This window comes from Brevibacillus migulae (assembly GCF_004521915.1).
GTDB classification, from domain to species: domain Bacteria; phylum Bacillota; class Bacilli; order Brevibacillales; family Brevibacillaceae; genus Brevibacillus_F; species Brevibacillus_F migulae.
This window is the reverse complement of the sequence record NZ_SDKD01000013.1, coordinates 1-56,628: the sequence shown is the minus strand read 5'-3', so window position 1 is coordinate 56,628 and position 56,628 is coordinate 1. Positions and strand designations below refer to the sequence as shown.

Sequence of the window (56,628 nt, the reverse complement as noted above, 5' to 3'; positions counted from 1 at the left end):
GATCGTCATGGCATCGGCTCGCCATACATAGCCCAACAGAATGGAGACGGCTATAAAATCGAACCACGAACCAAGCGTGGAGAGACCGTAGGCGGCAAACATACGGGCGAAGACGCGATTTTTCAAGAGCACGGGTAGCTCCTCCTTATACGTTGCTTTCTATCCATCGTATAGGAGAAATATCAGAGGAATATCAGAGATGTGTCCGCAGAATGGATGTTATGATTTGCTCCAACTGGGGCAAGTTGTACTTTTCTTGCAAATTGCGCCACAGTTTCTCATAAGTGCGCAATGTCTCATCATCAAGCCGGTACTTGCGCAAATAATGGAGAATATGATGAATGCCGGTTAACAGGTGGGGGACGAATTGCGTCTGCTGTAAAATGCGCACCCCTTCTCCGAGGAAATGTCTCGCTTCGTTTTGTTCTTGCTGATGATACTTCCAGAGCCCTTTTGCAATGGTATACAAGCCCAGCTCACGCTGCACCGGATGTTCTTGAAGCAATCGTTCGGTTGATGCGATCGTATCCTCTGCAAGTGGACGGTCATGGGTAAGGATAGCCAGGTAGAGGCGGTGGACATACCAGAACAACCGGAAGCTGGGCGAATCCATCCCAAAGACAAGCTCGCGAATGGATTCATGCAATGCGCGGCCTTCTTCGATACGCTCCGTCTCCATATACAAAGTGAACATGTTCAATTCCACTTCTTTTTGCCACTCTTCGGGAAACAGATGCTTCGATTTTGCGGCCTGCTGCCAATAATAGAGCGCTTGCTCAGCGTCAAATTGAATCTGCGTGTACAGGTTAAGCAAGTAACACGATTTTTCCCAGAAGGTCAATGAATCGGTCTGGGCTATCCAGTGAAAATCACCGCTGACGAACCGCGTATAGACTTCATAAAAAGGGGGGATTTTCAGGCCGAGAACGGATTGGTTGGCGGCCAGGGTCTGCAAGGCAGCCCCCATGCCATAGCCGTGGTATTTGCCGATCAGCTTTTCCAGGTACGCATTGGTCTCCGGATCATAGAGCAGTGGTGCCACTGGAGGCGGAGAGACTTTTACAGCAAGCTTATACCCGTATCCGCGAATCGTATCAATGCGAATCCAGCTTTCCCATGGCATTAATTTTTTGCGCAATCGATAGATATGATCATCAACCGTACGATCAGTCGGCTCTTCCATGCTCCAGACGGAATCAAGCAGCTGCACGCGGGAAAAAGTCTGATTGGCATGAGTGAACAAATATTCAAACAAAGCGTATTCTTTGGGAAGGAGTGTCACCGACTCCCCATTGCACTGTACGGTGAACTCCTCTGGATAGAAACGAAGCTGTTCACAAAAAGATCGTCCCTTATCTTTCATCCTCAATCCCATACTTTCTCATTTTGTTGTAGAGCGTGCCGCGTGAGATGCCCAGCATATCGGCAGCCGCTTTTTTATTGCCATACGTACGCTCAAGCGCAGCAAGGATCCGTTCCTTTTCATTCATTTTATTTTCCTCCGGCAGAAACGGCATCAGGCGTGGGGCGGATAATGACAGAGGGGTGAGCGGTTCATGCTGCCGCTCCGTCCGTTCTGCGCGGATGGACGCAGGCAGGTGTTCGAGCAAGATCACCCCGCCCTCCTGCAAGATGGACAGGCGCTCCATCACATTGCGCAGCTGGCGGATATTCCCCGGCCAAGCATAGTCATAGAGCATTTGCATGACCTCCGGACTGATGCGCGGGACAGGCTGCTCATGCGTAATGGAATACTCGTGGATAAAGATTTGGACAAGTTCCAGGATATCCTCCTTGCGCTCGCGAAGCGGAGGGATTTCCAACGAAAACACGTTCAGGCGGTAAAAGAGGTCCTCCCGAAAACGCCCTTGGGCGACCATTTCTTCCAGATCGCGATTCGTCGCGGCCACGATGCGCGTATTGACAGTGATCGGTTCGGTTCCGCCCACCCGATAAAATTTCCGTTCCTGCAAGGCGCGCAGCAGCTTGACCTGCAGCTCCAGCGGCAGCTCTCCGATTTCGTCGAGGAAAAGCGTACCGCCGTGGGCCAACTCCAGCTTCCCCGGTTTTCCTTTTTTCTCGGCACCGGTAAACGAGCCTCCCTGATAACCAAACAGCTCGCTTTCAAACAAGGCGGCGGGAATGGCCGCGCAGTTGATGGCGACAAAGGGCTGATCACGGCGGCGGCTGGCTTGATGGATGGCCTGGGCAAACAGTTCTTTTCCGACGCCGCTTTCCCCGAAGAGCAGCACGGTAGCATCCGTCTGGGCCACTTTTTTCGCAGTCTGAATCGCAGCTTGGATGGCAGCAGAGTGCCCCTTAATCGTAAAGAAAGGATCGTCGCCCGCTTGAAAACGGCTCATTTCTTGCTTTAGCGTTTGCAGATGGGCGGTGGTGTCCGCCAGCTCCTGATTGAGGCGGACCAGCTCCGTAATATCCTGCTCGATCGACAGGGCACCGATGATCTCCCCGTTTTTCCGGACAGGGGCGGTGTTGATCAAGACGTGACGATCGGGCCTGGGCACATGATAAACACGCTGCAGGATGGTCCCCTCTGACAGGGCTTCTTTCAGGCGGATCGAGTCACTGGCAAAATGGGTCTCCAGCGATACGCCGACTACATCCTCGCGTGAAATCTCATAGATCTTTTCCGCAGATGGATTCCAATAAAGGACCGTGTTTTGTTTGTCCACGATGGTGGTAGCTTCGCTCATGGTGGCAAGCAGCGTATCCAGCAGCACGGCCTGATTGCTGTACACTTCCGTCACGATGGCAAGCAGTGTGGACAGCGTCACAAGGCCTTTGGGCTGATTCGTTTCATCCATGGTCACTACATAAAGATCGTCGGGATGAGCGAGGGCGAGCTGGACGGCATCCGCTACGGTGGCTTCTTCGGGAAGCGAGAGGGCATGGGCGATGGTGCCGTTTTTCAGGCAAACACCGAATGTGCCGTCGCTGCATATCTTAATCTGCTCGGACTGCAGTGGGCTGGCAAATGTGCTAACGCGTGTATATAAAGAGAATAACGGATTCAAATCATCACATCCTAATGGAAAGGTACCAAGCTCTTAATCATAAGTGTACAAAATTGAACAACTCTTGTACATATATGTAAAGATGTCAGCAGGAAGAGACGTGGCCAATCCCGATCCGAGCCAGTGCGTATCTTTGGCACGATTTATGCTTGAATAGTGACAGACAAGCATTTGAGGAGGAGACATAGGTATCATGGAACAACTACTGAAGGATTTTTTCCTGTTCCTTTCCAAAAACAAAACATTGAACGCAGCGGCGAAAAAATGGGGTCTCCGTTTTGGCGCGAGCCGGTTCGTATCCGGCGTGACGATCAATGACGCCATCAAATCGGTGCGTGAATTAAATCAAAAAGGTCTCGTCTGCACGCTCGACCATCTCGGAGAATTCGTTTTTAGCGTAGAGGAAGCCAATGAATCCGCGGATTACTGCATCAAGACGCTGGAGGCGATCCATGCATCCGGTGTAGACTGCAATCTCTCCCTGAAAATGACATCCCTCGGTCTGGATATCAGCAAGGATCTGTGCATGAACAACATGCGCCGTATCCTGGATACCGCCAAGAAAAACGGGAACATTTTCGTCCGTATCGATATGGAGGACTACGCCCACAATCAAGTGACGCTCGACATTTTGCATGAGCTGTTGAAGGATTATGATAACGTGGGAACGGTTATTCAGGCATACTTGTACAAATCGGAGCAGGACATCGAGGACCTGAAGGACACACGCGTGAATCTGCGTCTGGTAAAAGGGGCTTATAAAGAGTCACCGGAAGTAGCTTTCCCTAACAAAGCGGATGTAGATGAAAATTACAAGAAGATTATCAAACAGCATCTGCTGAACGGAAACTATGCTGCCATCGCAACCCATGATGATCAGATCATCGACTATGTGAAAAAGCTGGAAAAGGAATTCAATATTCCGCGCACTCAGTTTGAATTCCAGATGCTGTTTGGGATCCGGATGCAATCGCAAATCGAATTGGCCAAGGAAGGCTACAAGATGCGTGTCTATGTGCCATACGGCAACGACTGGTACGGCTATTTCATGCGCCGTCTCGCAGAACGCCCGGCCAACGTGATGTTCGTCTTGAAAGGCATGTTCAGCAAATAGGCTCTTCCCCGCGCACAACGAAGGAAATTCGTTGTGCGCTTTTCTTTTGGGCAAAGGACTGTTAGTCTGGAAATAACTGTATGATTGAAACCGGAAACAAGGGAGAGGAATTGGATGTTTACTGCTGATATCCCACTAAAACCACCATTCTCATTTGAACGGCTGCTGTACCGTTTGCAAACCCATCCTGACGCCCAGCTGCGCATCGAACCGGAAGCGGGACGGATGCGGCGAGCACTGCGGGTCGGGAATCGTTCGCACGTGGTCACTTTTCAATTTGCTGGCAGCACGGAGCAGCCTTTACTCACCGTCTCGACAGAGCAGGATTTGACCCCTGCTCAACAGGTGGAGCTGCAAAAAACGGTCAGCCACATGGTTAGTGCGGGTGTCGATTTGCAGCCGCTCTATGCAATGATGGAGCATGACAAGCACTTGCAGCCGCTTGCTGCCTATTTTCGCGGACTGAAATATTTGCTGATCCCGGACTTGTTTCAGGCAATGATCGTGAACATCATTGGCCAGCAGCTGAATCTGACCTTTGCCAATACCCTGACCGTTCGCCTGTTGCAATTCGCAGGGGATAGCGTAACCGATCAGACCGGCGAGGAATATCTTGTTTTTCCGACCCCGGAGGCTGTAGCCCGTTTGGAGGTCGAGCAGCTGCGTCCCTTGCAGTTCAGCCAGCGGAAGGCCGAGTATATCATCGATTTTGCCCGTGCGGTGACAGATGGCAGGGTTGAGCTGGAACGGCTGGAGCAGATGACCGATGAGGAAGTGATCGAATACTTGCTGCCATTGCGGGGGATCGGACGGTGGACGATCGAGTGTCTGTTGATGTTTGGCTTGGGGAGACCCGATCTGCTGCCGGTTGCAGACATTGGGCTGCGCAATGGGATGCAGCTGGTCTATGGCCTTGCGGAAAAACCGGATCAGCCTCAGATGCTGCGGATCGGGGAGAGCTGGATGCCTTGGCGCAGTTATGTCTCGCTGTACATCTGGGAGGCAGTCGGCGCCGTTCGGCGAGGTGAATCGGCCTTTGCGGAGATGATGAAACAAAAAAATCCGAAGTAGACGCATGGACCACTTCGGCTTGTATCCTCATTCCTGGTCGATCGGGGAAGAAAGATGATCTTGATAATAATCAAACACGAGACGCCCGTTGGAAGCCTTGACGGCATAAAACACGTCTGTAATGTTCTTCCCGTTTCCATGGATTTGATTGACTAGCCATTCCCGCTTAATCCCGTTTTCTTTGAGATTCTTTTCCATAATCTGTCCGTCCATGATCAGCTCAATGGGAAAGGCGGATGTTGGGGGAAATGGAAGGTTGAGATCTTTTCTGGTGACATTCTGGTACTCAGGCTTCTTCTTTACAGAGATCTTTCCATTGGGTTCCAATATGGCGTACTCGACCTCTTCCAGATTGAAAATATCCTTTTCTCTGAGCGATTGAGTAAGCGAATCAAGGGTATATTTGATGGTCTTCATATTCTCCTCCATGATCTTCCCTTGATCAATGACGACGGTGGGTGTACCGGAAATCCATTTTCGTGCACGGTGACTTTTTAATGACATCCAGGAAAAAACGAACGAAATGATGGTAAAAATGATTAGACATGTAACGAAATGCATGATCGGGATTTTTTCATTGAAGGCAAAATTCGCTGCAATTGCTCCCATCGTAATACCGGAAACAAAATCATGAAAAGTCATGTTGGAAACGGTTTGCTTGCCAAGAAATCTCGCTATCAGTAAAAAAGCCAGAAGCGCCGAGACTGTTCTCGCCATGATATCGATATACACATGCATATTCATCACCCAGGAATAGCTTTTCCAACTCCCTGACATTCCATTGAAGGACTTTGGGAATTTTGCCCTGATTCCTTTTTGGAGAGTGGCTCCCCGAGATTTTTATTTTGCAGAATAGGCCTTACTCCGTCGACGCATGAACCCTATGCGAGACAGCCCCTTCTGACTGGTTTGGCGCGGTTAGCTTAAAGAAAAAGCCGAATCGTTCATTGGCTTAACCAGCATGAGAATCGGTTGGATTAGCTGCCCGTAAGTACCCTCAATCTGTCGATACTGTTCGTACCCGTTTGTCCCGAAAAAGTGCAGGGAAGCGGTATCCTGAGCCAAAATTCCCGTGTGGAGGTAATCTCTGTTCATCTCCTGTACATGGTTTTCGAGAAGGGCTAATGCTTCTCGGCCATATCCTTGACGCTGCCAGTCCTGATGGATCAACAAAAGGCCGATCCAGCTTTTTTGATCATGCGGATTTTCGATCAGCAGGTGAGTGAGGCCGATCATGCGTTCTTTTGTCCATATCCCGAGCCAATGGGAAGAGGGAATCGGGGCATATGTCTCGTATTCAAGCTGCAGGTCCTGCATGGTGCGGTCAGGAGTCCCGAGCGTGGCTTCATTGTAGGCAGGATTGCTGTTGTATACATCAAGCGCCGAAAAGAAGTCCGCTGGAGTGAGAGTCGTGAGCGTGATTCGTTTGCCGGTAAGCGTCATGTTCATGGGCGTGGTCCGAGCCGCATGGTCAGCTCTTCCTCCTTCAGTCCGTCCAGCACATCCAGATAACGACGGCGTGCTCGTGGGAGTACGGGTTCAAGCGTTGGATAGCTCATCGTCTGCATCTCCTTCCAGAAAATCCTTCTTCGCTTCATTATAAAGGAATCAGGGAGAAAAACAGAAAAAGTTAATGAATGAATATTCACTCACATCTTGATTTGATTTATACTAGCATCATACGGATGGAAAGTGGGGATGCGGGATGGCTTATGTTTTTGAGCACACAGTGCGTTCAACTGAACTCGATTCACTGGGACATGTCAATAATGCGAAATATCTCGAGTATATGGAATGGGCAAGATTCGAATGGATCAGCCTTGCCGGTTTTACCTGGGAGGAGCTGAGCCGCCGTCAGATTTTGCCGGTGGTCGTCAATCTGAATCTGAATTACCGAAAAGAGCTGCGCTTGATGGAGCGGATCAAGATCGTGTCGACAGCCGGTCAGATAGGCAAGAAGAGCTTTGTGCTGCACCAGGAAATTTATAAAGAAAATGGTGAATTGGCCGCGGATGCCGATTTCACGATGGTCATGATGGATGCCAAAGAGAGACGCGCGATCGCCGTACCGGAGGATTTGGCAGCTGAATTGGTGAAACATCAACAGGAATAAAAAAACTCCCTTGCCTTAGCCGGCAAGGGAGTACTGCCTAGTCAAAACATGCGCAGTCCGATGGCTTCGCGTACCTCTGCGATTACCTTGCCCGCGGATTCTTTTGCTTTTCTCCCGCCATGACGCAGCACCTCCAGCACGTAGTCATCCGCTAACCCAGCCCGTTTTGTTTGAAAAGGCTCAACCAATGACAGAATGGACTCAGCTAATACCGTCTTGCATTCGGCACAGCCGATTTCCGCACGTCTACATTTGTAAGCGGTTTCCGCGAGTTTGGCTGGATCCGTAAAATAGCTGTGCAGATGGTACACATTGCAGCCTTCCTTGGTCGGATTCCCGGGCTGATGCTTGTAGGCGCGGGTCGGGTCAGAGAAGGCTCTGCGGATTTTTTGCCGTACCGCATCCGGCTCATCTCCCATGCTGATATAGGAATCAGCCTGGTCGGATTTGCTCATTTTGCCTTGTGCATTCAGCGAAGGGATGCGCACAGCATTTTCTTCGACCGGCTGGGGCTCCGGGAAAACCTCTCCATACAGCTGATTGAATCGTCTGACGATCGTCCGGGCAATCTCCAGATGCACCAGCTGATCCTCGCCAACCGGGACGATGCGGCCTTTATGAATCAAAATATCGGCGGTCATCAAGACGGGATAACCGACCAGCCCATAATTGACATTGTCAGGATGCCGCTTCGCTTTTTCTTTAAAGGTAGGGCAGCGCATGAGATCGCCCAGAGGCATGACCATGCTCAGATAGGTGTGCAGTTCACAGATCTCCGCAGCGATGCTGGATTGCGTGTAAAAGGTGGACTGCTCCGGATCCAGACCTGCCGCTAGGTAATTTCGGGCAACTTCAAGGACATTACGGCTCAGATGCTCCGGATTCGGATGGGTGGTCAGTGAATGGATATCGACAATGAAAAAGTATGCCTCATAGCTTTGCTGCAGCTCGACGAGATTATTCAATGCTCCGTAATAGTTGCCAAGGTGGATTTCACCTGTTGGTCGAATGCCGGATGTCAAAATCGGTTTGCTACTCATCAAAATCCCTCCATTTTTTGTTTTCCTTGCTTCGCTTGCTTCGCCACCAACCATCAGCCATGGCTGCCACTCTCCTTTCTCCCATTGAAATTTAGAAAACTTGGCTTCGCCAGCGTTTTGGCGGAGCCCTAGTTGCACTTATGTAGATAAGCATTTTTTATAAATTCTTATCTACGCAAAAAGGGTCCTCCATCCTCAAAAAAGGACGGAGAACCCGTGGTGCCACCTTCATTAGCTCGTTTGCACAAAAACAAGCTCACTCTACCCAGTACGGAATGCATGCTGCTGAAATCAACAGCTGCCTCGATACCTGTCTCCTGTAACGATGAGACTGATCGCCAAAGCCTACTTTGCTTTTCGGTTTGGAGGCTCCAAAGCCCATTCAGCACAACGTTCACACTGATTTGCACCAACCATCAGCTCTCTGGAGTGACCTTTTTGTGCTTACTCTTCTTTGTCATTGCCGTACATATGGGATTTCCGATAATTTATCACAGCTCCAGCAATCTGGCAAGGATCTTACATAAATTGTATCTTTATGCTTGTTCCTGCTTGAGCCTGCGCAACACCTCGATACCAAGCGCGGTGATTTGCATGCCTTGCTTTTTCAGGCCGACGGAGATGAAGCCGTGGCGTTTCAGGGCATCCAGCCTGGTGCGGATTTGGGCTTCCGTCAACGGACGGGTAAGCATGGCGTTGAGCGTGCCACGTCCGATGCGCTCTTCCCGCTTACTGCATATCCACAGCTTTTCCAGAATGTCCGCATACTCTTCCTGGGTCCCGTGGCGATGCAATAGCATCATGAGCTGCTCCATCTCTCTGTTCTCTTCGGTCTGGCTGTCGCCAATCGATCCATTTCTCAGGCGTTCGGGAAGATGGCGGAGCTCGACCTGATTTCCTTCCACGATGACTGTGAGATAGTGCGCGACATTTTCCAGCTCACGGATGTTCCCCGGCCAACTGTAATGCAGCAAGATATCCTTCACTTCGTCAGACAGGATCAGCTTCCTGTGTTTCAGCTCCAGAAAATGATCGATTAAAAGCAGGATGTCGCCGCGCCGCTCGCGCAAGGCGGGGACATGCAGGGGCAGCACTTCTAGCCGGTAATACAAATCCTCGCGAAAGGTCCCCTTTTGGACCATTTCCCGCAAATTCCGGTTGGTGGCGGCTATCACCCTGACATTGACCGGGATGACGCGATTTCCCCCCACGCGCATGACTTGCCGCTCTTGCAAAACCCGTAAGAGGGCGGCTTGGATGCTCAGCGGCGCATCACCGATTTCGTCAAGGAAGATCGTCCCGTTATGAGCCAATTCAAAAAGCCCGACCTTTCCGCCTTTTTTCGCTCCGGTAAAAGCGCCCTCTTCATAGCCAAACAGCTCGCTTTCGGCCAAACTTTCCGTCAGTCCGGCAAAATTGACCGGAACAAAGGGCATGTCCCTGCGGCTGGAATTTTGATGAATGGCCTGGGCGAACACTTCTTTTCCCGTCCCGTTCTCTCCGGTTATCAATACGGTATAATCACTGTTTGCCAGCTTGCAGGCGACTTTCTTGCTGGAGAGGATGGCGTCACTTGCACCGATGATGTGGTGGAAATCATATTTGGCAGTCAGTCCGAGCTGGACGCTTTTTCTTCGGATCTCCTGTTCAAGCTGCTGGACCTTGGTGACGTCCTGGAACGTCACGACTTCCCCCAGCCATTTGTCCTCCAGCATCATGGGGATCTTGGTCACCAGCAGAAACTGATGGCGGGTCTGCAAAAGATGGTTCGTCACTTCGCCATGGGAGTACAGCACATCATGGGAGGCGAACTCGGGAACTGCCTCCTGCAAAGTTTTGCCCACACACTCCGCAGGATCCACGCGCAGAATTTTACCGGCATCCTCATTGAAAAAAGTGATCCGGTTCTCATCGTCGATGCCAATGATGCCTTCATGCACAGCATTCAGAATCGACTCCAGCTTTTTCTTGAGCTGTTTTTCATTGTTGACCGATATGGAGAGGTTCCGCCCGAGCTGTACAAAATCGCGGAAAAAATCAGCCGTATAAAAATGGGCCTTATCCACCGAAAGACGAAAGTGCTGGGCGATATCAAAGATGGTAGTCAGATCGATGGGCCGATTGTCCAGGTTGATCACCTGCTCGATAGTAGGAGGGACCAGCTCCGGCCAGCCATGGGTGATGGCTACATCGATGCTTCTCATTTGCGCTTCAGAAAGCTTCATGCCGGGTGCGTAGGGAACAAACTCCAGATGGGCAAAGCCCAATCTCTGCAGGAATTCGATCGATTCCACGGCTGTTATCCAGTCATTTTGGACAAACAGACAGGTGGTGCCCGCGTTCAAATCCATCAAAGGGACGAGCTTGATCATCTCGATGTTTCTTCGGGCTACGAGAATAGGGATGCTTTCCTTTCTTCTCGGCAGGCCCTCCAGCAAATCCTCTTGGGAAACAAGAACAAGACCTACCAGATTCAGTAGGTCTTCCTTGATCGGATCGTTTTCCAAAAAGGGATAGATGTCGATTTGAGAGCCGAAGTAGGTCCGTAGGTTCCGTGCAAAGGTTTGGCCAACCTTTTTACTTTTGGTCACAAGCAAGATGCTTGGCTTCTCCATACGTCTCCCCCCTTGGTGCATGCAGTTTCTGATAAGTATCTCTCTTTTTCGTCGCTCTGTCAGCCCTTATTTAAAAAGGTCCCCAGTTGATCGAGACACCGATGATCAAAAAGACGCATCCCAAGACAAACCAAATGCCGATGAGCGGGAGGATAAAGCGAATCCATTTTCCATAAGAAATGCCGGTCGTGGCCAAAATCGCCATCAATACGCCGGATGTCGGGTTGATGCAGTTGACCAGACCCTCGCCAAACATGACCGCTTGTACCGCGACTTGTCGAGTGATGTGCAGCAAATCAGCCAGCGGGACCAAGATCGGCATGAGCATCGCCGATTCCCCGGAGCCGGAGGAGATCAGGAAATGGAGGGCGGCACTGCCGATGAACATGCCCAATGCTCCGGTAACCGGAGTCAATGGAGCCAGCAGGGTAGCCAGTCCGTTGACGATCGTATCCAGCAGCATGCCGTTTTCCAGGATGATGATCACCGCTCTGGCCATTCCGACGATCAGGGCCCCGTATACGAGCTTTTGACAGCCTTGCATGAAGGTTTTGGCAATTTCATTGGCACTCATGCGCACGATGATGCCGGCACCGACGGCGATGAAGATGAACAGCGCCGCCATTTCGTTTTCGCTCCATTTTAGGGTAAGCGTACATACGATGAAGGCGATGAGAGACAAGCCGGAAAACCACAATACCAGCTTTTGCTGCCCAGTCAGACGGAGATCGGCACTGACCAGATCGAGCTGGTTTTCGCCCAGCGAATTCGGGAAGATCTCAGAGCCAAGCGCGCTTTTAGTAATATCTCGCTTGATTCTCGTAGCGTACCAGTAAATATAGCCAATCGTCACAGCCAAAAAGACGAGATAAATGACTACGCGAAAGCCAAAGCCAGACAGAAGCGGCAGCTCTGCGATGCGCTGGGACAAACCTAGCGTCTGTGGAGCCATGATGGTGACATTCCACCCCGCATAGGTTCCCAGATAAATCAGGGAAACGCCAAAAATCGCATCCAGCTTCAAGCCTCTGGCGATGACAATTCCCAAGGGGATGAACGCGATGACAGAGTTGACGATGATTCCAGCCGTGCCCAAGGCGGAGAACACCAAACAGACCGGAATGATCAAAAAGAGCAGCTTATCTTTGCTGCTGATGACCACCTTTCTGAGGAACGCGTCGATCGCACCGGTTTTCTCCAGCACAGCCAGAGCACCGCTCGTAAACATGATGAGGAAAATCAGGGGCGCCCCTTTCACCATTCCCTCCTGTATGGCGGTAAACAAATCTTTGAAGCTGGTAGGATTGGATTCCACCGTATGATAGCTGCCTGGTACGGTAATGGTGACATCGCCATTTTTTACACGCTCAAACTCTCCGGCGGGCACCAGATAGGTAGCGACCGCGCAGACGACCAGGATGAAAAAAATGAGGACATAGGCATCGATTTGCGGAAATCTCTTTTTCTTTACAGGCTCGGTAATCACTGGTTGCATGTGAGATGTATCCCCCTTTGAGAATTAAGGCTAATGTAATTTTTAAAATATTGCAACAACCGTGCCAAAACAATAAACCAAGAATTCTTTCTGTTTTACCGCAGCATATGCAGTTTTTGGTTATGAAATTGGTTATTTTGGCTGGTTATCTATCCTAAAAATCAACCAAAAAGGATCCTATTCCTGATCTCTTCCTGTAAATCGGTTGGCAAGCTTTTTGCTAGTCAGAATGGGTGGGAAGACAGAATAGGTTCCTCTATATAACCACCAAGGGAGACAACGATACAGATGAACGAGACAACCAACAGGCAAATCAGCGAGTATCTGCACCAGCATCGCGACGAAATGGTAGCTGACTTGGAGCAATTTGTGAAAAAGGATTCGCCTTCCAATGTGAAGCGCCTCGTGGACGAATGCGGGCAATATCTCCAGGAGCTTTTTCACAAGCATTTGGGTTTGCAGCCCGAGGTGTACCCGCAAACGGAGACAGGAGATCATTTGAAATTTACGTACGGGCATGCCCACGAGCAAATCCTGATCCTTGGCCACTTTGATACGGTATGGGACCAAGGGCGCTTGCGCTATCGGGTGGAGGGAGACAAGATATACGGGCCCGGCATCCTGGATATGAAAAGCGGGATCATAATAGCGTTGTGGGGATTGAAGGCGCTGCGAGAAATGGGGTTGTCCCCACAGAAACAGATCGTATTTCTATGCAATTCCGATGAAGAAATCGGGTCCCCCTCTTCTCGGGAGCTGATTGAGACGGAAGCGGGAAAAAGTGCGTATGCGCTGGTGATGGAGCCCGCGGAAGCACATACAGGCGCTCTCAAAACAGCACGCAAAGGTGTCGGCATCTTCACCCTGAAAGTCCACGGACGCACGGCGCATGCCGGGAACCATCATCAAGAAGGGGTCAGCGCGGTGGAAGAGCTGGCGAGACAGATCGTGATGCTGCAGGAATTGACCGATTACGAAAAGGGGACAACCGTTAATGTCGGGATCATTCAGGGTGGCGGCCGGACCAACGTCGTACCGGACCATGCTGAGGCACACATCGATGTGCGGGTCTCCTCTATGGAGGAAGCGGAGAGAATCAGCAAGGCGATTTTGGGCATGAAACCGATTTTGCAAGGAGCATCGCTGGAAATCAGCGGGCAATTGAATCGCCCCCCCATGGTGCGTACCGAGACGACCGAGGCTCTATACCAAGCAGCCTGCGCAGTTGCCACCGAGCTCGGCATGAAACTGCAGGAGGCTTCTGTCGGCGGGGGCAGCGACGGGAACTTTACAGCAGCGCTGGGAGTGCCTACTTTGGACGGACTTGGAGCGGAAGGGGAAGGGCTGCATGCAGAGCACGAGCATATTCGGGCCGATTCCCTTCCGGAGAGAGCGGCTTTATTTGCCAATCTGATATTGCAGCTGTAGTGGCAAGCACAAAAAAGAGAGAGAGGAACCTGTCCGTTCCTGCTCTCTTTTTCACTTTTCTAACAACGAACGGATTTGCTCATTCGTCTTAGCTAACAAGAGAACGAATGGGAGGCAGTCTGCATGAGGAAATCAGTCGGTATGGCGCTGGTGTGCGCCGTCATTCTCTTGGGGTTCTTTTCTGTCGATTACATCCTGGATCCGCCCGGTATCATTGGGAAAGTACAAGGGCAGAAAAATGCCTCCTCTTTTCTTGCGCACTTGATGGCGGGGGAAGAAGAGAAGGCGTTTGATTATCTCTATTATTTTGATGGGATCATTGATGAAGAAGTGAAAATCTCCTATGAAGATGCCAAGGCGATCTGGGTGGAGCGGGTAAAAAACGAGCGCAGCCAGGGAACGTATATCATGGACTATCATGATTTGACGATTACTTCCCATGATGGTTGGGTAAATGGACGTGCAAAGATCACGGTAATGAACAACGGGAAACCCGCGATCCATGATGTCAGTATCCATTTCCAGCCGGTTGACGGGACGTGGAAAGTGGTTGGACTTCAAAGCTGGCGCAATATCACCGAGGACCGTGAAGCCCAAGATGAGAGGTGGGAAGGCGTCATTCACGGACATGTCCCAAATCAATAGCGATAGCCGCTAGCTCTTTGTTCCCGCCAAAAACAGAAAGAGCGGAATCCGCATGCGGCGCAAATAAGTTTCCTCATGGAGAAAGTTTTCGCGCTGTGGCCGGGACTCCCGAAGCGCCTCGACCCGGAATCCGGCTTGCTGCAGCAGCAAAAAGTAATCCTCAATGGTCCGGTGGTATTTGAACACCTGCCCGCCCATCCATTGCTGCTCGCGATAACCTGTGTGAAAGTAACGATCGACAATCCAATTGGCGCGCGTGCCGGATGGCTGCAAGGTAGAGGTGATCGTGGGGTGCTCGACCGAAAAGACGATCCGGCCGTTTGGACGCAAGGTGCGGTATACACCGGATAAAATCGCAGCCAAATCCTCAATATAGTGCAATACGAGGCGAGAGATCACCAGATCGTACCGCTGAGGAGGAAAGTCCCATTTTTCGAGTGTTTCATGGATCACCTCAGCCGTAGTTCCCGCAAGATTGTTCACAGCCGCCTGCATCATGTTTTTCGAGCCTTCCACACCGGTATAATGACTGCAGCCGCGAGCCAGCAATTCGCGGCCAAAAGCTGCATCCCCACAGCCGAGATCGAGGATGCGCAGTCCTTTTACGTCCCCCAGCATTTCCAAAAAGACCGGCTTTTCCAAGGTGTCGTTTGCGTTTTCCTGTTGACTTCTTCTTTCTTGGTAGCTTTGAAAGTTTTCGTCATTATCGTAAAATTGCGAGCCGCAGTATTTCATCATCAGCCTCCAGGATCGGTTTCTCCGGAAAAATCAAAAGCTTTTTGTCACCATACAATACAGAATGATGACCGGCAGCAGTGTAGCGGCAATGCCGTAGATCGCCCAATGGCGAGAGGCCCGCTCATAGGCGCTGGAGGGCTTTCCGCTGAGCATCGATTGTGCGCTGTGCCGGATCATGGCACGCTGCAACGGGAGGAGCACCGCGAGCCAAATGGCGCCGCTTATGGCAAACAACAGCAGGGAGAGCGTCAGCCAATTGAGTCCTGACATGGGCAGGTTGGCTTTGATAGCCATGACAATCCCGGATACCGTGATGAGAACCAGGCCGGGAAGCGTAAAGACGTAGTCGGCCAGCATGACATTTTTCACGGTGCGATGGATCATGGCCGGGTCCTTCTGCAGATCAGCCCGGACCTTCCAAAAAGCGGCAGTGATAATATTGCCCAGAAATAATACCACACCAAGCAGATGCACGAGAAGCCACAATGACATTCCATCTCACTCCCGTTTTTTTATTGAGGGGGCTGTAAAACTGAAGTTATGAATGAAGCAAAGTCGCGGGCTTGAAAGGATGACGAATCAATGATCGGAACAGACGAGCGAACGCGCAGACCGATCGATAACAGGACGAACAGCTCAGCAGTCCGATCGGTATCAACGGATGCCGGAATGACCCCATGACGCTGGCCGGCCATAATCCATTCCTTGGAAAAGGCGACTGACTGCGCATAAAACTGCCGGAGCGCTTCAGCGACCACCGGCTGATCTTCTTTTCCCAGCAAATACATCAAGACGCGATTGGTCACGTCGTCGGGATCCTCCAGAGCATGCAGGCTCTCGGAAATGGCTTGCATGGGTCCGGCAAACGTCTTGTTGCCGTGCTCCACTTCCTGCAAGAAACGTTCATTGATCTGGGCGAGCCGCTCCTGGAGTACCCAGGCAAATATCTCGTCCTTGCTTTTTAAGTAATGGAAGATCGCCCCCTTTGATAACCCCGATTTTTCCATGATGTCTTTCATGGTGATGGAATGGCAGCCTTTTTCCTGGATTAACGCTTTGGTCGATTCGAGGATGAGCTGAGTGGTCTGTTGTCTACGTTCTTCTTGCTTCAAGGATGTACCCTCCGTATTTACTGTTTGCTTTAATTATAAATACCGACCGTTGGTTTGTAAAGTTCACTTTACCATGTGCCGAACAATCTCCGCCAATTTCTTGATCCCCTTTTCCATATCCGGCAAAGAGGCGTAGGAATAAGACAGGCGAAGATGACTCACGGCTAGCGAGTCGTAGAGATTGCCCGGATTCAGCAGGATGCCTTCTTGTAAGGCTGCTTCAAAAAGCTCCCGCAACGAAACGGCAGCAGGGAGCTGCAGCCAGATATAAAAACCGCCGGAGGGTTTGGTCCACTCAGCGATTCCTGCAAATTCATCAGCCAGCAGCGCAAGCATGGTATCCCTGCGCAGGCGCAGACCATCACGCATGTTCGCCAGATGCACGTCATACATCCCGCTGGCCAGCCATTCCGCTACTGCCCACTGGGACAAAGAGCTGGAGCCGTAATCTGTCTGCATCTTGATGTCCGCCAACCGATCGATGACGGGCTCGGGCCCTGCTACCCAGCCGATGCGCAGTCCTGGAGCCAGCGCTTTGGAAATACTTCCCAGATAGAGGACGGTTCCGTGTTTATCCATTGCTTTTAATGGCGGAGGAGGCGGCTCATCCAGCCAAAGCTCCCGATACACATCATCCTCGATAATCGGCAGCTGTCCTTCTTCGCATGCCTGCAGCAACTGTTTGCGCCGCTCCAAGCTCATGACGGTGCCAGTCGGATTATGGAAGGAAGGAATGGTATAAAGCAAGGAAGCGTTGTGCTTTTTTTTCTGCTGCTTCACGAAAGGAATCTGGATGCCGTATTCGTCCATCGGGATGCCGACCATGTTGATCCCGGAGGAAGGAAACAGATTCAGCGATTTCAAATAAGACGGTTTTTCCAACAGGATGGTGGAGTTGCGCCGCAAAAGACCGATTGAAATCAGTTGAAGTGCTTGCAAGGCACCGGATACGATCATGATCGAGGAGGGAGAAGCGGCAATTCCGATTGATTGCAAATGCTTGCTCAGCTCTTCGCGCAATGGGTATAATCCCTTTCCTTCTTCATAGCCAAGCGACTGGATTTTCGCGGGAAGGCGGTGGAGTATCTGAGCCATCAGCTCCTGCGGAAATATTTCAGGCGACGGTTCGCCCGTGCCCAGACGGATGATATGGGGGAGGGGTTCCCAGCGATTGATGTCCTGAATTGTTGGCAGGTTCGGCTGATGTGCCCCTCTTTTTATGTATTGGTTCCAGTCAGGAGGAGGAGCGGAGGAGAGGAGTGACCATGTATTGTTTTTCACGCGTGTCCCCTGTCCGCTCTTTCCTTCCAAAAGCCCTTCGGCGATCAATTCCTCGCAAGCAAGCACCACCGTACTGCGATTAACGCCAAAAAGCTGGGCGAGCGCGCGTTGGGCAGGAATTCTCGTGCCTACCGTCCATTGACCGGTCTCGATTTTTTCCTTGATAAAATCCTTGATTTGGATGTATACCGGAGTCGCAAGCGATTTATCCGGCTTCCAGTCGATTTGGATCATTGCTTTATCACCTGAGCCATGTTATTCACTGCTTTCCTTTCATAGTAACACAAAGATATACGCTCCCCCATGAAACCTAGACAGGGGCCATCCGTAAACCAAGGAAAAGGGGAGTGATCAGCGAAATGTCCGCAAGAAAGGAAACCATCCACAACGCTTTGAAAGGATTTACGCAAACCAGCATTTTCGATCAAGACTTGTCTTCCGCGACCGACATGGAAGAAGTGAAGCCGATTTCGTTCAAGCAGTTTTTTCAGCACGCCATCGGGAAAGAACGATTATCGAATCAAGATCGGGAACGAATGAAAAAACAAGCGAAATACAGCCGTTTCCTTTAAGGAATTTCATATGACAAAAATTCCCACACCATTTATCTGCCTGCTCAGTTTTGCAATGGGCTTACCGGTGAGCAAGCTGCTAATAATATCCGCACTCCTCTTCTTCGGGATGAACGGTATCCTGATGTCACCACCTGAAGACGTAATGACCCAGTCTCCGCCTATGGAAAGTCGTGCATTCGCCATACTTCTGGTAGTCGCTACAATCACAGTACCGATTCTGACAAACAAGTGGTTGATTTCCGACTCCCCATACCAATTTGAATGCGCAATGGGTTCGTTTCTGAGCTTCTCCCTTGGTGTGTTTGCAGGAGCTTACCTGTGGAACTAAAAAAGCAGGCCTTCGCACGAATGCAAAGGTCTGCTTTTTCTTTATTCACCCAAATCCACGTTGTGGTACACCTGTTGGACATCATCCAAATCTTCCAACGCATCGATCAATTTTTCAAATTGCGCTTGAGCGTCTTCAGGCAGTGTGATTTCGTTTTGAGCGATCATCGTGATTTCCGCTACGGTAAAGTCCGTGATGCCAGCCTTTTTGAAAGCTTCTTGCACGGCATGGAATTGATCTGGCTCGGCATAGACGATGACTGCTCCGTCTTCTTCCGTAATGTCGCGCACATCTACATCCGCTTCCAGCAACAGTTCAAACACGTCGTCCACGGATTTTCCTTCGACCCCGATCACGGCCGTCGCATCGAACATATACGAAACCGATCCGCTGACACCCATGTTTCCGCCGTTTTTGTTAAATGCCGCGCGCACTTCTGGTGCCGTCCGGTTCACGTTATTGGTCAAGGCATCGACGATAATCATCGATCCGTTTGGTCCAAAGCCCTCATAACGCAGCTCGTCATAGCTTTCCTCAGAGCCGCCTTTTGCTTTTTCGATCGCGCGGTCAATAATCGCCTTTGGTACGCTGTATGTTTTTGCACGCTCCAGTACAACTTTCAGAGCACGGTTGGATTCCGGATCTGGCTCACCTTGCTTGGCGGCCACATAAATTTCTTTTCCAAACTTGGCATATATACGACTGGTATTGGCATCCTTGGATGCCTTTTTTTCTTTAATGTTGTTCCATTTACGACCCATTATAATTCCACTCTCTTTCAACAGAAGAAATAATAGCAGCTGCTTCTCGTCGGTTCTTTCACTAGACACGATTATACCTCAACTGCCTAATTAATATCAAAAAAAAGACGATGCCGGTTCATGACAGCTGACAGGGAGGAATCAAACGGCAGATTAAAAAACGCTTGACTAAAATAAACAATCAAATAAAATGTTTGTTATATAGCAAACAAAAATATAAAATGTTTGCAAAAGGAGTGTGAACTATGTCTAACGAAGCTTCCCCTCGCAGTGGGCTGCTCGATAATCGGGTGATTCGAACCATCCTGCTGTCAGGCGTGTTTCTGCAGATGGGGATATGGGTGCGCAACTTTGCGGTTCTCTTTTTTGTCATGGGGCAGACAAACAATGACCCTTATGCGGTATCCCTCATCTCTGTTGCGCAGTTTGGTCCCATTTTTCTCTTTTCGTTTATCGGGGGCACGTTTGCTGACCGTTGGCCGCCGAGACGTACGATGATCGGGAGCGATTTGCTCAGCGCCCTTTCCATTTGCCTGGTGCTACTTGCCCTTGTGTTCGGCACGTGGAAGGTAGTGTTTTTCGCCACGTTGATTTCCTCGATTCTTTCACAATTTTCCCAGCCTGCAGCCTTGAAGCTGTTTAAGGTCCATGTGCCCGAGGAGCAGCTCCAAGCAGTGGTGGCGATGAACCAAACACTAATGGCGATTTTCATGATCCTTGGGCCGGCACTGGGCACCTTCATTTATCAAACGTTTGGCATTTACACGTCGATCGGAGTCATGGCGGTTACCTTTTTGCTGTCCGCATTGGTCTTGTTTCAGCTCCCGCGGGATGAGGCTTCAGCGATGAAGAGGACGGACAGCCATTTTTGGAGTGAATTTGCCGATGGCTTCCGATATGTCTGGGTCAAGCCGATTCTTCGCAGGCTGGGAATGGTCTTCATGCTTGTAGGTTTAGCGTCTGGCCTCACCAGCCAGTTGTTAATCTTTTTAATCGTCGATCAATTGGGCTTGCCCAACGATTCGTTTCAGTGGGCGCTCGTCTCCTATGGGGTCGCCATGCTGGTCGGCGGAGGGCTTGTGATGAAGCTTCCCAAGACCATCACCCCGCAAGCGCTCGTGGCGATGGGGCTTTTGGCCAGCGCGATCGGCAGCTGTGGAAATGGCTTGTCGACAGCGCTTTGGACCGTGCTGATCTTTCAATTTCTAAATGGCTTGTTTTTCCCTTTCATCCATGCAGGCTTTAGCATGATGATCCTGCGCAACAGCGAGCAGGTGATCGTAGGGAGGGTGAATGGCGTACTCACTCCGATGTTTATGGGCATGATGGTGCTGTCCATGGGCAGTGTAGGCTGGCTGAAGAACACGCTGCCCATCCCGGTTGTGTATGGATCGGCAGCCGTGATGTTCGTCATTGGGATGCTGCTGCTTGTTCCGGTGTTAAAGCAAACGACCGCAGCGACGCAGTCCTCGTGAGCAAAGAATCCTGGAAAGGTGCTAGGCCTTTCCAGGTTTTTGCTGTTTTCAGCACGGTTAAAAAAGATGGATGGACAGATTTACCAATCGCCTATATGATGACATTAATGTAAGAAACAATCGCATAGAGAGGAAGGTAGTGCCGAATGTACAAGAAATTGCTTCGAAACACGCTTCTCATGGGATTTGCCATGTCTCTTGCCGTACCGCAGGCGTATGCGGCTCGCAGCGACCAGGACGAAGCGGGCCGGACAAGAGAGCCAGCGACGGCTACGGGAACGTCAGTAGACCAGGCTCCAGAAAAGACGGTGAAAAAAGCGAAAGCCGCGAAACGCATTCAGGCAAGCGAATTTCGCCAGCTGCAGGTTTCCACCCCTTTGATGTCCATGACAGAGGAAAGGGATATCGAGGTACAGTTCTCCGCCGATGATTCAGTTAATTTAGAAAATTTGGAATGGTCATTCGGAGGCAAAAGCTTCGAAGAATGGCGCAAGTACAGTGCCAAGGAGCAAAAGTACAGCGGAGAGCCCTTCCTTACCTTTGCGAAGGAGCCTTATCGGGATGGCGATGTGATTAAAGCCACCATCCACGTCGACCTCATCTATACGGTGTTGAACAGAAGCGGGGAAGAAGTGCCGACCACGGATATGTCAGCACGCTCCATTCGCAGAAAGTTCAATGATCTGCTCGGCACCTACGAGCTCGCGGTCAAGGACAAGGGATCCGATATCGCTTACACCGCGGCCATGAAGCTGAATGTCTATGACAATTACCATACGTACGAGGAAATCAAACCAGCGATCGATCAAATCATGAAGGATGCGAAAAAAGATCGCTATGTGAAATACGAAGTAATCGGGAAATCGGTAGAAGGGCGCGACCTGCATTTTGTGGTGCTGGCCAAAGACCGCAAATCGGTGGAGACCTACTTGAACAAAACGTTGCCGAAGATGAAAAGCGAACCGGAAAAATTATTGAAATATTTAGAAGAGGGGAAATTAAAAGATTATAAGGTGCCGGTCTGGTTTAACAACCCGCATCCGGATGAAACCCCTGCCATGGATGCCATTCTGGAGCTGCTTCGTCAATTTGCGACCGAGGACACGGTAGAATTCAATGCTTCCGAAGATACCGATGAGGTCAAACAGATTGATGTCGATGAAGCGCTGGATAACATGATCTTTTTGTTCAACCTGTCGCAAAACCCGGATGGACGTGTGGCAACGACCCGGGCCAACGCGAACAATTTTGACCTGAACCGTGATCATACGTATCAGACGCAGCCGGAGGTATTGGCAACGGTAGCGGAAATCGCAAAGTGGACTCCGCTGTCCTTCTATGATTTCCACGGCTTCGTCCCGGGATTTTTGATTGAGCCATGTACGCCTCCGCACAATCCCAACTTTGAATACGATCTGCTGATGAAAGGGATGATCGATCAGGCACACGCCATGGGGAATGCAGGAATTGCGAATACGAAATATGACGACTACCTGATTCCATTGGATGACTACGGCAATGGCTGGGACGACTATACCCCTGCGTATACAGCGGTGTATGCGATGACACAGGGCTCGTTTGGCCATACCATCGAGATGCCGGAAATGAACCAGGATTCCTACCATGCCACCGTATATGCAGGCCTGGGTGGAGTCAAATATGTGCTCGACAATAAGGATGAAATGTTCAAGACACAGCTGGAAATCTTCAAACGCGGTGTAGACGGCGAGGATGACCGCGCTGTCGATGAATGGCTCGTCAATCAGGACGGCGAGGAGATTGGCCGTCCGCGGGGAGACAACGACAATTTCTTCCCTGAGTACTATGTGATTCCGATGGATCCGGCCCTGCAAAAAAATCCATGGGAAGCGGCAAACATGGTGGAGTACCTGCTCCGCAACGATGTAGAAGTCAAACAGACGACTAAAGAGATCAAAGCTGATGGCACCACTTATCCGAAAGGCACCTATGTGGTGGACATGCATCAGGCGAAACGCGGCGTTGCCAATACAGTCCTGTTTGACGGGGAGGATATCTCCGACTGGGATGCCATGTACGATTCAGTCGTGCAAAACTTCCATGACATGCGCGGGTTCACCCGCTATGAACTCAGAGAAGAAGGCGTCTTCGACAAAAACGTCAGGGAATTGAAAGCGGCGAAAGTCACCAAGCCAAAAACCGACGTGCCAGGAAAAGCCGATGCCTATATCATTCGCAATACGAGCAATGAGGCCATCAAAGCAGTCAACCAGCTGCTGGATGCGAAGAAAACGGTCGAAATGGTGCTCGAATCCGGCGACGGCTATGAGAAGGGCGACTTCCTCGTCGAGAGGCGCGACCTTGACCGCGTCCGCAGCAAATATTATCTAGATGTGATCGCCGCTGAAGAGGACGTGAAGGCGGAAAAGCTGAAGATGCCAAAAGTGGCTTCGGTCGGTTCCGGAGCAAGCAAGTTCGTCCTGGAGGAATTGGGCTTTGACGTCGTCAGCTCCGTGAAAGGCAGCGATGTGATCGTGGATGATTCGGGCAATGCGAAGAAAAACGATCTGGATGGACGAGCCTACATCGGGATCGGCGGCTATGCCCTTGACTTTGTGAAAGAAGAAGACATTTTGGACGATTTTGATTTTGATACAACCGATTTCTATCATGAAGGGTTGCTGCGGGCGGAGCTTTCTCAGGAGAGCACGGTGACAGCAGCGTATGATGAGGAGGAGCTTGTGTACAGCGCATCTGGCTCGTGGATCACGGAAGTGCCGGAGGATGCAGAGACGCTCATTACGGTGAGTGATGAGGACGATTTCTTTAAAACCGGATGGTGGCCAGGACACGAGGATGCCAAAGGACAAGTAATGGCCTTTACACTGGAAAATGGCGACGAAGACATTACGCTGTTTGCCAATGATCTGGTATGGCGCGCCCATCCGCAGTTCAGCTACCGGATGCTGGCCAATGCGATCTATGCAACCACGCTGGATGAATAAATAGCGGCAGTAGGAAACCCCTGACTGGGATGGTCAGGGGTTTTCTTGGTCGATAAGAATTTACAAAATTCTCAACGACATAAGAGCAACTAAGCCCCGCCAAAACTTGGCGGATCCAAGTTTTTTCTAATGCCAAGCATCGCCATTCCGCGCTAGTTGGCTTCTACCGCTTTCCAACGCTTCAGGTGAGGCAGGCTGGCTTGCAGCATGGCTCTTGCCTGTTCTGCCTGCATGCCCTCCTCGACTAAAAAAGGGACACAGAAGTCTACCATTTGCTCGAGGGTAAAATCCGGCTGCGTAAACGCGCCTTGCTCATAGCAATACACACAGTATTCGGCGTGCTTGCTGCCATCCTGGTTGGTTCCCCATTGTTCTGGACTTGTCAGGGGCATTCCGCAGCTTTGACATGCTTGGTGTTGCTCCATATCGATCAACCTCCTGTCTGATTGGCACCAGTATAGCGCACCAAACTTGACAGCAGCTTGTCATGTTTCTTGAGGGATGGTAGCGTAGAGCGAAAATGTTTTTTGGGCACGATCGCGAATGATGTTTCTGAGATGAGGAGGTTCAATCACTTCGACATAGTGTCCGAAGCTAAGCACAAAACCGTACAGCCATTCGTCCTCCGGATAGTCGACACGGACGATGCATGATCCATCGTCTTCATGCGTAATCGACTCCAAGCCGAACCATTCTTCTACCCTGTGCCGCATCTGTGGCGAAAACCGCAAGACTAGCTCGATCACCTGCGTGGAAGAGTGCCATTCTTTGCTCCAGACGTTTTGATCCAACGCGATTTCTTTCCGTTCAAAAGTGTCATCTGGGTGAATGAAAAGATCCTTCATGCGTGCTACCTTGAAAAGCCGGAAATCCTGACGACTCGTACAAAAGGCATACAGATACCACTTCTGCGCCTTTAACATGAGCGTATGCGGCTCGACGGTACGCTGCGATGGTTCGCCGGAAGCGGGATGATAGACAAAAGAAACAAGGTGGGAGGCGGCGATGGACTGCCGGAGCTGCGTGATTTTTTCCTTTTGCGAGAGCTCTGCATCCCATGGGCTGACATCGATAAACACCTGCTCACTGATCGTTTTGAAGACTTGGGCTTCCTGGGTGCGCAGCATCCCTTCGATTTTGCTGAGAACGACATTGGTATGATTGTCTTGATATCCAGTGGAAACACTTTTTAACGCAATCGCGATGGCGGCCATCTCTTCTTTGGTGAGGACGTTTTTATCGAGCCGATAGCTATCGACGATACCGATGCCTCCGTTCGCGCCGGGATAGCTGACGATCGGGATGCCAGCCTGATTGATCGTCTCGATATCCCGATAGATGGTGCGTACGGACACGTCGAACATCTCGGCTAACTCTTTTGCCTGGATACGTTTTTTATGGATGAGAATCATGGTGATGGCAAGCAGTCTATCCAGCTTCATGGGCAAGCATCCTTTTTTCCACCATTTTCAAGCATACTGGCTGCGAGATTCCAGCAAGCTCACTGATTTTTTGCAACCTTCCCGTTTGTGGATCGATTTGGAAGGTGAAGATGTTATCCGAGCCTTGATTGGCTGCCAACAGAAAGCGGCCATTGGGAGCGATTACAAAATTGCGCGGCTTGAGCCCATGCGTGGATACATGCTCAAGCCTTGCCAGGCGTCCAGTGGCATCATCGATCCGGTACACCGCGATGCTGTCGTGACCGCGATTCGAGCCATACAAAAACCGGCCGCAGGGAGACAGATGGATGTCGGCACAGTCATTTCTTCCTTCCCACCCATCGGGCAGGGTGGAAATCGTCTGGATGGCGTGCAGCATCCCGGCTTCACGTGAAAAGGTATAGGCTGTAATCGTGGAGTCCAGCTCATTGATCACATAGACATAGTCTCGTTCCGGATGAAAAGCGATATGACGGGGACCGGCACCTGCTGGCAGGGACACGGTCTGATGCAGCATCAAAGAGAGTGAGGCGGGCTCTAGCCGATACAGCAGCAGCTGATCGATCCCGAGATCAGCGACAAACACATAGGAGTGGCCGGGATCATACTGGATGAAGTGGGGATGCGGCGCGTTTTGCTGCGGTTTGACGCTGCTGCCCTGATGATGAATGGTGCAGGCGGCTGGGGCAAGCTGCCCGTTTTCCTCCAGCGGCAGCAGGCTGATCGTTCCCCCGCCATAATTGGCGACAAGCACATGCGTACCTGTTCGATCCAGACTGAGATAGCAAGGTGCCGAACCTTCCGAGAATTGGTGATTTACCGGACTGAGCTTGCCCGTGTGAGGATCGACCGCATAAGCAACCACCAGGCCGCTTTGCTTTCCCTGTGACTCCATCATTTCACTGACCGCGTACAGCTGGCTTTTTTGGGGATGAATCACCAGATAGGAGGGGTTCTCAATGCCCGTGACGTTATCGATATAGCGCAGCTCTCCGGTTTGCTGCTGAAAAGCATAAATCGTTATGCCTGTGGGTGAGTGCTTGGTGTATGATCCGACATACAGATAGATCTCATCATCTTGAGCATCCGCGTTATGAGTATTCAACATGCGAGCCCCCTTTTTGTGGCAAAAAGATACCCATAATGTTACCAAACTTCCAGGGCTGTCGTCAGTCCTTACTCGCACTTGCTGTCTTCCGTTTCCCCGGTCGAGTGGTGAGCAAGGCAACCGTGGCGATGATGCACAAGGCACCAATAGCTTCAAACAAACCGAAAGAAACCTGCAGCCATACTACGGACACGACGACAGCGCATAGAGGTTCGGCCGAATTTAACAGCCCGGCTTCTGCCGGAGAAATATAACGCAGGCTCTCGATATACAGATAGAAAGGAATCAAGGTCCCGAATAGAATGACAAAGCCAATCAGGGACAGGGATTGGACGGTAAGCAGCTCCAAACCGATCTGCCAGGGCGGGTTGATGATCGACAGCCCCAGTCCGCCAAGCAGCATGCTCCAGCCGACGACTACCAGAGAATTCCAATTATTCAGCAGCTGCTTCGGATATAAGGTATAGAAGGCAGCGGTGACAGCAGAGCCGAGGCCCCAGAGGACTGCGGACGTAGAAATGGAAAGCTCCTTCAAAGAGCCGTTGGTCACAAGCAAAAACATCCCTGTACAAGCTAAGGCAAGAGCTGAAAATTCTTGTACTGTGGGCAATTTCATTGAGCGCAGAGCCAAATAGACCGTGATGAATACAGGCCCTAAAAATTGCAGCAGGGTGGCAGTGGCGGCATTGCCAGCTTCAATCGCGGCAAAGTACGTGTACTGTACACCGAGCATCCCGAAGATGGCAAAAATGATCAGCTGCATACGATTACCCGGCTTTGTCCAGATTTTGCCGACCTCCTGCCGGTGCGGACCGCATAACCCGATGGCGAGCAGCAATCCCCCTGCACAAAGCAGGCGAATGGTGACAAGCCAGCCAGGAGGTACGCCGATATCTTGAAACAGCACTTGGGCAGCAGCGCCTGAAATTCCCCACAACGCTGCGCCGAAAAAGGCCATTGCCAATCCCTTCAGCCTGGATAAATCCGATTTATTGACCATGGATAGCTGCTCCATACAATCCTCCTCGTGTACGTTCAAATGGATGATCATTGCGTTTCATCTATCATAACGTGGTCCGTCTGCATAATTCCATCCTTCTTATGAGAAACTTTAGATGAATTTTGGATCAAAGGTTCACGAGGAGAATGAGATGGAGCACAAACATGTTGTCAGCCTGTCTTCAACCGAGATCGCTGCGTTATGGTCCACTTACATCAGTGATACGATATCGATATGTATGTCCAAGCATTTTCTCCAATGGTTCAAGGATGAGGAAGCGAAGCGTTTGGTCGAGAAAGGGCTGCAAGCGTCGGAAACCCATGTAAAAGAGATTGCGAACATTTTCACGAAAGAAGGAATCCCGATTCCGGTCGGCTTTTCGGAGGAAGATGTCGATTTAAACGCGCCGCCTCTCTTTTTCGATATGTTTCCGCTGAGTTATTTATACGGGATGAGCCGCATGGGACTGCTTACATACAGCGTGCTGTTGTCCAATGTCGCACGGGAGGATGTGCGCTTCTTTTTCACCCAATGCTTGGATACCACGCAAGAGCTGTATAATCAAGCCACGGCACTGATGCTGGAAAAAGGGATCTACGACCGTCCGCCCATGATGCCGTACCCGGACAAGGTTGAATTTCTGAAAGTGAAGGAAACCTTCCTGTCCAAATGGATGGAGCCGCAGAGGCCGCTCAACGTGATCGAGCTATCGGAAGCATTTTTCAACATTGAGCGCAATTATTTTGGCTTGATTCTCCTTACCGCCTTCATCCAGGTGGTCAAGGATGAGGAACTGAAACGTTACCTGATAAAAGGGAAACATCTTGCCTCCAAGCAAATTCAAGCCCTGAACGAAAAGATGATCGAAGAAGATCTGTTAGGGACCATCATGGTGAACACAGAGGTAACGACTTCGACGGTTTCGCCTTTTTCTGAGCGGATGATCATGACGCTTATGAATATCATCAATTCCGGAGGGCTTACCTATATCGGGCACGCCTTGTCGACAGTGACTCGGGTTGATTTGGTCGCCTTCTATTCAGGGCTCATTTCGGAAATTCTGCAATACGGCAAGGAGGGAATGGATCTCTTGATTGCCAGGGAATGGCTGGAAGAGCCTCCACATGCCCCTAATCGAAAAGAACTGGCCAGTGTGTAAAGCAATTATGGAAAAAAGGAGCCTGATGATAAAGGCTCCTTTTTTCGTATGGCGCGGCTGTTATGACCGAAAAAAACGCCTCGTATAACGGAGTAAACAGATAATCAGGGTACAAGCGAAGAGGTAGATCAGGAGAAAAGTACCATAAGGCACATAGAGCTTCAAGATTCCCGCTTGAATCAGCGAGAACTGCCCGACCAGAATAGCCCCTATCGCGATGAAGGCAAAGCGTAATTTCGCAGACCAGTAGATGCTGTTTGCCAATACAAGCATTTTGATAAACGCATACAAAGCGCTAAAGAACACATCATCCCGATACATATTTTCATACACACCGGGCTGAAATTGACGGATCCCGGACAGCAGCAACAGAAAGACGGCGCTGTCGACCACGGTAAAGGTAAACATAAGAAAGGTGATATATTGATAGATTCGGTTTCCATCCATTACTTTTCGGTACCATAAGCGTGTCAGCCAAAAGAAAAACAGGAGTCCGGGGAAGGTATAGGAGATCTTCCACCAATGCAATTGGTAAATCCCCAATTGCAGAAAGAGCCACTCAATGCCGCATAAAAGCAGGGATATGGCAATGATCCAACCGACATGCAGCTGCAGGACAGCGATGAGGCTGGCAAGAACCGGAACGATGACGAAGTTGGATACGAAAGCCCCCAGCATGTTGTCCAGATAAGGATTGGCAATAAAATGCGGTATATATGCGTATGCGTCGAGAATGACCAACACGAAATACTCAAATATATACACCATTCCGACGTAAGTCAGGTACAGGATAACGGTTTGGTAGCTACGAGTGCGCGCGATCAGCCAAAGGAACATGGAAAAGCAGACCAGTATGATAAGCAAGTACGGAATATAGTTCGGCAAAAGACCATCCCCTTAGTTACAAATATTATGTGCGAAAGAACGGTCGTCTAGTATGAGCGTACGCAAAAATGTATGGGTCTTCGGTGAGAAGCCTTTTCCCCTCCCGAAACACAAGGATTCATCTTTTGAATAGGAGACCTGTTTGCAGGGGAGCTTACAGGAATAAATCCCTGAATTACTAGGGGGAAGAACATGGCAATATCCTTTTTCTATATCGTCTTTGTTATTCTCATTATCGCCTTCGTTTGTGTAAGGAAACGAATGCATCTGTTTGAAATCCTGTTTTTGTGGATGGTTCTCATGTGTTTGGAACAGAACTTTGTTACGATCGTAAACCTTAATCTTAAAATGGTTACAATACCGGAAAAGCATGATATTTATTGGGTAATGGCGGCTGGACGGTTATTGTTCAATCCGCTGCTGATGATCTGGTATGTGGAATTGTGTTTTACGAAACATCGCACATTCTTGTTCAGAGGCATTTTTGCCCTTCTTCTTATCTTTTTGTTAGTAGCGAGGGAATTAGCCAGCGAACATTTTCACTTGTTGTACTTTACCGGCTGGAAACCATGGTGGTCCGCAGTCTCCTATGCTTGTACCATATCGATTGCCGTGTTGTTGTACAAATGGTTCCACCGTCTGATAGGCAAGGAGGGGGCTTGTTAATGTTGCCTTTACCAAAAGCAATCGATGTGAATGAATGGATCATTGTCGCGGCTTGTTTGCTTGGTTGGGGAGCTGCCCTTCTGTTGCCCCGGAGATTTCCATTTGTGTTAACGGTTTTGCTCTTCGTATTTACCTTGACGATTGCCAACGAATTGGATCATGTACTGGCGGCGCCTCCCTTCGATTACTTTAATCTGAATGACCATGAAAAGTATGAACTGTTTGATGCGATCTTTTACTTTGTTTTATATCCACCAATCGGGTATATCTTTGTGTACCTGTATGACAGGTGGAATTTGAAGGGAATCTATGTCCTGCTGTACATGCTGCTGTGGTCATTGGCTGGCATCAGCATTGAATGGGCAGGATTGCATTTGCAGATTTTTTATTATACGAAATGGAACATCGCCAGCTCATTTCCCGTTTATCTTGTCATACAATGTTTGACGCTTGCCTTTTTCCACTTTATCTGTTTGTATGGACGCAAAACAGGTCTGTGGAGGGATTGCCGGACGGGTGTGTCATAAAATGAAAGACTGCATACCTTTTGGGTGTGCAGTCTAACTTAACGTTTGTGCTATGTATCTTTGGAGTACACGACCTATCAAATTCTGATTCCTTCAATTACCGAAAGAACTGGAACAAAAAAGCCCAGAGCTAGAAATGAAAAAGCTTAAATCATGTCGTGAAGGCTGCTAGTATCCACTACTTGAGCAAAGGTATCTTGCAATGATGCCATAAAAGTATCATGGACGGTTTTTGCAGGAATCACTGTGTCATTCCATACTAAATCTTTGGTGGCACATGCTTCATTGAGCAGTATTACTTCATAGCCCAAGCGTTGTGCGGTTCTCACAGTCGAATCAATACATATGTGGCTCATCATGCCGCAAATGACTAACCGCGTTACTTTCATCGATTCAAAATGTTTTTGTAATTCAGTTTGAAAAAAGCTGTCTGGAGTATGTTTCACAATCACTGTTTCATCAGATTGGGGTTTTACTCCTTCATGAATGTTGATCCCATCGGTATTGGGAAGAAAAAATGTAGCATTACTCTCCAGAAGAATACACTGAATATGAACAATAGGTAAACTCTTTTCTCGGAACAGCGCCAATGCTTCTTGAGCATGGGTTAACGCTTTATCGGCATTGAATAACTCATTTCTACCCCCTTTGAAATAATCATTCTGAATGTCTACCAATAGTAACGCGGTATTCATGGTACACAGCTCCTTTACTCGTAGTAAGAGTTGTTTCTACACGCATTATAATATTGGTATAGTGAACGGTGAATTACCCACTTTTTGGTGGGTATGGGTATACTAATTTCACTTTTTATAGCTGATGCCTTTGCGATCAAGAAGTTCCGTCTGTCCTAGTTCCACCATATATTCAATCCCTATCTCTTGCATAATCAGTACAGCATCCAACAGCCTTCTCCCACGGTCAGTAAGAAAGTATTCTACATGTAACGGGTACCCTTCCGTTTTGATTTTATCAACGATCCCGGAAGATTTAAGTTCTCTTAAATGCTGTAGCAGCATCTTTTGGGTGATCTGGTCAATCTCTCGCTCCAGTTGAGCTAAGGACGTATTCCCATTTTTCAATTGAAAGATGATCATTGTTTTCCATTTACCCTTTATAATGTCGTGTACAATCTCTAATGGGCAGTTACAAATCTCTCGAATAATCATAGAACTCACCTCTATGCAATCATATCAATGGTAAGGAGTCTTTTCATTTAAAAAGACATCATTCGACTAGAATGGAAAATACAAAAGCAGCAGAACTTGATCTGGCCCTGTGCCCCCAAAACAATATTGTTGTAAGAATAAAGTCTTTTTACAAAAACAGGAGAAAGGCTTCATCCGATTGGATTCTGCTTTTCCCCTGTTTTTTGCTCAGGAATTTTGGCAAAGGTGTATTTTGATTTTGTCAGGTGTTTATTATGAATGTCAAAGGTTTATTACTTATCTACACCCGCAATGTAAGCAGCACTATGCACTCCACATGCGGCGTATGGGGGAACATATCCAGCGGCTGAACGGACTGTAGTTCATAGGAGGCAAGAAGCCGGTTCACATCCTTTGCCAGCGTGGAAGGATTGCAGGAAACATAGACGATTCGCTGAGGTTTCACCTGCAAAAGCGCGTTGATCAGCGCGGGCTCCAGACCTGTCCTGGGCGGATCCACCACCACCACATCAGCCTGTATCCCTTCCTTCGCCCATTTTGGCATCAATACTTCCGCTCTTCCAACGTGGAAGCTGGCGCTGGAAATCTGGTTGCGCTCGGCATTGCGGCGAGCGTCCTCCACGGCTTCAGGGATCAATTCGATGCCGCGTACCTCCTTGGCGTCGGGAGCCAGCCACAGTCCGATTGTGCCGGTACCGCAGTACAGATCAAGCACACGCTCGGTTCCGGTTAAGCCCGCAGCCTTTTTCACCTGATCATACAGCTTGACCGTCTGCTCCGGATTCAGCTGAAAAAAGGCGCGTGCAGACAGATCAAAGGATAGCGAGCCCAGCTTTTCGGCGATGGTTGGCTTACCCCAGAGAACTTTGGTTGTATCGCCAAAAATCAGCGAGGTTTTTTGCGGGTTCACATTCTGTACGATGCTTACGAGTGAAGGCAGCCGATAACGGAGCTCTAAGATCAGTTCTTTTTCCCGAGGAATCTCCGTGGTTGCGGTGATGAGAGTCAGCTGTGTTTCGCCCGTGGCAAAAGCGACCCGTGCCACGATCGTACGTATAATCCCTTTGCGTTTTCGCTCATCATAGATCGGGATCCCCAGCTTTTCAATGACTTCCTTGGCTGCATCGACCATCGCCGTCGTCGCCTCATGCTGAATTTGGCAATCCTGCAGCTCCACCAATTCATGACTTCCGGCTTGGTACAGCCCTGCGATTAGCCGCCCTTCCTTGCTTCCTACCTGAAATTGGGCTTTATTGCGATAGCCCCAAGGATTGTCCATCCCAATCGTATCGGCCACAGGTGGTTGCTGCAGACCGGCGTATTTCTGAAAAGATTGCACGACCAGTTCCTTTTTGCTGAGCAATTGGGCTTGGTAATCGAGATGCTGCAGGCTGCAGCCGCCACAGCTTTCATATACCGGACAGGGGGGAGTGGTACGAGCTTGGGAGCGTTCGATGACACGCAGCAGTCGGCCTGCTGCATACTTGTCCTTCACCTCCGTGATCTCTGCATGGACCACTTCACCCGGAAGCGCGCCCGGGACAAATACGATCTTTTTCTTGAAATAGCCGATCCCTTCGCCATTAATCCCCAGACTTCTGATCGTCAAGGTCATTTGTTGACCAATGCGGATGGATACATCCGAAGGTTTGACAGGTTGTTTCATAGATGATGATTCTCCTCGTTCGTCTTCTATACGCTTTCTATATTATAGATGGTTTACGGAAGAAAAGCATAATTCATGAAGAACTTTCCCCGCCTCCCTGCTTTTTGCTATAATGGGGAATACATTGAAGAGGGAGTGTTTTTGACATGCAGGAGCTTTTTGACAAGCTGAAAGAGTATCTCAACATGGATACCGAGATCTCTTTTGAGGAATTTGACCAGTACTACAAAAAAGTATTGGATGTTCTGAATACAAGCTGGACAAGCTTGGATGAAGAAGACAGTATGAAGATGCTGTTCATCCTGGATAATTTGAAAGGAAACAGTGAAGACCGCGCCAAGCGCAAGGGCAAGGAGCAAAAGAAATACCAAAAAATGTTCCAGCGCTCCGAGATCTGGATGGCGGCTATGTATAAGCGTCTCAATGAATTTGGACTGAGTGAAGAAGAGATCAGCAAGCGCTATGAAGCGCTGTATGAAACGGTGTAAACAACGGGGAAGGGCCAGTCAGGCTCTTCTTTTTTTGCGTTTGACACGCACTTGACTTAATTTTTATTTTTCAGATATTTACCAAAATCCTAAACTTACCAGGTCGTCTAGCCGAAAATGATGGTAAATGTGTAAAAAAAGGGAGTTGTCACAATGAAGAGCAGGAAAGCCATATCGATCCTGTTCCTTTGCTTCGCTTTATTGTGGGGGGCGATAGGAACAGGGTATACCGAGGTATATGCTGCGGAGGAAATTTCCAGATTGGTACTCAATAAAAATGAATTGACCATGGAAGTCGGAGACACCCAGCAATTAACGGCCACCGCCGTATATAAGAGCGGCAATACCGAGATAGTGACCGTGAAGACGGAGTGGAACTCGGGTACGGCTAGTGTGGCCACGGTCTATGCGGGTCTAGTAACGGCTAAGGCGGAGGGGACTGCCGTCGTAACCGCTACCTATATGGGACAGAGTGTGATTGTAAACGTCAATGTAAGCAAGAAGGTAAAAGCATTGACCAAGGATACACAGGAACTGAATTTGCGGCTGAAGGAGTCGCATCAGGTGGGAATCACAGCGGTTTATGAGGATGGCACTTCTGAGGACGTGACCAAAAAAGCAAGCTGGAGTTCGGACAATAGCGCAGTAGCAACCGTAACCAACGGCTTGATTACGGGATACGCGTCAGGTACCGCCACCGTAACGGCGAAATATGGAACGCAAACGACGTCCATTCCGGTGTCAGTCGAGATCGTCAAGCGTCTGGATCCGGGAAAATCCACGGTTTCCTTGTTAACAGGCGGCTCGGAAACCATCACTTTGATCGCCACCTATCCGGATGGCAAGACGGAGGATGTGGCGGCAAAGGCGGAGTGGACGACCGATGCCCCTACCGTAGCGGATGCGATCAATGGGAAAATTATCGGCTATGGGCCGGGATCCGCTACGATCACAGCCAGCTATGGAACGAAAACGGCTACCGTCAAAGTCGAAGTCGACAACACGTTAAAGCTCACGTTTGATCATGAAAGCGTGTTTATGAAAAAAGGCGAGACGAAACAGGTAACATTGACCGCAACCTATACGGACGATTCGGCGACGGATGTATCCAAGCAGGCGACATGGACCTCCAGCGATTCGGACGTTGTCAGTGTCTATCAAGGCAAACTGAGCGCCAATGCGATCGGGAACGCGACGATCACAGCTACTTACGGGAATAAATCGGTGAAGCTGCAAGTCGATGTGGAAGTACCCAAACGAATCGAGTTTACACAGGATTATCTCTCGATGAAAACAGGGGATTCCAAGAACCTGACGCTGAAGGCCGTCTATGCGGACAATTCAACCAGCGAGATCACAACAAAGGCGGAGTGGAGCAGTGCCAACGAGTCCATCGCCATGGTGACGAATGGGGAGGTAACAGCTGTAAAAGCTGGGGAAACAACCATTACCGCCAACTACGCGGGGAAAAGCGCCACCATCGAGGTTGAAGTGGATATCCCAAACAAAATTGTCGCCAGCTATTCTTCCTTGTCCATGCAGACCGGGGAATCCAAACAAATTACCCTGAAAGCCGTGTTCCGTGATGGCACGGAAGAAGTCATAACGGATCAGGCAGAATGGTCGTCTGCATCGGAAGCGGTGGCAGAAGTCCGCAAAGGGTTCGTTACCGGTATTGGTACAGGTGCCACAACGATTACCGCAAAGTACGGTTCAAGAACAACAACGATCAAGGTATCTGTCGGCGTATTGAAAAGTCTGACTGCGGATAAAACCCAAGTGGTGACATCGAAAGGCCTTACCGAAACCATTAAATTGAACGCGAAATACGAAGATGGAACCGAGAAGGATGTATCAAAAGAAGCGGCTTGGACAAGCTCTAATCTGCAGGTAGTCACCGTAGAGGATGGAAAGATCACTGCGGTCGCCTCGGGAACAGCAACTGTGACCGCTTCGTTTGAATCAAAAACAGTAAAAATTGAAGTGTACGTGGATCAAGCCTCCACCCTTACAGCAAGCCCGCTGTTTTTGGTGTTGAGTCCAGGTGAGAGCAAACAAATCTCGCTGACGGCTACCACCGCTGCGGGAGGTACGAAGGATGTTACCTCGGAAGCGGAATGGAGTGTAAGCAACGTGCGTCTCGCCAGTGTGACGAATGGGCTGGTAACTCCGATCGGCAATGGCAAAGTGACGGTAACGGCCAAATACGGCGGGAAGAGCGTATCCATCTCCGTTGAAATCGGAGTCATCTCGGCAATCGAGGCGGACAAACGCTTTGTTTCATTCCGTACGGGCCAGAAAGCGAATCTGAAGCTTACGGCGACACTGTCAGATGGAAATACGATTGATGTCACCAAGCAGGCAACGTGGAAAACCGCCAACTACAAGATCGTGGATGTAGAGGACGGAGTGCTGACAGCTACGGGCTCTGGGAAATCGAGAGTAACGGCCACGTATGGCGGGAAAACGATTGCCATTCCGGTCGAGGTCGATACACTGAAGTATTTAAAAACGGAGGTCGTGAAGGTCGATCTGACTGTCGGTGGTTCGAAAAGCGTAAAGGCATATGCGACATATATGGACGGCTATGAAGAAGAAGTGACCAAGCCTGCGCTCTGGACTTCCTCCAGCATTTACATAGCCGATGTGAAGGATGGCGTGATCAAAGCTACCGGAAAAGGGCGTGCGACGATAAGTGTCACGTATGCCGGAAAGCGGACAACCATTCTAGTTACTGTGAAATAGATCGGTATACCGGGAAACGGGATGCCCCTTGAAGGAGGGCATCCCGTTTTTCCCTTTCCCCACCACTATGTATGCACAAACGATAACCAAGCACCCACAGTCATGCTTGCAAGCTGTTCCATTTGTGGGCATTCTATAGATAAGATAAATAGGTGGAAGGAGGGAGTAGGATGTTTCATCCGACCGTCTTTGACAATATCAAAGTGGTGTTGGAAGGTGCTGTCTACGATTGCGATTTTGAAGGGGCGATCTCGATTACCAATCGTGCGGACATGATGGATATGGCCACCTTCCAACGGCTGTTTCAAATTGAGTTCACATTGGCGGGAGCAAAAGAAAAGGCGGTAATAGCGCAGATGCAGTTGCGTACCACGCTTTCCGACATCGCCAGTGAGCAATTGGAGCAGTCTCTTGTCGAACGGATTGGCTGTACGGTCTGCATCCACTTTCAACTGGCTATTCATGACATCATGACCGATGCCGAAAAGATCACCGCGGCGCTAAACAACATCTGGGGGCACCGTCCTCATATCACCCAGTACATAGGCACGAGGCTGGATGAACATCGCCTGACATGGCCGCCGGAGCGCTTTGAGAATAAAGTGACGTTAGATTTTCATCGCAAAATAGATGAGGGCAACATCGAGGATATGCGCGGCTTGGTCGAGCATTCCATCGAATCGTTGCGTGTACTGGAAGAGCTGAACCGTACATAAAAAGAAAGCCATGCCGTTGGATTGCTCCTTGGCATGGCTGTATGTGTTTTTCTCACGCAGAAGCAGCTTCTTTCGGATAGAACGGAATGGTAAAGGAAAAGCAGCTGCCCTCGCCGAGCTCGCTGGTGGCGGTGATTTGGCCGCCGTGCTGTTCGACGATGCTTTTGCAGATCGTGAGGCCCAGTCCCGTACCACCGTTGTTCCGGTTGCGCGATTTTTCCGCCCGATAAAATTTGGTGAAGATTTTCGCCAAATCCTCTTGGGAGATGCCTTCGCCCTTGTCGATGACAGAAAAGAGCACGTGCTGTTCGCGTTGATCACAGGTGACGAGGATCGAGCCGTCAACTTTGTTGTAGTAAATCGCATTATTGAGCAGATTTTGCATGACCCTGCGCAGTTTTTTCTCATCTGCCTCGATATACAGCTCGTTGGAGACACGAATCTTCGTTTGAAATTGCAAGCCGGCCTCTTTTGCCTTTTCGCTGTATTCCTCCGTAATGTTCTGCAGGAAGGTTTTGATATGGACTCGTCCGATATGCAAAGCCTGATTGGTGCTGAGGTGAGAATAATCCTGCAGCTCCTCCAGCAAACGATCCATGTCTTCGGCTTTCTGCTCAATTTTTTTCATTTGCTTCTGGATGCGGTCCAGATCGGTTACACGGCCGCTGGCGATGTAGGAAGCATAGCCTTTAATCGTCGTCAGCGGCGTGCGGAAGTCGTGAGCAATCGCAGAGATCAGCTCTTGCTGCCGCTCGTCAGAATATCGCAGTTGATCGACCATGGCGATAAAGGAGCGGAAGAGCAGCGAAAATTCATCTTTTCTCTTATACGTAAAGGTGACGTTGCGTTTGCCGCTCTTGATTTCCTGAGTGGCCAAGGCAAGCTCGTTGACCGGCTTTAGAATCCAGCGGACAAGGAAGACCATAAATACCAGTCCGACGACGATCACACTGCCATAAATATAGATGACAATCATGGTAACGCCTTTGGTGGCCAGAATTTCAGAGTCGTCCGTATAAAAACGGATGATGGTCGCGCCTCGCTCAGGAAGCTCATGCTGGTAATAATACTCGGCGACAACCTTGGTTCCCGCTTCTTTGTAAGCTTTTGAAAACTTGGTGAAAATTTGTCTGCCCTGAGCATCCTCCACAATCATCTTGTACATGAGGTCTTCCGGGATTTTTTCAGTAAGCTCCCGCAGCTCTGTCGGGTCTTTGAAAGTACTCGTGCGAATGAGCTGATTGATACGGACACGATTGGCTGCTTCCCGTTCTTCCTTGAACTGTTCGTGACGGTCATTTTTCAGCTGTTCGACGATAATTTCCTCAAATACGAATTTGTAGGCCAACAGATTAAGGGCGATGATCGCGAGAAAGAAGAGGAACAGTTTTTGGGCAATCTTCATTTACACCTTTTCTCCAATGAAGACGTATCCGGTCCCCCATTGCGTCTTGATAAACGTACGTTCCAACTCCAGCTTCTCGCGCAGGTTTTTGATGTGTACCGTCACGGTGTTCAGCGATCCGTAGCCGTAGCCCCAGACACGGTCGTAAATTTGCTCGCGGGTGAAAACAATCCCGGCATTTTCGGCCAAAAAGGTCAGCAGCTGAAACTCTTTGGTCGACAAATCAATTTTTTCATCGTTGACATAGACAGAGTAGGTCTCCTTGTGAATCTCCAATCCCTTGAACTTGAGGACGGTGATGGAGGAATTGGTCGTCTCTACGGGAACCTCGTCGTGTGTGTGCTTGCGAATGCGCTCATAGCGGCGCAGATGGGCCCGGATGCGGGCAAGCAGCTCTTCGGTATCGAAAGGCTTCGTAATATAATCGTCCGCTCCGATCTCCAACCCGACCACTTTATCGACAGACTTTCCTTTTGCGCTGACAAACAGGATGGGCAGATCCCATTCCCGTCTGATTTGCGAACAGAGCTCATAGCCGCTCATGTTGGGCATCATGATATCCAGCAAAATGATGTTGGGATTGAGGCCTTGCTGCAGCTTGGCGAGGGCAGCTTCGCCATTGTCTGCTGACGACACCATAAAGCCTTCGTTTTCTAATATATCCTGAAGCAAATCAATGATTTCCTGGTTATCATCCACGATGAATACATGCTCTTTCAAAGAGAACTCCCCCAAATGAGACAATATATCTATATTACGATCTATCATAACACGTTTCGCCATCATTCGCGCTGTGAAAGGTTGGATTTTTTTCCCTTCAATTGGGCGGAAAATGCGGAAAAAAGATTGCCAATAGATGTCAGATTATATAACATGTAGATGACATAAAATGGTTGGAGGGATATACGTGCTGCTGTTCCTATCAGGCTTTTTTCTCTCATTGTCGCTTTGTTTGGATTTGGGGATGGTTAACGTTTCATTGCTGCGTACCGGTGTGCAGAGAGGGTTTATGCCAGCTTTTTTGATCGGATTAGGATCGGGTCTGGGGGACATGATCTACGCGGCACTGTCCATTGCGGGCATTACGTTGCTGCTGCAGTTTGTGGTCGTCAAATGGGTGCTGTGGCTGGGAGGATCGGCGGTATTGCTCTGGATGAGCTGGCAAATGATCCGTGAAATCAAAAAGCCCAAGGAAATCGACTTGCATCATGAGGTGAAGGTCCGTTCGCCGCTAAAAGACTTTTCCTGGGGAGTCGGGCTTGCACTCGCATCTCCTTCCGCCATTCTCTGGTTCGCTACCATCGGTGGGAGTGTGATCGCATCGAGCCAGGATGGTTCACAGTTGTCTTTGCTGCTGTTTATGAGCGGGTTTTTCGCTGCTTCGATCGTATGGTCCTTAGCCATCGCGTTTGTCGCTGCGCTTGGCGGCAAGGTGATGGGGCCGAGCCTGATCAAAGGCTTTTCTGTTGCCTCTGCAGTGTTGTTTTTGTTTTTCGCTTGCAAGGTATTCTACAGCGGCTACCAGACGCTGATCTTCTAAAAGCGCTGCTGTATCCAAAAAACAGGTGCCGACCTGAGTGGGCCAGCACCTGTTTTCGTTTCGCCTTACCATTGTTTAGTCAAATTACCCATTTCGATGGCTGCGGTCGCCGCTTCCCATCCTTTGTTTCCTGCCTTTGTTCCAGCCCTCTCAATCGCTTGCTCGATGCTGTCGGTTGTCAGTACGCCGAATATAACCGGAATTCCGGAAGTAAGCGCGACGTTTGCCACTCCCTTTGCGCATTCATTGCACACATAATCAAAATGCGGAGTGGATCCGCGGATAACCGCGCCGAGAGTGATCACGGCGTCATATTTTCCGGAGTCCGCCATCTTTTTCGCTACCAACGGGATCTCAAAAGCGCCCGGTACCCAAGCGAGCTCCACATCATCATCGTTAACCCCATGGCGTTTCAAGGCGTCTAATGCGCCGCTTACCAGTTTGCCTACGATAAATTCATTAAAACGTCCTGCGACGATGCCAATCTTGAGGCCGGTTCCGACTAAATGTCCTTCGTATGTTTTCATGTGTGGTTCACTCCTTGATCAATGTAAGCAGATGCCCGAGTTTTTCATGCTTGGTTTTTAAGTAACGTTCATTATGCTCTTGCGTTGGAAATTCGATCGGCACACGTTCGACCAGCTCCAGACCGTATCCGTCCAGCGCTTTCATTTTGCGCGGGTTGTTGGTCATCAGGCGCATCTTGTTTACGCCTAGATCCCGCAGCATTTGCGCTCCGAGCCCGTAATCCCGCAGATCCGCAGGAAAGCCCAGCTTTTGATTGGCTTCCACGGTGTCAAAGCCTTCCTCTTGCAGCTTGTAAGCGCGCAGCTTATTCAGCAGTCCGATGCCTCTGCCTTCCTGACGCATATACAAGAGCACACCATTGCCGTTCGCTTCGATTTGGCGCAGGGCTGCGTGCAATTGCGGTCCGCAATCGCAGCGATACGATCCGAATACATCACCGGTCAGACATTCCGAGTGGACGCGAACGAGGGTTGGCTTATCGGGAGAAATCTCGCCTTTTACCAGAGCGACGTGCTCCTTGTCATCCACTCGATTGGTATAAGCCACGATGCGGAAATCCCCGTACTCGCTGGGGAGACTGACTTCAATTTCGCGATGGACCAATGACTCTGTGCGCATGCGATACTCGATCAGGGAAGCGATCGAGATGAGCTTCAAGTCGAACTGCTTGGCAATCTCCTCCAGCTGCGGCAGGCGTGCCATGGTGCCGTCTTCATTTAAGATCTCGCAAATGACGCCAGCGGGGTAAGCGCCAGCCAACCTGGCCAGGTCAACCGCTGCTTCCGTGTGGCCTGCCCGGCGAAGCACCCCGCCTTTTTTCGCGACCAACGGAAAGATATGGCCGGGACGGCGAAAATGCTCGGCCTGCTTGCTTGGATCGATCATGCTGAGGATCGTATGAGAGCGTTCAAAAGCTGAGATGCCTGTATGGGTAGATGCTTCGTCAATGGAGACGGTGAAGGCCGTTCCGTGACTGTCCGTATTCAGCTCGGTCATGGGGCGCAGTCGGAGCTGTGCAGCCCGCTCTTCAGTAACAGGAACGCACACGAGGCCCCTTCCATGCGTGACCATAAAGTTGATGACTTCAGGTGTGGCGGCTTCTGCCAAGCAAAGGAAATCCCCTTCATTCTCGCGGTCTTCATCATCTACTACGATGATGGGCTTGCCTTGCTGCAGGTCTTTCAACGCTTCTTCTATGCTGTGGAACATAACTCCACCTCCCGGAATGGTTGCTGTTCACGAGTCTCGTCTTGGGTTCGATCAGGCAAACCCATGCAGTTTCAAGTAATCCATGTCGAGCTTTGGCGACTGGTCAGGTTGTGCATGATTTGGGAAATGCAATAAACGCTCTACATATTTCCCGATGATGTCGCATTCCAGATTGACGCGATCTCCCGCTTTTCGCTCCCGGATACTCGTATGGGCCAGCGTATGCGGTATGAGCGAGATGGAAAAGCCTTGCTCCCACACATCGACGATCGTCAGGCTGACACCATCCACCGTAATGGAGCCGCGGGGCATCATATATCTCAATAAATCAGGGCCAGCCTTAATCCGAAACAGAACCGCGTTGGCATAAGCCTCGCGGGAGATCACGGTTCCGGTTCCGTCCACGTGGCCGGAGACGATATGCCCGCCGAAGCGTCCACCCATTGCCATGGCTCTCTCCAGATTGACCGGATGGCCGTGCTGCAAATCGCTCAGGTTCGTCTTCTTTAATGTTTCCGGCATGACATCGACGGTAAACTGGCGAGAGGTAAAAGAGGTGACCGTCAAACATACGCCGTTTACCGAGATGCTGTCCCCAAGCTGCACATCCTCCAGCACCTTCTTGGCCCGGATGGTCAATTGGCTGGCTTGCTGCCCTCCTTTTATCTCAGCGAGCGTGCCGATTTCTTCCACGATTCCAGTAAACATAATGCCTCCTTACCAGTCCGGATACCCTGTAATGCGAATGTCGGTATCGCTGAGCCGTTCTATTTCCGTCTCTTTTACTATGATGGCCTGCTCCATGCGTTCTACGCCCACCCCGCCAAAAGAAGTGGGGGCATCCTGTCCGCCGACCATTTTCAGCGAAATATAGCTGATTACCTTTTGGATCGCCTTTGCCGTGAGAAAAGCTCCATTCACCGCAGCGCCGCCTTCCACAAGCAGAGAGGTAATGCCTTCCTTCCCCAAATAGCCGAGCATGGTCTGTATATCCACCTGATTGTGCCTGTCATCCACGATGATGACTTTGGCCCCCAATTCTGCCAGCTGAGCGCGCTTTTCAGCAGAAGAGGCTTGCGTCGTGATAATCCAGGTGGGTGCCTTTTGATCCCGCAGCAGCTGTGCGGTGAGCGGGATGCGACAGGTGCTGTCGAGCACAATTCGTACAGGCTGCCTGGTCGGCACGTCGAAACGTGCGGTTAGGGCAGGATCGTCGGCGATCACGGTGTTGACTCCCACTAAAATGGCGTCATGCTGCGTGCGAAGCAGATGGACTTCCTCGCGTGCCTTTTCTCCCGTGATCCAACGGCTGTGACCGGTGCTGGTGGCTACCTTGCCATCCAGTGTGCTTGCGGTCTTCACGGTGACAAAAGGGAGACCGGTCGAAATGTAGTGAAAAAAGACTTCGTTTAACCGTTTTGCTTCCGTCTCCAAGACACCGACGGTCACATCGATGCCGGCTTCGCGCAAGATCGCCACGCCTCGACCAGAGACGAGCGGGTTCGGGTCGGTGACAGCAATCACGACTCGGCGAATGCCCGCATGGATGATGGCTTCGGCGCAAGGTGGGGTTCTGCCGTGATGGCTGCATGGCTCCAGTGTCACATAGATGGTCGCTCCCTGCGCCTTTTCGCCAGCCATCCGCAGCGCGTGTACCTCCGCATGCGGTTCGCCCGCTCGCAAGTGGGCTCCGAGCCCGACGATATTTCCGTCTTTGACGACAACGGCCCCGACAAGGGGATTCGGACTCGTTTGCCCCTTGGTTCCCCGAGCCATTTGCAAGGCGATAGACATGTAGTGGGTGTCTTGCATGAGTGCATTCTCCTTTCTTGATAAGATGGAATATTTCCGTGCGAATAATGAGCCATAGAAAAGGAAAATGCCCTGACCAACATCATCAGGGCATAACGGAATAGGCCTTGCGACATCATTTTTTCGAAAAAAATGAGTGCAAAGCTTATCATTACCTTCTCCCATCCGGACTATAACCGTCGGCCTTGGAATATGCACCAAGTCAGTCGCTGCAAACGGTGCAGCGAGTCGCGGGCTCAGACGAAACGTCATTACCGCCGGTCAGGAATTTCACCCTGCCCTGAAGGTCACTATTCAACTGGGACGAGTATAACATGAATCACAAGAGAAAAACAGGGCAATAAGGGGGAGAAGTGCAGCGGGTTACAGAGGGTAAGCTGTTGTCATCGGTTGGGACAATATCCTGACACCAGGTGCTAAAATGCGCCAAAAAAAGCCAGGAGAATTCTCCTGACTTCAATCATTTGTACTTAGATGAAACCTATTTTTTTGTTGTGGTTTCCGGTGTTGCCGGTTTTGTTTCTGGAACGGATGCTGCTTGCACGGCTGGTTTTTTCTTTTGGTTTGCATCCACAATCATGGGATTCAAAGCCGGTACAGAGATCCGTTTGGCACCGACGTAACGCTTGCTCCAGTAATAAGGATCAGACAGCTTTGTATTGACAATGCCTCTGCCAGATTCGGAGTGTACGAAGGTGTTGTTGCCGATGTAGATGCCCACGTGGGAAACGCTGCGGCCGTTCGTCTGGAAGAAGACTAAATCACCAGGCTGAAGATCCTTCTTGGCGATCGATGTTCCCAAATTGAACTGACCTGCAGAGGTGTGAGGCAGATCTACACCCAACTGGTCGAAAACATAGCGTGTGAATCCGGAGCAGTCAAAGCCTTTTTTACTGGTGCCTCCCGATTTATAAGGAGCACCGTACAATGGTTTTACCGTATCCATTAAAGGATTTTCATCGGCAAACGCCGCGCTGGCACCTGTTAATAATAGCCCAGCAACAAGCAAAGACGACACGAACTTGCGCAACTTTTGCTGCCCCTTTCTTGCGCCTACGAGGTTAGCTGATGGGTTCGGTCGAAAGGATTGCCCTAGGCTGTCGAAACAGCCATTCACCCCGTGTAAGGTCGAAAAACGTCCTTACTATACTTGGTTCCCCCGCTTCCAGTTACGGAACTCGGCTTTATTCGATATTTTTTTACACGCCAAGGTTATACATTCTCTGTTGTCCACCTATTTCCTTTTCGACAACATTTTGTTCACAAAATTGTCACAAATTAACCGAATATTCTTGAAACGTTTTGAAGAGGTCACCTAAGGCAGGATTATCCCTCCGCCTGGAGACCGAGAGAAAAACCAACCGCTCGCCCGTTATCCCGGTTTCTTGCGAGGTCTACAATAAGGGTGTAAGGACGCAGCACAAGGAAAGGAGGGACAACGCAATGAGTGATCGGTCTGGAAAAGTGATCCTGGGCCTGATCCTTCTAATGGTTGGAGCGCTGCTGATCTTGGATCTCTTCGGGATTCACACCGGAGATCTCATCAGCTTCCTGATTCCAGGAGCGATCATGCTCTATGGAGGAAAACGGCTGATACATGGCGGCTCTGCCGGTAAAAAGGGCTGGGGTGCGTTTGTCTTCCTCTTTGGTCTGCTGATGCTAATCGGCAAGCTGGATCTCCTCTTTAGTTGTCTGCTTGCCATGATCGCCATCTACTTTGGCTATCGTCTGATCAGACGTCAGTCGAAGCCGGTACATAGTGTTCCGGATGTAATGGAACGGCGGTGGGCAGAAGCAGTCTTGAAGGAAGACGCTTTGGATCGTTGGGAGCGAGAGCATCAGGCACGAAAGCAAAATGGATAAGTTAACGAGTGGAACTAGATCAAATGGACAAGATCAAAGGAGGAACCAAACATGGGTATTTTTAAACGTTTGCGTGATGTAACAGCAGCATCCATTAATGATTTGATTGATTCGATGGAAGATCCGATCGTAATGTTGACACAATATATGAGAGATATGGAAGTGGAAATCGGACAAGTCGAAGTGGCGGTAGCCAGACAGATCGCGATGGAAAAACGTTTCCGTCAGCAGTGGGAAGAAGCGTTGAGCATTACAGCGAAGCGGGAGCGTCAAGTGAAGCTGGCGTTGAGCGAAGGCGAGGATGATCTGGCACGCCGGGCTCTAATCGAGCAAAAGCGCTATGAGGCGCGTGCACAGGAATATGAGGCGCTCTACAAACAAGCGGCAGAAGCAGCGGCGCAAATGCGGGAGAAGCTGGCAGAATTGAAAGATGAGTTCTATAAGATGAGAGCGAAAAAGTATGCATTGATGTCCCGTGCGCAAGTCGCCCAAGCACAAAAACAGGTCAACCAAGCGATCATCGGCTTTGGCAGCGAATCGGCCAGCCGCGGTTTTGCCCGCATGGAAGAAAAAGTGCTGCGTATGGAAGCGGAAGCAGAAGTGAGCGGACAGTGGCGCACTCTTCATGTACCGGCAAGCACAGCGGTTCAAGATGAAATCGAGGCAGAGCTGGCGCGAATCAAGGCTGGTTTGGTCGAGAAAGAGAATGTGGCAAAATAACAAGGAAACAATGAAGGTATGTTGAATTAGTAACTGTTTGGAAAGACAGCAGCCTGTGACTGACAGGCTGCTTTTCACCTAGGAGGTAGCCTTGTTGACAGATATGTTGGTATTCTTGAAGCGTTTTCTATCAGAGCCGGGACGAGTGGGGAGCATCGCTCCGAGTTCACGTTTTTTATGCAAGGAAATCATGAAACAGGTTCCATGGCAGACAGCCAAAACGATCGTGGAACTTGGACCGGGGACCGGTGTGTTTACAAAGGCTATTCTCCGAAACAAGCGGTCAGATGCCCGATTTATTGCGATTGAACGGGATGCGCAGTTTCGCGAGCTGTTGGAGCAGCGTTTCCCTTCCGTGATTGTCAAACAAGAGGCGTTGAACCTTAACGATTATCTAGAGGAACTCAAGATCGATCAAGTGGATGCCATCATTTCCGGTCTGCCGTTCGCTGTATTTCCGGAGGAGCTGCGTGACGGTATTCTTCGTGAGGTGCATAAAGCACTGGCACCGGGAGGATTATTCATTACATTCCAATATTCCTTACAGCTTCACGCGGAATTGCAGCAGCGCTTTTCCAAGGTGGACATCGGGTTTACCGCGCTGAATATTCCGCCGGCCTTTATTTATATTTGTCATAAATAATATCTTGCACAGTGTCACAGGGCAAACAGATCAGTGGCACAGGAATGCGAAGGCTCCGCCCGCTACAGGCGCAGTCAAGTTTTTCCGAGGAGAGGAGACAGACGTGAAATTATCTCGCTTGCACACAATGCTCGTCGGTATTGTCATCATGATCGCCGGAGTCGGACTGTTTCTTGATGGAATCAATCTGATCGAGTTTGATATATGGCAACTATGGCCAGTGATCTTGCTGTATTTTGGACTTCGGGAATGGTCAAAAGGAGCGCGGATCATCGGCGGCATTTTGACTGGGCTCGGAACGTTATTTCTTTTACATTTATGGTTTGATGTGCAGATTAATGATGTTTTCTATTTGATTGTCTCTATGGGGTTACTGTATTTTGGCTTCCAGATGATTCGCTCGCGAAAAGGAAAAGAGACGCAGCGTCCTGTGGGGCAGCCGGTTTCCGCTCCTGCCGACCCTCACCTGGATGAATCCGTAACCAAAGCAGAAGAAGCTGCGTATGAAACAATGAAACTGCGCATGGACCCTGCTCCGCGAATGGGAGGGACGAAAAACACCCGCAGTGCGCTTATCGGTGATTTCCATCTGACATCCGGCCGATTTGAGCTCTCCAATATGCACGTATGGCACGGGATTGGCAATGTGGTCATCGATCTATCCCGGGCTGTCATCCAGGAGGAGGAAGCCCAGATTTCCATAAAAGGCTGGGTAGGCGACATTACGATCTACGTACCCGTCGATCTGCCCGTCTCGGTTGGCGCCGAGGTCATGGTGGGCGATCTGGGCATTTTTGGCCATCATCAGGGAGGGCTGAATCGCTGTGTCTCCATGCGCTCGGACTCGTATGATAGCGCCTCGCAAAAAGTAGCACTCAACATCAGCCTGCTCATCGGCGATATTGAAGTGAAGTACATCTAGGAGGTGTACAGACGTGGGACGGCAGAGGCTGAGCAGTATTCAATGGCATTTTGTCAGGCAAGGCCTGATTTTATCAGTAAGCGTGGTCACCTTGATCAGCCTTTTATGGGGGATATTCGTCCATTTTGTGCAGCGGAGTGAAACCATTGTCTGGTTTTTAGCCTCCTATGTCGGCATATCCCTGCAAGACATGATGAACTGGAAGCTGATGATCTTCAATTACGTCTTATCCGCGACAATCGCTGCATTGATCGGGATGATCACGGGATACATCGCCGGTAATCTGTTGAAAAAAAGGCTGAATGTCCTCTGGGAAGCAGCGATGAATCTGGAGCGCGGTGTTCTTTCGTATCGTGTGCCTGATCTGGGCGTCGATGAGCTTGGCGAGATTGGCTGGACCTTTAACCGGCTGGCTGCCAAATGGGAGGATCAGGTCGCATCCTTGCAGCGGCTCTCCAACCATAATGCGGAGTTGGGCGAGCAGCTGCGGCAGAATGCTGTGACAGAGGAGCGACAGCGGTTGGCCAGGGAGCTGCACGATGCGGTCAGCCAGCAGCTGTTTGCCATCTCGATGACGACAGCTGCGATCAAACGTATGATTGAAAAGAACCCGCAGCGAGCTATCCAGCAAATTGAACTGGTGGAAGAGATGTCAGCAGCGGCGCAATCGGAAATGAGGGCGCTGCTGCTTCATCTGCGTCCAGCAACCCTGCAGGATCGTTCCTTGAAGGAAGCCATCCAGGGGCTCATGGAGGAGCTGAGTCAGAAGCAGACGCTGAAAATGAACTGGGAAGTGGAGGACATTCTCGATCTTCCGACAGGCATTGAGGATCATTTGTTCCGTATTTTGCAAGAAGCCCTTTCCAATACATTGCGTCACGCGAAGGCCAAGGAAATCACGGTCAAACTTTTCACGCTTCAGGGACAAGTCCGGCTGCGGATTGTCGATGATGGAATCGGCTTTGAGCTGGAGGATGAAAAACTCACTTCGTACGGACTCAGCTCCATGCGTGAACGGGTCAATGAATTGGGGGGAGCCTTGGACATTTATTCCTCGGCAGGAAAAGGCACGCAGATCGAAGTGCGTATTCCTCTGATGCTGCATACAGATATAGAAGGGAGTTGAGTGGAAAAAATGATACGAGTCATGCTTGTCGACGATCATGAAATGGTGCGGATGGGGCTGGCCGCGTACCTGTCCACCGAGGACGATATCGAAGTAGTCGCAGAAGCCTCGAGCGGTGAAGAAGGGGTAAGGCTGGCGACACAACTGTCTCCTGATGTTATTTTGATGGATCTGGTGATGGACGGGATTGGCGGCATTGAAGCGACACGCCGCATCCGGGAGAGCTGTCCGAGCGCCAAGGTGATTGTCCTCACCAGCTTTATCGATGATGAGAAAGTCTATCCCGTGATTGAAGCAGGTGCATTCAGTTATCTCCTGAAAACATCGCGTGCCTCCGAGATCGCACGGGCGATACGCTCCGCTGCGGCAGGCGAACCGATCTTGGAATCCAGAGTGGCCAGCAAAATCATGGCCCGCTTTCGCCACGGGCAGCAAGCCAGTCTGCATGAGCAGCTGACACCGCGCGAATTGGAAGTGCTCAAGCTGATTGGCCAAGGAAAATCCAATCAGGAGATCGCGGATGAACTGATTATTGGAATTAAAACGGTGAAAACACATGTCAGCAATATTTTAGCCAAACTGAATGTGGAGGACCGGACGCAAGCGGCCATCTACGTACATACGCATCATTTGCAATAGTCATGTGGACAAAAGCCTTGTTCCAGGAATGGGACAGGCTTTTTCTCATGGAAGTGTTGAAAAACGGTTACAATGACAACAACGAAAGAAACTCGGAAAAGAGGGATAGGATGAATGACAGAGTGCCGCTCCGCACCAATACCATGACGGCTGACCATGGCCTGGATATCATCGGGGATATTCATGCGTGTGCCGATGAGTTTTATCAGCTGTTGGACGAGTTGGGCTATATCCGCAGCAACGATGGTTTGTATCGACATCCCGATGGCAGGCGGATCTTATCCCTCGGTGATATCACCAGTCGCGGCCCTGACTCGATCAGCATGCTGGAATTCTTCATTCGCCATATTGAAGCGGGCTTGGCAGAAATGGTCGACAGCAATCACGGCTGGAAAATCGCCCGTTGGCTGGATGGACGCAAAGTCACGCTTGCCCATGGAGACGAGAATGTGGAAAAGGAATTTCGGGAGTATGAAGCGGAGCATGGAAAAAAGAAAGCGGAGGAGTTGAAGGAGCGAAGCCGTCTTCTTTTGTTTTCTGCTCCCTCCCATATGCTAGTAAAGGTGGCGGGCCGCACGGAGTTGGTAGCCGTCCATGCCGGGATCCGGGATGACTATATTGGAAAAGAAACCCCAGCTGTGCGCAACTATTGCCGGTATGGCGATGTGTCGGGGATGGGGGCGGACGGGAGACCCATTCGCAAAGATTGGGCGGGGGAGCGAACAAAGACGCACCCGCTGATCATTTGGGGGCATGATCCACGTCCTGAACCGGAGCGCAAAAACGGCGCCATTAATATCGACCAAGGCTGCGTTTTCGGCGGGAAGCTGACCGCATATCGTTTCCCTGAGGATGAATTGGTCAGCGTACCGGCTGCCCGGAATTACTCCGGATTAGACGATACGCCGTTGACCAGGTACCAGCGAGCCAATCAGGCGAGCAGTCAGGGTCAGACATAGGGGATATTATCGGGGGGAGTGCTGGCGGTTGGTGCATTGCCATTTCCGTTGCTGCTTCCATTGCTGCTTCCATTGCGAAAGATCCGCCATTGCTCCCAGGAGTTTTTGCTCGTCGAATAGATCCCGACGGATGCCAGGCCTGCGGTTAGTCCTTGAAACAAGGTCTGTCGCCAGTCAAAGCCTGCTGCGTTGAACAGGAGTTCATTTGCAACGTGCAAGATGATGATCAGCCCCAGTGAAAACCACCCTTTTAGCTTCTGCGGGATGCGCAGGTAATCGCTGACGGTTGAGGTAATGGCCATGGCGATGGCGATAATGGCACCCAATTCCAGACTCATACGATCACCTCCTCCATGCCGGATAGACGGGAATTCCTACCCGCGCAGTTTCTCGTACATACGCCGTAAAATAACGGCTTCTGCCCACAATGGAAGCGGTTCGTCCACTCTGTCGCGCCAATCTTCATTGGTCAGCAAGCCCTCCGTGTACAGCCAGTCAATCGCTTCCTGCTTCCACTCCATGATGCCGGAAACGGGAGCTGGAGTTGGGGTGCTTGGATTGGGAGTAGGAGCAGGAGTGGTTGGAGTAGGGGTAGGTGAAGGATTCGGAGTGGTGGCATTCGCTGGCGCTCGGTATGGGAGATTGGCAAATTCGCAAAATCCCCGTATGACTGCCTCAGCAAGATCCTGCCAGTCCGTATTCAGTTTTTGCGCATCGATGGAGTTGTCGGCAAAGCCGTATTCGACGATGACGGTCTCGACGCTGCCAGTCTCGCGATGCATGAAGTAGTAGTCGCGTTGAGGATTGGACGGCAGCGTGCGTGTAAATATTCTGCGGTTGGGCATGCCTTCTGCTTCCAATTCCTCCGCAAGCGCTTTGGGCAGTGCGGATGTGGCGTAAATGGAGTAGATCATCTCCGAGCCTCGGCCGCCGCCAGAATTGATATGATTGGAAATGCAATACCTCGCTCCGCTGTTGCGAACGAATGTCGCCCGCGCTTCACTGTCCAGCGTGACGTCTGTTCTTCTGGTGATTCCAACAGAGATCCCCAATTCTTGGAATCTCCGGTATTGGTAGAGAGATATTTGCAGGGTTTTCGCTTTTTCTTGAAAAAATTGGTTATTGCCGCCACCCGGATCAATACCGCCGTGTCCCGGGTCAATGATCAGGATTGGAGCCATCTCTATCACCTCCTGCAACATGTTATGCGCAAATAGCTATGTGCGTACGGGCGATACAAGCAAAATCCTACGAATAACCTATAAGAGTGTGGTACAATGAAGCGGTAGAAAAGACTGATAGAAGGATGATGCGAGAATGTGGAACTGGATTATTCCGATCTTAACGTTGTTGGCGGGATTGGTGGGCGGCTTTTTTATCGGCGCATACTACCTGCGCAGACAATTGAGTAATATGCAAATGGACGACAAACAAATACAGGCAATGGCTCGTTCCATGGGAATGAATTTGAATCAAAAGCAATTAAAGCAAGTAAGCCGCAACATGAAGAACACGAAACTGCCCAAAAAATCCGGGAAATAACGCGAGGGGGGGAAACACTTTGGCTTCAACCCGTTTGCGTTACACCATGCTCGGCTTCATTATCGGTGTCCTCATCGTATACATGAAGGCATTGCCGATTTCCGAAGGTATCCGCATGGCGGCTCCCTTTTACCTGGCGGGCATTGGCATACTCGTGGATAATCTGATAATTCGGATTAAGCAGCGTAGGCAAAAAGATGAATAACCAAGATGTCCGGTTCCTGATCAAGGGCCGGACATTTTTCGGATAAGGGGGACCCTGGGATGCAAATCACGCAAGCGTTGGCGGAAAAGATCGTGCAAAAAACAAGAGAACTTACGCGGCTGAACATCAATGTCATGGATCGTGACGGGATGATCATTGCGTCCAGCGATCCCAAACGCATCAACACATTCCATGAAGGAGCCTATAAGGTGATCCAATCAGGCTCCGAAATCTTGATCTCCACCGACAACTACATCCAGTGGGCAGGCAGCAAACCGGGAATGAACATGCCGATCTGTTTCAAGAAAGAAATCGTCGGGGTCATCGGGATATCAGGAAGTCCCGACGAGGTTGTTCCATTTGGCAGAGCCGTTACCATGATGACGGAAATGATGCTACAGCAGGCATCGTTGATGGAGCAATTGGAGTGGGAAGAACGGGCGAAAAACTATCTGGTGCAGGACATGATCACGGGCACGCTTCCGGCATCGCTTGATTCGGTCTTGGCGCGGGGGAAACTGCTGGGCATCGATCTGTCGCTACCGCGTTCGATCATGATTTTGCAGCTGTCGGGACATGAACAGACGGTGACTGATTTTGCGCAAGACCGCCATGCCATCAAGCGCCTTTCAGCATTTTTTCGCAATCCAGAACAAGTGCTAGTCTCTTTTGTGAAGCGGGATCGATTGATTGTCGTCACGGAGCTTTCGACGTGCAAACAGAAGGCCCAGATCAAACGTTATCTGGATGAAACTGCTCAAAAAATCAGCAAATCCTTCCGTGAAACGATGAATCTGGAAGTGAAAATTGCCCTGGGCACGAGCAGTCAGCATCCATATGAGTTGGCCAATTCCTATCAGGGAGCCATGAAAGTGCTGGATGCGTTGATGCGTTTTCCCGAAAAAGGCGATGTCCGGTATTATGAGGACATTGCGCTGGAGCTCGTCTTGGCAGATGTGAGCGAACCGTCTCGTACGGTCTTGATCGCGAATTATCTCGGGGAACTGAAGGGCAGCCCGGAACTGATCGATACGCTGCGAGCGTTGTATCTGTGTGATATGAACCTGTCTGTGACCGCCCAAAAGCTAAATGTTCACAGGAACACGCTGTTGTACCGTTTGGCCAAAATCGAGGAGCTGCTCGGGTTCAATCCGCGCAGATTCAATGAGGCAGTCGGGATTCAGCTCGCTTTGCTGCTGCAGCATTATGAAGAAAAAGCGGGAGATTAGATAAATAATACAAAAATCAGGTGTTTTCTCATGCTGATTTTCGTGCAATTCGCAAAATGTAAACGCTGTCATTTTTGTATATCATCAAAGCAGGAAGACGAAAGATGATGGTTGGGAAACCCTCGCAAAGGGAGGAGCAGCATGAAAATCGTAATCGCACCTGATTCATTTAAAGGGAGCCTGACTGCGCAGGAAGTCGGCGCTGCCATCAAAAAAGGCGTACAGAAGGCGGCCCCAACCGCTGAAGTGGTCGTCATGCCGATGGCCGATGGCGGGGAAGGAACGCTGCAGTGCCTGATTGATGCGACCGGTGGGCAGCTTTTGGAGACAACCGTGAAAAACCCGCTGGGAAAAGACATCACCGCCGCATTCGGCATTCTAGGCGATGGCAACACCTGTGTCATTGAGATGGCTGCGGCGTCAGGCCTGTATTTGATTGAGCAGGCTGAAAGAAATCCGCTGCGTACAACCACCTATGGCTTCGGACAGCTCATCAAAGCCGGTCTGGATCGCGGGTGCAGACACTTCATTCTCGGACTTGGCGGGAGCGCTACCAATGACGGCGGAGCGGGGATGCTCCAGGCGCTTGGGTTTGCGCTTTTGGATGAGGCCGACTGCAGCATCGGCTATGGGGGAGGAGAGCTCGGAAGGATTGTCCGGATTCGGTCAGAGCATGCGGATCCGAGGTTAGCGGATAGCACCTTTGTGATTGCGTGTGATGTGGAGAATCCTTTTGTCGGTCCCAATGGCGCATCCTTTGTATTTGGCCCGCAAAAAGGGGCGGATGCGAAGACCGTTCAGCTGCTCGATGATCATTTGCGCCACTTTGCCGATATCACGCAAACGACCACGGGCGTTGCCATCCATGATGTGCCAGGAACCGGTGCTGCAGGCGGTGTGTCAGGGGCATTGCTGGCTTTTTTGGGAGGTACGCTGAAGTCAGGGATTGACATCGTGATGGAGACGACAGGACTTCCCGAGGTCATGCAAGGAGCCGATCTCGTCATCACGGGCGAGGGACAAGTCGATTTTCAGACGGCGCAAGGAAAAACCCCTTGTGGAGTGGCCCGCTTGGCGAGGCAGTCGGGGATTCCGACGATTGTCATCGCAGGCTCGATCGGAGAGGGGATTGAAGCACTCTACGAGCAAGGGGTGACTGCAGTGACCAGCATCGCCAACCGACCCATGCGCTTGGATGAGGCGATGACAAATGCCGCAGCATTGCTTGAGCAGGCAGCAGAACAGATCATGCGAATCTATTGCATGGCAAGGAGGTAGCCAATGAGCCAAGATGCGTATACACCAGCTGTTATTCAACTGGGACCTGTCATTCTGATTTTGCTTTTTGCCAGTATTGTGTTCATCGTGTATTCAACGGCCAAGTGGAAGCTCCATCCGTTCTTATCCATTGTTTCTGCTACTTATCTTTTTGCACTTGGCACGAATTTGATCGGGAAGCTGAACGGCATAGAAAAGCCGATCATCAAAGACATCGGCCAAACGATTACCAGCGGCTTCGGCGGCATTATTACCAGCATCGGTCTGGTGATCATCTTCGGTACCTTGATCGGTAAGATTTTGGAAAACTCGGGTGCTGCTGTCAAAATGGCTGAGGTTGTCCTGCGCTTGCTCGGCGACCGCCATCCGGCACTGGCGATGTCCATCATTGGCTGGATCGTGTCCATCCCGGTTTTCTGTGACTCCGGCTATGTGATTCTCTCCTCGCTGAAAAAATCGTTGGCCAAGAAGTCAGGCGTAAATGTAGTCACATTGGCGGTGGCGCTGTCAACCGGTCTTTATGCCACTCATACGCTCGTTCCTCCGACACCGGGCCCAATCGCGGCAGCCACCAACGTCGGAATCGGACCAGAAGGCTTGTTTTGGGTGATTGTGATCGGCTTGGTTGTATCCATTCCGGTTGCTTTGGCGGGATACATCTGGGCGCGAAAAGTAGCAGATAAATTTCCTTCTGAACTGGATGAGGCAACGGAAACATTTGAAGAATACAAAGCGAGATTTGGACAGCTGCCATCCGGATTCGCGGCATTTGCGCCCTTGCTTGTACCGATCATTCTTCTCGCCTTGGGATCCTTTGCGAATTTTCCGGTAGGTGTGGACGCCGAAGGGAAAAACATTCCGTTGATGAGCGGATTCGCAGGTCAGCTTTTCCTGTTCCTCGGTGCGCCTGTGAATGCATTGTTTGTAGGTCTTCTGTTCGCCATTTTTGGATTATTGAAAAAACGCAACGAAGAAACCCTCACAAAGTGGATGGGGGAAGGCTTGCTAGATTCGGCCGTCATCATCATGATTACGGGTGCAGGCGGAGCGTTGGGTGGCGTGATCAAGGCAACCCCGATTGCCGACTATGTTAAGACATTGATCGACGGCAACGTTGCCTTTGTGGGCGTAGGGGCGCTGTTCCTGGCCTTCGTGATCGCTGCTGTGCTCAAGACGGCACAAGGCAGCTCCACCGCTTCTCTGGTCATTACCTCGACCATCATGATGCCGCTCTTGCCTTCTCTGGGATTGGACGCGATGATGGGCACTGTTCCAATCGGGCAAATGCTGACGGTGATGGCGATTGGAGCGGGAGCCATGGTTGTGAGCCATGTCAACGACTCTTATTTCTGGGTGGTCACGCAATTCTCCGGCATGCCATTGACGACCGCGTATCGGGCCCAGACGCTGGCTACGCTGGTTCAAGGGATTGTCGGCATTGTAGTAGTGGCGATACTCGGGTTGATTTTCTTGTAGGAAATTGTCATAAGGGAAACAAAAAAGCACCGGTCTCGGTGCTTCAGGCTGTCGAGAAAGTCGACAGCCATTTTTATTCCTCTAAATTTTAATACGACACCGCGTTAATATGTTATAATATTCTTGTATTTACATTTAACGGTAGGTGATG

57 protein-coding genes, 2 riboswitches and 1 other annotated feature (1 of these 60 only partly in view) are annotated in these 56,628 nt (G+C 50.3%); of the genes, 27 read left to right on the top strand and 30 right to left on the bottom strand.

The window, feature by feature from the left end:
• The 3 genes from EIZ37_RS15755 to EIZ37_RS15745 all read right to left on the bottom strand — a co-directional run.
• Positions 1 to 132, bottom strand: the 5' end (the start) of a protein-coding gene (locus EIZ37_RS15755; protein WP_134685720.1) for an MFS transporter. It extends 1,113 nt beyond the left edge of the window; the window shows 132 of its 1,245 coding nt (coding positions 1-132); the start codon lies at positions 130 to 132; the stop codon falls past the left edge of the window.
• A gap of 61 nt (positions 133 to 193) precedes the next feature.
• On the bottom strand, positions 194 to 1,363 hold the full coding sequence (locus EIZ37_RS15750; RefSeq protein ID WP_167568919.1) for a winged helix-turn-helix domain-containing protein: 1,170 nt from the start codon (positions 1,361 to 1,363) through the stop codon (positions 194 to 196).
• Complete coding sequence (locus tag EIZ37_RS15745) at positions 1,353 to 3,035, bottom strand: sigma-54 interaction domain-containing protein (protein ID WP_134685718.1); 1,683 nt, start codon at positions 3,033 to 3,035, stop codon at positions 1,353 to 1,355. Before EIZ37_RS15745 ends, EIZ37_RS15750 begins: the two co-directional genes overlap by 11 nt.
• A gap of 193 nt (positions 3,036 to 3,228) precedes the next feature.
• Between EIZ37_RS15745 and EIZ37_RS15740 the strand changes: the two genes are divergently transcribed.
• Positions 3,229 to 4,149 carry a proline dehydrogenase family protein gene (locus tag EIZ37_RS15740; protein ID WP_134685717.1) on the top strand — a complete coding sequence of 307 codons (921 nt, stop codon included), beginning with the start codon at positions 3,229 to 3,231 and terminating at the stop codon, positions 4,147 to 4,149.
• A gap of 114 nt (positions 4,150 to 4,263) precedes the next feature.
• Positions 4,264 to 5,220, top strand: coding sequence for a DNA-3-methyladenine glycosylase family protein (locus tag EIZ37_RS15735; protein WP_134685716.1), 957 nt, complete (start codon positions 4,264 to 4,266; stop codon positions 5,218 to 5,220).
• 27 nt (positions 5,221 to 5,247) lie between these two features.
• Here EIZ37_RS15735 and EIZ37_RS15730 read toward each other — a convergent pair whose 3' ends face one another.
• Both EIZ37_RS15730 and EIZ37_RS15725 read right to left on the bottom strand, forming a co-directional pair.
• Complete coding sequence (locus EIZ37_RS15730) at positions 5,248 to 5,958, bottom strand: DUF421 domain-containing protein (RefSeq protein ID WP_134685715.1); 711 nt, start codon at positions 5,956 to 5,958, stop codon at positions 5,248 to 5,250.
• Positions 5,959 to 6,138: 180 nt separating this feature from the next.
• A complete protein-coding gene (locus tag EIZ37_RS15725; RefSeq protein WP_134685714.1) occupies positions 6,139 to 6,669 on the bottom strand; it encodes a GNAT family N-acetyltransferase in 531 nt (176 codons plus the stop codon).
• 256 nt (positions 6,670 to 6,925) lie between these two features.
• Between EIZ37_RS15725 and EIZ37_RS15720 the strand changes: the two genes are divergently transcribed.
• Positions 6,926 to 7,333, top strand: coding sequence for an acyl-CoA thioesterase (locus EIZ37_RS15720; protein ID WP_134685713.1), 408 nt, complete (start codon positions 6,926 to 6,928; stop codon positions 7,331 to 7,333).
• A gap of 41 nt (positions 7,334 to 7,374) precedes the next feature.
• On the opposite strand, the gene trpS is transcribed toward EIZ37_RS15720, so the two are convergent.
• From trpS to EIZ37_RS15705, 3 genes are all read right to left on the bottom strand, one after another.
• A complete protein-coding gene (trpS, locus tag EIZ37_RS15715; protein ID WP_134685712.1) occupies positions 7,375 to 8,373 on the bottom strand; it encodes a tryptophan--tRNA ligase in 999 nt (332 codons plus the stop codon).
• Positions 8,374 to 8,571: 198 nt separating this feature from the next.
• Positions 8,572 to 8,843 (bottom strand) — a binding site (T-box leader).
• A 66-nt stretch (positions 8,844 to 8,909) separates the two neighbouring features.
• Entirely contained in the window at positions 8,910 to 10,988 is a 2,079-nt protein-coding gene (locus EIZ37_RS15710) for a sigma-54 interaction domain-containing protein (RefSeq protein ID WP_134685711.1), read from the bottom strand.
• A 70-nt stretch (positions 10,989 to 11,058) separates the two neighbouring features.
• The gene (locus EIZ37_RS15705; RefSeq protein WP_134685710.1) at positions 11,059 to 12,483 is read right to left on the bottom strand and encodes a YfcC family protein; all 1,425 of its coding nucleotides are present in this window, start codon (positions 12,481 to 12,483) and stop codon (positions 11,059 to 11,061) included.
• Between the two features lie 288 nt (positions 12,484 to 12,771).
• Between EIZ37_RS15705 and EIZ37_RS15700 the strand changes: the two genes are divergently transcribed.
• Positions 12,772 to 13,911, top strand: a complete 1,140-nt coding sequence (locus tag EIZ37_RS15700; RefSeq protein WP_134685709.1) for a M20 family metallopeptidase — start codon at positions 12,772 to 12,774, stop codon at positions 13,909 to 13,911.
• A gap of 123 nt (positions 13,912 to 14,034) precedes the next feature.
• Positions 14,035 to 14,556, top strand: coding sequence for a hypothetical protein (locus EIZ37_RS15695; RefSeq protein ID WP_134685708.1), 522 nt, complete (start codon positions 14,035 to 14,037; stop codon positions 14,554 to 14,556).
• 9 nt (positions 14,557 to 14,565) lie between these two features.
• On the opposite strand, the gene EIZ37_RS15690 is transcribed toward EIZ37_RS15695, so the two are convergent.
• The 4 genes from EIZ37_RS15690 to pdxR all read right to left on the bottom strand — a co-directional run bounded on the left by EIZ37_RS15690 (position 14,566) and on the right by pdxR (position 17,921).
• Positions 14,566 to 15,291, bottom strand: a complete 726-nt coding sequence (locus tag EIZ37_RS15690) for a class I SAM-dependent methyltransferase (RefSeq protein WP_134685792.1) — start codon at positions 15,289 to 15,291, stop codon at positions 14,566 to 14,568.
• 33 nt (positions 15,292 to 15,324) lie between these two features.
• Positions 15,325 to 15,786 carry a DUF2269 family protein gene (locus EIZ37_RS15685; protein ID WP_134685707.1) on the bottom strand — a complete coding sequence of 154 codons (462 nt, stop codon included), beginning with the start codon at positions 15,784 to 15,786 and terminating at the stop codon, positions 15,325 to 15,327.
• A gap of 20 nt (positions 15,787 to 15,806) precedes the next feature.
• Positions 15,807 to 16,406 (bottom strand): TetR/AcrR family transcriptional regulator, encoded by a 600-nt coding sequence (locus tag EIZ37_RS15680; protein WP_134685706.1) that lies wholly within the window; start codon positions 16,404 to 16,406, stop codon positions 15,807 to 15,809.
• A gap of 63 nt (positions 16,407 to 16,469) precedes the next feature.
• Entirely contained in the window at positions 16,470 to 17,921 is a 1,452-nt protein-coding gene (pdxR, locus tag EIZ37_RS15675; RefSeq protein WP_134685705.1) for a MocR-like pyridoxine biosynthesis transcription factor PdxR, read from the bottom strand.
• 125 nt (positions 17,922 to 18,046) lie between these two features.
• Between pdxR and EIZ37_RS15670 the strand changes: the two genes are divergently transcribed.
• Positions 18,047 to 18,259 (top strand): hypothetical protein, encoded by a 213-nt coding sequence (locus tag EIZ37_RS15670; RefSeq protein WP_134685704.1) that lies wholly within the window; start codon positions 18,047 to 18,049, stop codon positions 18,257 to 18,259.
• Positions 18,260 to 18,631: 372 nt separating this feature from the next.
• On the opposite strand, the gene EIZ37_RS15665 is transcribed toward EIZ37_RS15670, so the two are convergent.
• Entirely contained in the window at positions 18,632 to 19,351 is a 720-nt protein-coding gene (locus tag EIZ37_RS15665) for a YebC/PmpR family DNA-binding transcriptional regulator (RefSeq protein ID WP_134685703.1), read from the bottom strand.
• Between the two features lie 245 nt (positions 19,352 to 19,596).
• Between EIZ37_RS15665 and EIZ37_RS15660 the strand changes: the two genes are divergently transcribed.
• Together EIZ37_RS15660 and EIZ37_RS15655 are read left to right on the top strand one after the other, a co-directional pair.
• Positions 19,597 to 20,826, top strand: coding sequence for an MFS transporter (locus EIZ37_RS15660; protein WP_134685702.1), 1,230 nt, complete (start codon positions 19,597 to 19,599; stop codon positions 20,824 to 20,826).
• A gap of 146 nt (positions 20,827 to 20,972) precedes the next feature.
• Complete coding sequence (locus EIZ37_RS15655; protein WP_134685701.1) at positions 20,973 to 23,810, top strand: M14 family metallopeptidase; 2,838 nt, start codon at positions 20,973 to 20,975, stop codon at positions 23,808 to 23,810.
• 152 nt (positions 23,811 to 23,962) lie between these two features.
• On the opposite strand, the gene EIZ37_RS15650 is transcribed toward EIZ37_RS15655, so the two are convergent.
• From EIZ37_RS15650 to EIZ37_RS15635, 4 genes are all read right to left on the bottom strand, one after another.
• Positions 23,963 to 24,235 carry a zinc ribbon domain-containing protein gene (locus tag EIZ37_RS15650; protein WP_134685700.1) on the bottom strand — a complete coding sequence of 91 codons (273 nt, stop codon included), beginning with the start codon at positions 24,233 to 24,235 and terminating at the stop codon, positions 23,963 to 23,965.
• 60 nt (positions 24,236 to 24,295) lie between these two features.
• Positions 24,296 to 25,252, bottom strand: a complete 957-nt coding sequence (locus EIZ37_RS15645) for a helix-turn-helix transcriptional regulator (RefSeq protein ID WP_134685699.1) — start codon at positions 25,250 to 25,252, stop codon at positions 24,296 to 24,298.
• Positions 25,239 to 26,360 (bottom strand): lactonase family protein, encoded by a 1,122-nt coding sequence (locus EIZ37_RS15640; protein WP_134685698.1) that lies wholly within the window; start codon positions 26,358 to 26,360, stop codon positions 25,239 to 25,241. The genes EIZ37_RS15645 and EIZ37_RS15640 overlap by 14 nt, the downstream gene beginning before the upstream one ends.
• 61 nt (positions 26,361 to 26,421) lie before the next feature.
• Positions 26,422 to 27,375: an EamA family transporter gene (locus EIZ37_RS15635; protein ID WP_235828056.1), complete on the bottom strand. Its 954-nt coding sequence runs from the start codon at positions 27,373 to 27,375 to the stop codon at positions 26,422 to 26,424.
• Between the two features lie 136 nt (positions 27,376 to 27,511).
• Between EIZ37_RS15635 and EIZ37_RS15630 the strand changes: the two genes are divergently transcribed.
• Complete coding sequence (locus EIZ37_RS15630; protein WP_134685697.1) at positions 27,512 to 28,519, top strand: DUF3231 family protein; 1,008 nt, start codon at positions 27,512 to 27,514, stop codon at positions 28,517 to 28,519.
• A 60-nt stretch (positions 28,520 to 28,579) separates the two neighbouring features.
• On the opposite strand, the gene EIZ37_RS15625 is transcribed toward EIZ37_RS15630, so the two are convergent.
• Complete coding sequence (locus EIZ37_RS15625) at positions 28,580 to 29,404, bottom strand: hypothetical protein (RefSeq protein ID WP_134685696.1); 825 nt, start codon at positions 29,402 to 29,404, stop codon at positions 28,580 to 28,582.
• 192 nt (positions 29,405 to 29,596) lie between these two features.
• On the opposite strand from EIZ37_RS15625, the gene EIZ37_RS26000 reads away from it, so the two are divergent.
• Together EIZ37_RS26000 and EIZ37_RS15620 are read left to right on the top strand one after the other, a co-directional pair.
• Complete coding sequence (locus EIZ37_RS26000; RefSeq protein WP_167568917.1) at positions 29,597 to 30,070, top strand: hypothetical protein; 474 nt, start codon at positions 29,597 to 29,599, stop codon at positions 30,068 to 30,070.
• Positions 30,070 to 30,597, top strand: a complete 528-nt coding sequence (locus EIZ37_RS15620) for a hypothetical protein (RefSeq protein WP_134685695.1) — start codon at positions 30,070 to 30,072, stop codon at positions 30,595 to 30,597. The genes EIZ37_RS26000 and EIZ37_RS15620 overlap by 1 nt, the downstream gene beginning before the upstream one ends.
• A gap of 146 nt (positions 30,598 to 30,743) precedes the next feature.
• On the opposite strand, the gene EIZ37_RS15615 is transcribed toward EIZ37_RS15620, so the two are convergent.
• From EIZ37_RS15615 to rlmD, 3 genes are all read right to left on the bottom strand, one after another.
• Positions 30,744 to 31,292 (bottom strand): cysteine hydrolase family protein, encoded by a 549-nt coding sequence (locus EIZ37_RS15615; RefSeq protein ID WP_134685694.1) that lies wholly within the window; start codon positions 31,290 to 31,292, stop codon positions 30,744 to 30,746.
• A 108-nt stretch (positions 31,293 to 31,400) separates the two neighbouring features.
• Positions 31,401 to 31,766: a winged helix-turn-helix transcriptional regulator gene (locus tag EIZ37_RS15610; protein WP_134685693.1), complete on the bottom strand. Its 366-nt coding sequence runs from the start codon at positions 31,764 to 31,766 to the stop codon at positions 31,401 to 31,403.
• 280 nt (positions 31,767 to 32,046) lie between these two features.
• Positions 32,047 to 33,432, bottom strand: a complete 1,386-nt coding sequence (rlmD, locus tag EIZ37_RS15605) for a 23S rRNA (uracil(1939)-C(5))-methyltransferase RlmD (RefSeq protein WP_134685692.1) — start codon at positions 33,430 to 33,432, stop codon at positions 32,047 to 32,049.
• A 146-nt stretch (positions 33,433 to 33,578) separates the two neighbouring features.
• Between rlmD and EIZ37_RS15600 the strand changes: the two genes are divergently transcribed.
• From EIZ37_RS15600 to EIZ37_RS15590, 3 genes are all read left to right on the top strand, one after another.
• A complete protein-coding gene (locus EIZ37_RS15600; protein ID WP_134685691.1) occupies positions 33,579 to 33,920 on the top strand; it encodes a hypothetical protein in 342 nt (113 codons plus the stop codon).
• Between the two features lie 153 nt (positions 33,921 to 34,073).
• The gene (locus EIZ37_RS15595) at positions 34,074 to 36,665 is read left to right on the top strand and encodes an Ig-like domain-containing protein (RefSeq protein WP_134685690.1); all 2,592 of its coding nucleotides are present in this window, start codon (positions 34,074 to 34,076) and stop codon (positions 36,663 to 36,665) included.
• Between the two features lie 170 nt (positions 36,666 to 36,835).
• Complete coding sequence (locus EIZ37_RS15590; protein ID WP_134685689.1) at positions 36,836 to 37,381, top strand: hypothetical protein; 546 nt, start codon at positions 36,836 to 36,838, stop codon at positions 37,379 to 37,381.
• A 52-nt stretch (positions 37,382 to 37,433) separates the two neighbouring features.
• On the opposite strand, the gene EIZ37_RS15585 is transcribed toward EIZ37_RS15590, so the two are convergent.
• Together EIZ37_RS15585 and EIZ37_RS15580 are read right to left on the bottom strand one after the other, a co-directional pair.
• Positions 37,434 to 38,786, bottom strand: a complete 1,353-nt coding sequence (locus tag EIZ37_RS15585; RefSeq protein ID WP_134685688.1) for a sensor histidine kinase — start codon at positions 38,784 to 38,786, stop codon at positions 37,434 to 37,436.
• The gene (locus EIZ37_RS15580) at positions 38,787 to 39,506 is read right to left on the bottom strand and encodes a response regulator transcription factor (protein WP_134685687.1); all 720 of its coding nucleotides are present in this window, start codon (positions 39,504 to 39,506) and stop codon (positions 38,787 to 38,789) included.
• 187 nt (positions 39,507 to 39,693) lie between these two features.
• Between EIZ37_RS15580 and EIZ37_RS15575 the strand changes: the two genes are divergently transcribed.
• Positions 39,694 to 40,326: a LysE family translocator gene (locus EIZ37_RS15575; RefSeq protein WP_235828054.1), complete on the top strand. Its 633-nt coding sequence runs from the start codon at positions 39,694 to 39,696 to the stop codon at positions 40,324 to 40,326.
• A gap of 65 nt (positions 40,327 to 40,391) precedes the next feature.
• Here EIZ37_RS15575 and ribH read toward each other — a convergent pair whose 3' ends face one another.
• The 5 genes from ribH to EIZ37_RS15550 form a co-directional block, all read right to left on the bottom strand.
• Positions 40,392 to 40,853: a 6,7-dimethyl-8-ribityllumazine synthase gene (ribH, locus tag EIZ37_RS15570; protein WP_134685685.1), complete on the bottom strand. Its 462-nt coding sequence runs from the start codon at positions 40,851 to 40,853 to the stop codon at positions 40,392 to 40,394.
• Positions 40,854 to 40,860: 7 nt separating this feature from the next.
• On the bottom strand, positions 40,861 to 42,063 hold the full coding sequence (locus tag EIZ37_RS15565; protein WP_134685684.1) for a bifunctional 3,4-dihydroxy-2-butanone-4-phosphate synthase/GTP cyclohydrolase II: 1,203 nt from the start codon (positions 42,061 to 42,063) through the stop codon (positions 40,861 to 40,863).
• Between the two features lie 51 nt (positions 42,064 to 42,114).
• Positions 42,115 to 42,771 carry a riboflavin synthase gene (gene ribE / locus EIZ37_RS15560; RefSeq protein WP_134685683.1) on the bottom strand — a complete coding sequence of 219 codons (657 nt, stop codon included), beginning with the start codon at positions 42,769 to 42,771 and terminating at the stop codon, positions 42,115 to 42,117.
• Positions 42,772 to 42,780: 9 nt separating this feature from the next.
• Positions 42,781 to 43,875: a bifunctional diaminohydroxyphosphoribosylaminopyrimidine deaminase/5-amino-6-(5-phosphoribosylamino)uracil reductase RibD gene (gene ribD / locus EIZ37_RS15555; RefSeq protein ID WP_134685682.1), complete on the bottom strand. Its 1,095-nt coding sequence runs from the start codon at positions 43,873 to 43,875 to the stop codon at positions 42,781 to 42,783.
• A 149-nt stretch (positions 43,876 to 44,024) separates the two neighbouring features.
• A riboswitch (FMN riboswitch) is annotated at positions 44,025 to 44,167 on the bottom strand.
• 189 nt (positions 44,168 to 44,356) lie between these two features.
• Positions 44,357 to 44,905: a C40 family peptidase gene (locus EIZ37_RS15550; protein WP_134685681.1), complete on the bottom strand. Its 549-nt coding sequence runs from the start codon at positions 44,903 to 44,905 to the stop codon at positions 44,357 to 44,359.
• 5 nt (positions 44,906 to 44,910) lie between these two features.
• Positions 44,911 to 45,069: riboswitch (cyclic di-AMP (ydaO/yuaA leader) on the bottom strand.
• 249 nt (positions 45,070 to 45,318) lie between these two features.
• Here EIZ37_RS15550 and EIZ37_RS15545 point away from each other — a divergent pair.
• The 7 genes from EIZ37_RS15545 to EIZ37_RS15515 all read left to right on the top strand — a co-directional run bounded on the left by EIZ37_RS15545 (position 45,319) and on the right by EIZ37_RS15515 (position 50,747).
• Complete coding sequence (locus EIZ37_RS15545) at positions 45,319 to 45,738, top strand: LiaF transmembrane domain-containing protein (RefSeq protein WP_134685680.1); 420 nt, start codon at positions 45,319 to 45,321, stop codon at positions 45,736 to 45,738.
• Positions 45,739 to 45,789: 51 nt separating this feature from the next.
• Positions 45,790 to 46,458 (top strand): PspA/IM30 family protein, encoded by a 669-nt coding sequence (locus EIZ37_RS15540; protein ID WP_134685679.1) that lies wholly within the window; start codon positions 45,790 to 45,792, stop codon positions 46,456 to 46,458.
• Between the two features lie 103 nt (positions 46,459 to 46,561).
• The gene (locus EIZ37_RS15535; protein ID WP_328591364.1) at positions 46,562 to 47,101 is read left to right on the top strand and encodes a class I SAM-dependent methyltransferase; all 540 of its coding nucleotides are present in this window, start codon (positions 46,562 to 46,564) and stop codon (positions 47,099 to 47,101) included.
• A 103-nt stretch (positions 47,102 to 47,204) separates the two neighbouring features.
• Positions 47,205 to 48,023, top strand: a complete 819-nt coding sequence (gene liaF, locus EIZ37_RS15530) for a cell wall-active antibiotics response protein LiaF (protein WP_134685677.1) — start codon at positions 47,205 to 47,207, stop codon at positions 48,021 to 48,023.
• Positions 48,024 to 48,036: 13 nt separating this feature from the next.
• Positions 48,037 to 49,149, top strand: coding sequence for a sensor histidine kinase (locus EIZ37_RS15525; protein WP_134685676.1), 1,113 nt, complete (start codon positions 48,037 to 48,039; stop codon positions 49,147 to 49,149).
• A 9-nt stretch (positions 49,150 to 49,158) separates the two neighbouring features.
• Entirely contained in the window at positions 49,159 to 49,788 is a 630-nt protein-coding gene (locus tag EIZ37_RS15520; RefSeq protein ID WP_134685790.1) for a response regulator, read from the top strand.
• A 110-nt stretch (positions 49,789 to 49,898) separates the two neighbouring features.
• The gene (locus EIZ37_RS15515) at positions 49,899 to 50,747 is read left to right on the top strand and encodes a metallophosphoesterase family protein (protein WP_134685675.1); all 849 of its coding nucleotides are present in this window, start codon (positions 49,899 to 49,901) and stop codon (positions 50,745 to 50,747) included.
• Here the strand turns inward: EIZ37_RS15515 and EIZ37_RS15510 are convergent.
• Positions 50,738 to 51,085 (bottom strand): hypothetical protein, encoded by a 348-nt coding sequence (locus EIZ37_RS15510; protein WP_205683842.1) that lies wholly within the window; start codon positions 51,083 to 51,085, stop codon positions 50,738 to 50,740. The two genes, EIZ37_RS15515 and EIZ37_RS15510, sit on opposite strands and share 10 nt — an antisense overlap.
• Positions 51,086 to 51,121: 36 nt before the next feature.
• Positions 51,122 to 51,928, bottom strand: a complete 807-nt coding sequence (locus EIZ37_RS15505; protein WP_134685674.1) for an N-acetylmuramoyl-L-alanine amidase family protein — start codon at positions 51,926 to 51,928, stop codon at positions 51,122 to 51,124.
• 136 nt (positions 51,929 to 52,064) lie between these two features.
• Between EIZ37_RS15505 and EIZ37_RS15500 the strand changes: the two genes are divergently transcribed.
• From EIZ37_RS15500 to EIZ37_RS15480, 5 genes are all read left to right on the top strand, one after another.
• Positions 52,065 to 52,289, top strand: a complete 225-nt coding sequence (locus EIZ37_RS15500; RefSeq protein WP_134685673.1) for a YneF family protein — start codon at positions 52,065 to 52,067, stop codon at positions 52,287 to 52,289.
• Between the two features lie 19 nt (positions 52,290 to 52,308).
• Entirely contained in the window at positions 52,309 to 52,494 is a 186-nt protein-coding gene (locus tag EIZ37_RS15495; protein WP_134685672.1) for a hypothetical protein, read from the top strand.
• A gap of 59 nt (positions 52,495 to 52,553) precedes the next feature.
• Positions 52,554 to 53,723, top strand: coding sequence for a CdaR family transcriptional regulator (locus tag EIZ37_RS15490; protein ID WP_134685671.1), 1,170 nt, complete (start codon positions 52,554 to 52,556; stop codon positions 53,721 to 53,723).
• Between the two features lie 141 nt (positions 53,724 to 53,864).
• Positions 53,865 to 55,001, top strand: coding sequence for a glycerate kinase (locus EIZ37_RS15485; protein ID WP_134685670.1), 1,137 nt, complete (start codon positions 53,865 to 53,867; stop codon positions 54,999 to 55,001).
• Between the two features lie 3 nt (positions 55,002 to 55,004).
• The gene (locus tag EIZ37_RS15480; RefSeq protein WP_134685669.1) at positions 55,005 to 56,477 is read left to right on the top strand and encodes a GntP family permease; all 1,473 of its coding nucleotides are present in this window, start codon (positions 55,005 to 55,007) and stop codon (positions 56,475 to 56,477) included.
• The last annotated feature ends 151 nt before the right edge of the window (positions 56,478 to 56,628 follow it).

Coding starts and splice junctions, on each gene's coding strand:
- EIZ37_RS15750 (WP_167568919.1), bottom strand. CDS start 1,363: ATGAAAGATAAGGGACGATCTTTTTGTGAACAGCTTCGTTTCTATCCA.
- EIZ37_RS15740 (WP_134685717.1), top strand. CDS start 3,229: ATGGAACAACTACTGAAGGATTTTTTCCTGTTCCTTTCCAAAAACAAA.
- EIZ37_RS15735 (WP_134685716.1), top strand. CDS start 4,264: ATGTTTACTGCTGATATCCCACTAAAACCACCATTCTCATTTGAACGG.
- EIZ37_RS15730 (WP_134685715.1), bottom strand. CDS start 5,958: ATGCATGTGTATATCGATATCATGGCGAGAACAGTCTCGGCGCTTCTG.
- EIZ37_RS15725 (WP_134685714.1), bottom strand. CDS start 6,669: ATGAACATGACGCTTACCGGCAAACGAATCACGCTCACGACTCTCACT.
- EIZ37_RS15720 (WP_134685713.1), top strand. CDS start 6,926: ATGGCTTATGTTTTTGAGCACACAGTGCGTTCAACTGAACTCGATTCA.
- trpS (WP_134685712.1), bottom strand. CDS start 8,373: ATGAGTAGCAAACCGATTTTGACATCCGGCATTCGACCAACAGGTGAA.
- EIZ37_RS15710 (WP_134685711.1), bottom strand. CDS start 10,988: ATGGAGAAGCCAAGCATCTTGCTTGTGACCAAAAGTAAAAAGGTTGGC.
- EIZ37_RS15705 (WP_134685710.1), bottom strand. CDS start 12,483: ATGCAACCAGTGATTACCGAGCCTGTAAAGAAAAAGAGATTTCCGCAA.
- EIZ37_RS15700 (WP_134685709.1), top strand. CDS start 12,772: ATGAACGAGACAACCAACAGGCAAATCAGCGAGTATCTGCACCAGCAT.
- EIZ37_RS15695 (WP_134685708.1), top strand. CDS start 14,035: ATGAGGAAATCAGTCGGTATGGCGCTGGTGTGCGCCGTCATTCTCTTG.
- EIZ37_RS15690 (WP_134685792.1), bottom strand. CDS start 15,291: ATGAAATACTGCGGCTCGCAATTTTACGATAATGACGAAAACTTTCAA.
- EIZ37_RS15685 (WP_134685707.1), bottom strand. CDS start 15,786: ATGTCATTGTGGCTTCTCGTGCATCTGCTTGGTGTGGTATTATTTCTG.
- pdxR (WP_134685705.1), bottom strand. CDS start 17,921: ATGATCCAAATCGACTGGAAGCCGGATAAATCGCTTGCGACTCCGGTA.
- EIZ37_RS15670 (WP_134685704.1), top strand. CDS start 18,047: ATGTCCGCAAGAAAGGAAACCATCCACAACGCTTTGAAAGGATTTACG.
- EIZ37_RS15665 (WP_134685703.1), bottom strand. CDS start 19,351: ATGGGTCGTAAATGGAACAACATTAAAGAAAAAAAGGCATCCAAGGAT.
- EIZ37_RS15660 (WP_134685702.1), top strand. CDS start 19,597: ATGTCTAACGAAGCTTCCCCTCGCAGTGGGCTGCTCGATAATCGGGTG.
- EIZ37_RS15655 (WP_134685701.1), top strand. CDS start 20,973: ATGTACAAGAAATTGCTTCGAAACACGCTTCTCATGGGATTTGCCATG.
- EIZ37_RS15650 (WP_134685700.1), bottom strand. CDS start 24,235: ATGGAGCAACACCAAGCATGTCAAAGCTGCGGAATGCCCCTGACAAGT.
- EIZ37_RS15645 (WP_134685699.1), bottom strand. CDS start 25,252: ATGAAGCTGGATAGACTGCTTGCCATCACCATGATTCTCATCCATAAA.
- EIZ37_RS15640 (WP_134685698.1), bottom strand. CDS start 26,360: ATGTTGAATACTCATAACGCGGATGCTCAAGATGATGAGATCTATCTG.
- EIZ37_RS15635 (WP_235828056.1), bottom strand. CDS start 27,375: ATGGAGCAGCTATCCATGGTCAATAAATCGGATTTATCCAGGCTGAAG.
- EIZ37_RS15630 (WP_134685697.1), top strand. CDS start 27,512: ATGGAGCACAAACATGTTGTCAGCCTGTCTTCAACCGAGATCGCTGCG.
- EIZ37_RS26000 (WP_167568917.1), top strand. CDS start 29,597: ATGGCAATATCCTTTTTCTATATCGTCTTTGTTATTCTCATTATCGCC.
- EIZ37_RS15620 (WP_134685695.1), top strand. CDS start 30,070: ATGTTGCCTTTACCAAAAGCAATCGATGTGAATGAATGGATCATTGTC.
- EIZ37_RS15615 (WP_134685694.1), bottom strand. CDS start 31,292: ATGAATACCGCGTTACTATTGGTAGACATTCAGAATGATTATTTCAAA.
- EIZ37_RS15610 (WP_134685693.1), bottom strand. CDS start 31,766: ATGATTATTCGAGAGATTTGTAACTGCCCATTAGAGATTGTACACGAC.
- rlmD (WP_134685692.1), bottom strand. CDS start 33,432: ATGAAACAACCTGTCAAACCTTCGGATGTATCCATCCGCATTGGTCAA.
- EIZ37_RS15600 (WP_134685691.1), top strand. CDS start 33,579: ATGCAGGAGCTTTTTGACAAGCTGAAAGAGTATCTCAACATGGATACC.
- EIZ37_RS15595 (WP_134685690.1), top strand. CDS start 34,074: ATGAAGAGCAGGAAAGCCATATCGATCCTGTTCCTTTGCTTCGCTTTA.
- EIZ37_RS15590 (WP_134685689.1), top strand. CDS start 36,836: ATGTTTCATCCGACCGTCTTTGACAATATCAAAGTGGTGTTGGAAGGT.
- EIZ37_RS15585 (WP_134685688.1), bottom strand. CDS start 38,786: ATGAAGATTGCCCAAAAACTGTTCCTCTTCTTTCTCGCGATCATCGCC.
- ribH (WP_134685685.1), bottom strand. CDS start 40,853: ATGAAAACATACGAAGGACATTTAGTCGGAACCGGCCTCAAGATTGGC.
- EIZ37_RS15565 (WP_134685684.1), bottom strand. CDS start 42,063: ATGTTCCACAGCATAGAAGAAGCGTTGAAAGACCTGCAGCAAGGCAAG.
- ribE (WP_134685683.1), bottom strand. CDS start 42,771: ATGTTTACTGGAATCGTGGAAGAAATCGGCACGCTCGCTGAGATAAAA.
- ribD (WP_134685682.1), bottom strand. CDS start 43,875: ATGCAAGACACCCACTACATGTCTATCGCCTTGCAAATGGCTCGGGGA.
- EIZ37_RS15545 (WP_134685680.1), top strand. CDS start 45,319: ATGAGTGATCGGTCTGGAAAAGTGATCCTGGGCCTGATCCTTCTAATG.
- EIZ37_RS15540 (WP_134685679.1), top strand. CDS start 45,790: ATGGGTATTTTTAAACGTTTGCGTGATGTAACAGCAGCATCCATTAAT.
- EIZ37_RS15535 (WP_328591364.1), top strand. CDS start 46,562: ATGTTGGTATTCTTGAAGCGTTTTCTATCAGAGCCGGGACGAGTGGGG.
- EIZ37_RS15520 (WP_134685790.1), top strand. CDS start 49,159: ATGATACGAGTCATGCTTGTCGACGATCATGAAATGGTGCGGATGGGG.
- EIZ37_RS15515 (WP_134685675.1), top strand. CDS start 49,899: ATGAATGACAGAGTGCCGCTCCGCACCAATACCATGACGGCTGACCAT.
- EIZ37_RS15510 (WP_205683842.1), bottom strand. CDS start 51,085: ATGAGTCTGGAATTGGGTGCCATTATCGCCATCGCCATGGCCATTACC.
- EIZ37_RS15505 (WP_134685674.1), bottom strand. CDS start 51,928: ATGGCTCCAATCCTGATCATTGACCCGGGACACGGCGGTATTGATCCG.
- EIZ37_RS15500 (WP_134685673.1), top strand. CDS start 52,065: ATGTGGAACTGGATTATTCCGATCTTAACGTTGTTGGCGGGATTGGTG.
- EIZ37_RS15490 (WP_134685671.1), top strand. CDS start 52,554: ATGCAAATCACGCAAGCGTTGGCGGAAAAGATCGTGCAAAAAACAAGA.
- EIZ37_RS15485 (WP_134685670.1), top strand. CDS start 53,865: ATGAAAATCGTAATCGCACCTGATTCATTTAAAGGGAGCCTGACTGCG.
- EIZ37_RS15480 (WP_134685669.1), top strand. CDS start 55,005: ATGAGCCAAGATGCGTATACACCAGCTGTTATTCAACTGGGACCTGTC.